The following is a 56,973-nucleotide window of genomic DNA, read 5'->3' as shown; positions in this document are numbered from 1 at the left end:
CCCACCGCGGAGCCGATCCGGGTGCGCACGATGTGCCGCGACAGCACCCAGTACCACGCCGCCGCCGTCCCGGCGAGGCCCCCGGTCAGCGCGAGCGCCCACGTCACGGTGGGGCCGAACGCCAGCGTGACGGGCGTGAGCGGGACGCCCACCCCGAGCATGACCGTGTTGGACATCAGGTTCACGCCGAGCGGGAAGTTCTGCAGCGTGCTCGACAGCGGGTTCTCCAGGTTGGCGACCGAATGCGCCGTGACCGCGAAGAACCACTCCCACATGTTCTGGTCCTGCACACTGCTCGACAGGTAGCCGCGCTCCAGATCCATCCACAGTGGACGGTAGATCAGGAAGGCGGCCACGGCGAAGCCGAGCAGCGCAGCCGCGTCGGCGACGCCCGGCCACAGCCGCCTGCCCGCGGTGGACGCCGGCTCCCGGGCCGGCTGCGACACCACCGCCCGCAGGGTGCCTGTCGGGCTCACGGCTCGACGACCCGCGCCAGGAAGTAGACGGCGCCGGTATCGGCATGGCGGACCAGCAGCAGGAAGGGCCGGTCCACCTCCACGGTGACGGGCTCGCCCGCCGGCATCGAGACCAGCCGCATCATCACCGCCGTGGCCGCCGCTCCTTCCAGGCCGCTCTCGTCCACCCGCAGCACCGCCTCGTGCAGCACGTCGGACACGACCAGCCGGGGATCGGCGGAGAGGGACCCGAAGTCCGCCTCGCGGGTGAACATGGTCCGCACGCCCAGTGCCTTCAACGTCTCGGTGAGCTCGCTACGCAAGTCCAGCGAGAACTTCGGCACGGACAGGTTCACCTGCGGGTTCTGCCTGCTGGACAGCAGATCCGACAGCAACGCCTCGTCCAGGGTGGACTCGGCGGCGCCGAGCTCGGCATCCGGCAGCAGCACGACGGCCTCGACCCCGCCGACCGCGGGCAGAGCCACGAGCTGCCAGCCGTCGCGCGCGGCGTAGCCGAGCTGCTCCGACTGCCGCATCGTCGGCACCCGCCGGGTGCCCGAGGGGGCGTGGAAGTCGGCCTCCGCGGTGTCCTCCGCCCGGAACGGGTAGGTCCAGCCGACGCGCAGGTAGAGCGCGTTGACGATGCTCGCCACGGTGTCGTCGGCGACGGAGCCGGGTCCGAGGAGCTCGGGGATGAGGTCTTGCGTGGTGCGCGCGACATCGGCGTTGATCCGGGCGCGGGCACCCTCGGGATCGGTGACGAACGGCGCCGCGGCGGCCCGGCCGCCCGGCCAGGCGGCGAGCTCGTCGAGGAACCCCGTGTCGATCGGCAGGGCGTCCCAGGCCCACAGGATGTTCGACACGGCGAGCACCGGTTCGTCCTGCCCGCCGTGCGCGTTCAGCACGGCGGCCTTGCGCAGCAGCTCCGCCTGTTCCTCCAGGCCGTCGACACCCCCGGCGAGCAGCCCGGCCACCTCGCCCGCGGTGTCCCCGCGCGCCGCCCGGGTGACCAGGCCGAGGGCGCTGGCCACCGAGTACGGCGAGTAACACGCGTCGCGGCCGTGCCCCGCGTTCGCCCGGTGCACCGCGAGCGCGAACCGGAGATGAGCCCGTTCGGAGACGCTGCCAGCCATCCCCCGACGCTACCGTGACGCCTCGATCATCACACCATCGAGTAACGCTCAGCCTTGCCGGCCGGCGTGCCACGCGTGCCAGGCGTGCGCCTGCGCGTCGGTCAGCGAGGCGATCTGGTCGACCACCACCCGCAGCCTGGCCGCGTCACCGCCTGCCTCCGCCCAGGCGGGCCGGAAGGCGGGGTCGAGTGCCTCGGGCGCACGCCGGAGCAGCGCCGCGGCCAGCTCCGCGAGCAGCTGCCGCTGGCCCTCCTGCATGGCGAGCCGCCGCCGGTCGCTCATCACGTAGCGCAGCGCCAGTGCCTTGAGCAGCGCGACCTCGGCGGCCACCTGCTCCGGCACCGCAAGTTCCGCGCCGTAGCGGCACAGCGGGCCGTCCCCGTGCACCGCCCGGGTGCCGGTCACCGCCGCACCCGCGAACCGGCCCACCAGCTCACTGGTCAGCCGTTTCAGGGCCACCTGGGCCGCCATCGAGGAGTCCGCTCCTGGCCGGGCCAGCTCGGCGAGCACCGGAAGCCGCAGCAGCTCCCGCGCAGCGTCCTCCAATGTGGACACCGACTTGGTGGAGAAGTGCTTCGCGGCCAGTTCGGCGAGCGCCGCGCGCTCCTCGGTGTCCCGCAGCACGTGCAGCGAGATCCGGCCCGCGAGCACCCCGTCCTCGACGTCGTGCACCGAGTAGGCCACATCGTCGGACCAGTCCATGATCTGCGCCTCCAGGCACGGACGGCGCTGGGGCGCTCCGTCACGCATCCACCGGAACGCGTCGAGATCGTCGGCGTAGGCGCCGAACTTCGCCGATCCCGCCTCGCGGGGCCACGGATACTTCGTGGCCGCGTCGAGGCACGCCCGGGTGAGGTTCAGCCCGAAACTCCGGCCGTCGGAGCCGAGCACCTTCGGCTCCAGCCGGGTGAGGATGCGTAGCGTCTGCGCGTTGCCCTCGAAGCCACCACAGTCCCGCGCGAACTCCTCGAGCGCCTGCTCACCGTTGTGCCCGAACGGCGGATGGCCGATGTCGTGCGCCAGGCCCGCCGTGTCGACCAGGTCGGGATCCGCGCCGAGTTCCTCGGCGATCCCGCGGCCGATCTGCGCCACCTCGAGCGAGTGCGTCAGCCTGGTGCGCGGGACACCGCTCACCTCCGCCCCCTCGCCGGGCCCGACGACCTGCGTCTTGCCTGCGAGCCTGCGCAGCGCGGCGGAGTGCAGCACGCGCGCACGATCCCGGGCGAACGGCGTGCGCCCGTCGGAACGGGCGCCGGGCAGCCCGGCACCCTTCGGCGTTTCGGCCAGCCTGCGCTCGCGGTCGTGCGCGGTGTAGGCGTCGATCGGGGTCATCGCCGCAAGCTTAGGCCGGATCAGCCGAGTCCGGTGCCGCCGATGTCGTCGGCCGGGTTCTTCGACAGCCGGTAGTACAGCAGGGCGCCGGTTTCCCGGAAGATGTACTTGGCCTGCGTCTCCCGCGTCTGCACGATCGGCCCGCTGTGCGTAGGCGAGGTCCAGGCGTCGAGACCGACGTCCCTGGCCATCGTGCCCGCGCGCAGCGAGTGCCACGGGTCGCTGACGATCACAGCCGAGTTCCAGCCGCGGGCCGTCGCCTCCGCCGAGACGGCCCGCAGCGAGCGCAGCGTGTCGCTGCCCTCCGGTACGGCGGTCGTGTCCTCGCGGGGCACGCCGTTGTCGACGAGCCAGCGCACGCCGGCCTCGGCCTCGGTGAACGCGTCCCCGACCCTGCTGCCGCCCGAGGTGATGATGTGCCGCGCGACCCCCTCGTCGTAGAGGTCCTTCGCGTGCGAGAGCCGGGCCTCGAAGATCTTCGACGGCGTGCCGTTGTACTGGGCCGCGCCGAGCACCACGATCGCGTCGGCGTGCATGCGATCGTCGGCGCGGGCCACGTACCAGACCCGGAACGCCGTGCCACCGACCACCAGTGCCACGACGAGCGCCAGGCCGAGCAGGCCGCGGCGCAGCCACGCGGCGGGTCCGATGCCTCCCGGCCGCATGGTCAGCAGCCGACGAGGCGGGTGGCCAGGTACGACTCCAGCTTGTCGATCGCGACGCGCTCCTGCGCCATCGTGTCGCGTTCGCGCACGGTCACCGCGTGGTCGTCGAGCGAGTCGAAGTCGATCGTCACGCAGAACGGCGTGCCGATCTCCTCCTGCCTGCGGTAGCGCTTGCCGATGGAGCCCGCGTCGTCGAAGTCGACGTTCCAGTTCCGGCGCAGCGTCGCCGCGATGTCGCGGGCCTTCGGCGTGAGGTCGGCGTTGCGCGACAACGGCAGCACGGCCACCTTGTACGGCGAGAGCCGGTAGTCGAGCTTGAGCACGGAGCGCTGGTCGACGCCGCCCTTGGCGTTGGGCACCTCGTCCTCGGTGTAGGCGTCGAGCAGGAACGCCATCAGCGGACGGCCGACGCCCGCCGCCGGCTCGATCACGAACGGCCGGTACCGCTGCCCGGATGCCTGGTCGAAGTAGGACAGGTCCACACCGGAATGGTTCGAGTGCGTGGTGAGGTCGAAGTCGGTGCGGTTGGCGATGCCTTCCAGCTCACCCCACTCCTGACCGGAGGAGAACCCGAACCGGTACTCGATGTCGACGGTCCGCTTCGAGTAGTGCGACAGCTTTTCCTTCGGGTGCTCGTAGTGGCGCAGGTTGTCCCGCGCGATGCCGAGGCCGGTGTACCAGTCGGTGCGGAAGTCGATCCAGTACTGGTGCCACTTCTCGTCCTCGCCCGGCTCGACGAAGAACTCCATCTCCATCTGCTCGAACTCGCGGGTGCGGAAGATGAAGTTGCCCGGCGTGATCTCGTTGCGGAACGACTTGCCGATCTGGCCGATGCCGAACGGCGGCTTCTTGCGCGAGGTCGTCTGCACGTTCAGGAAGTTGACGAAGATGCCCTGCGCGGTCTCCGGGCGGAGGTAGTGCAGGCCCTCCTCGGACTCGACCGGGCCGAGATAGGTCTTGAGCAGCCCGTTGAACTCACGCGGCTCGGTGTACTGGCCACGGGTGCCGCAGTTCGGGCACGGCACGTCGGAGAGGTCCCCCTCGGCGACCTCCTTGCCGGTGCGCTCGGCGTAGTCCTCGGCGAGCTGGTCGGCGCGGAAACGGCGGTGGCACGAAAGGCACTCCACCAGCGGGTCGACGAAGGCGTCGACGTGACCGGAGGCCACCCACACCTGGCGCGGCAGGATCACCGACGAGTCGAGGCCGACGACGTCGTCGCGGGTCTGCACCATCGCCTTCCACCACTGGCGCTTGATGTTGTCCTTGAGCTCGACGCCCAGGGGTCCGTAGTCCCACGCCGACCGGGTACCGCCGTAGATCTCCCCGCTCGGGAAGACGAAGCCACGACGCTTGCACAGGCTGACGACGGTCTCAATGGTGTTGGCGGGCACTCCACGCTCCGGGGCATGCGGGATCGGTTATGACAGTGAGCTATCAGCCTATCCGGCCTGCCGCGCCCAGCTCGCGCCGGGATGAGCCGTTCACGGCCGGGCGACGAGCTCCGCGGTGACGATCCGGTTGTCCTCGTAACCGTCGGTGCCGCCGACGTAGTCGCCGCCGCACGTGACGAGCACGAGCCGGTGCGGCCCGTCCTGCCCGAACAGCCGCTCGGCGTGCCCGGCCAGCTCGTCCTTGTGCAGGGTGAGCACGTCGGTGATGCGGTAGACCCAGCGGCCGCCCGCGATGTCCACGACGGTCACCCGCCTGCCCTCGCGGCTGCGCCAGAGCTCGTCGAACGGCCCGGTCCGGTCCGCCCAGTTGACGTGCCCGGACAGCAACGCGGCGCCGTGCTCGGCACCGAGTTTCGCGCCCCACCAGGTCGCCTCGTCGAGCCCGTCGGGGATCGGCAGGGTCCCGTCGGCGGTCAGCTCCCGCCGGACGAGCCGCGCCGTACCGCCCTCGGGCAGGCGCACCGTGCCCGGAGGCTGCGCGGCGGCCGTGGGCGGCGCGGAGGACGCGCGCGACGGTTCGGTGGCGGCGGGCGTCGCCGCGGCGGTGGGCGCCGTGGGCGGCGCGGGGGCCGCGTGCGAAGCAGGCTCGTCGGTGCCGGAGGTCAGCACCAGCACCCCGGCGAGCACCGCGGCCACGGCCAGTGTGCCCAGCCCGCCCGCGACGTAGCGCCGCCGCACGAGAACTACTCCGCGCCGGGGCCGGGCCTGCGGCGCCGGGCGACCAGCACGGCGGCACCGCCGAACAGCACGCCCGCGCCGAGGAGCCCCGCACCCCACGGGGTGGCGGCCTGCCCGGGCCCGTCCCCGGCCGGGATCTTCACCGGCACCGCCGGGCCGGACCGGCCGTCCCCACCCGCCGCGGCGACGAAGTCCTGCGGCAGCGAGCAGCTCACCCCGCCGAGCACGATCCTGGTGACGACATCCTCGACATCCCCGGTGTCCTCGGTGTGCTCGGTGTGCTTGGTCTGCTCGGTCGCCGGGTCCGTCCGGCCGGTGCTCGCGGTGCCGGACTCCTCGCCCGCTCCGGTGGTCTCGCTGGTTTCGGTGGTGCCCGAGGTCTCCGGCGCCGCGGTGTCGTCCGACTTCGCTTCCGGCGACTCCGGGGCATCTGTGACCTTCGTGGGCTTCACGGCCTTCGGCACATGGGTGACGATCTCGACCTGCCAGCCCGCGGCGACGGTCACGTCACCGCTGCGCCACTGTTCCTGGCGCAGCAGGTCGTCGTAGGAGCTGATCCTGCTGATCGTCACGTCGGAGGTGACGCGCTCGCCGGCGGCGGCGTCCGGTACGTCGCGCGGCGGGCCGAGCGGCAGGTCCCGGAGCGTCAGCGGCTCGTTCCCGCTGGGGAGCTTGACGGAGACGAGCTTGCCGCCGTGGCGCACCCACAGCTTCTCGGCCGACGTCGTGCCGGTCAGCGAACCCGGCGCGGGGCACGTGACCTCGCTCTTCGCGCCCTGGAACTCGAGCACGGTCGGGTCGTTCTTCCGCGCGAGATCCCGCAGCGCGTAGTCGGCCCGCGCGACGGCGGTGGGCACGTTGGTGTCCTTCAGCGTGGCGGCGACGTGGTGCTTGCCGAGGCCGATCTCGTAGTAGGGCCCCGCGGCGGCGCGTTCGTCGTCGGTGCCGGGGACCGTCGTCCGGCTCTGCGCGAGCCGCGAGGTGCCCGGGCTGAGCGGGGAGCGCTGCGTCTCACTGATGACCGACCCGCCCTTCTCGCCCACCTTCAGCGCGGCGGCGTTGGCGTAGGCCACCGGGCCGGTCTCCTCGTCCACCGCCTGCTGTTGGGCCGTCGCGGCACCCGGGAGGGCGGCCAGCGCCAGGGTGGCGGCACCGGCGGCCAACTTGGTCACGAAACGTGTCATGGTCCCCTCAGTCTCACCCGGATGGAGCAGTAGCAGCACGGCGGATCATGACGGCCGGGCTCACTGTCACCGGAACACTAGGATGGTAGGGCATCCTCCATCAACGCTTCACGACCAAGGGCTGGAGATCGACATGCCGACGGTGAGTTCCGGCGCGGCTCCGTCCGGACTGCCCGGAGAGGCGGAGCCACACGTGCACTCGCCGGCGCCGGCGCAGTCACCGCCCACGCCACCACCCGCGCCGGGTACCCTCGCCGACGCCGGGGAGCTGCTGCGCGCGCTCGCCGCCCCCGTGCGGATCGCGATCGTGCTGCAGCTGCGGGACGGCGACCGGTGCGTACACGAACTCGTGGACGCCCTCGACGTCGCCCAGCCGCTGATCAGCCAGCACCTGCGGGTGCTCAAGGCGGCCGGCGTCGTGCACGGCGAGCGGCGCGGCCGGGAGGTGGCCTACCGTCTGGTGGACGACCACCTGGCCCATATCGTCGTCGACGCCGTCGCACACGTGCAGGAGGAGGCGCACGGATGAGCACAACGGAGACCCGCGGCCGGGCGCCCATGCCGGGCCGTCGCGCGACCAGGCAGCGCGCCGCGGTGGTGGAGCTGCTGGGCGAGGTCGACGACTTCCGCTCGGCGCAGGACCTGCACGACGAGCTGCGCAAGCGTGGCGAGGGCGTCGGCCTGACCACCGTGTACCGCACGCTGCAGTCACTGGCCGAGGCAGGGGAGATCGACGTCCTGCGCACGGGCTCGGGCGAGGCCGTCTACCGCCGCTGCTCCTCGCATCATCACCACCATCTCGTGTGCCGGCACTGCGGCCACACGGTCGAGATCGAGGGGCCTGCCGTCGAACGGTGGGCCGAGAAGATCGCGACCGGCAACGGCTTCTCCGACATCAGCCACACCGTGGAGATCGTCGGCACCTGCGCCGACTGCGCACGCGCCAAGAGCCCTGGTCACCGCTCGTGAGTGCGCAGGCGAGTTCTAACTCGCGCAGGCACTCACGAGGCTTCGGTTCGGGACGTCAGTACTCGTAGGGGTCCGGCGGCGCCGGGGTCTCCCGAAGGGTCGTGACCGCCAGTTCCGGCGCGTGGCCGGGGCGCCGCTGCTGCGGCCCCGGCACGTACTGGCCGGTCACCTCGATCCACGTGTCGACGGGCAGCTCCGCCGCCCGCGGCTCGCCGGTCAGACGCACCGTCACCGGGAACGCGTCCGCCGCGCAGCAGCTGATCACCATCCGGGCCAGCAGCACGTCCCGGCCGTCGCGCACGACGAACCCGGTCATCGACACGGTCCTGCCGTTGAGCGTGCCCGCCGCGTCCCAGCCCGCCCTGGTGACGAACTGCGACACGGCCAGCGGCACCACCTCGCCCGGCGGCAGCGGCGGGAAGGAAGCGCCGCGGGTGACCTCCGGCGCCCTGGCCTCGTTGCGGGCCACCGAGTCGGCACCAAGCGCGGGTGGTGCCACCAGGAACACCGCGAGCACGGGGACCATCAGCAGCCACGCCGAGCGCGCCGGATGGTCGTGGCAGTCGTCCCCGGGCACTCCGGCGGGCTCGGCACGCCGGGCCGCCAGCACGTCGCGCACGACGGCGATCCCGCCGAGCAGCACCATCGCCGCCCCGCCCGCGATGACCCACGGCTGCTGCGACGGCTTGACGTAGCGCAGGTAGTCGCCGTTCAGCGCGATCTTGAGCAGTGCCCCGCCGAGCAGGATGAGCAGGATGTTCTGCGTCTCTCGCCTCATCGCACACCGCCGAGGAACACCAGCCCGGCCAGCACGCCACAGCCGATCGCGACGACGAAGGTCACCGGGGCGAACCGGAACGCGAACGCCCGGCCGAACGTGCCGGCCTGCAGCGCGAAGAGCTTCGCGTCGATGGCCGGCCCGACGACGAGGAACACCAGCCTCGGCAGCAGCGGCAGGGCGGACAGCGATGCCGCGACGAAGGCGTCCGCCTCGCTGCACAGGGAGAGCACCACGGCGAGCACCGCCATGACGAGGATGCCGAGCACGATCTGATCGGACAGCACGCCGAACCACTCCCCGGGCACCAGCACCCCGAGAGCCGCGGAGACCAGCGCGCCGAGCACCAGGAACCCGCCCGCGTCCACCAGGTCGGCGCGCGCGGTTTCGGCGAAGGTGGACCACCGGTCACGGCCGCTGGTCTCCGGAAGCCTTCGGCGGGCACGCTCGGCGATCCACTCCAGCTTGCCCCAGCGAATCCACAGCCAGCCCATCACCATCGATGTCGCGAGCGATCCGGCGAGCCGCGCCAGCACCATACCGGGCTCACCGGGGAACGCGACCGCCGTGGCGACCAGCACGACCGGGTTCACCGCGGGCGCGGCGAGCAGGAAAGTCAGCGCGGCGGCCGGGGCCACCCCCTGGCCCATCAGCCTGCGGGCGACCGGTACCGAGGCGCACTCGCAGCCCGGCAGCGCGACACCCGACAACCCGGCGACGCCGACGGCGGCGGCCTGCCTGCGAGGCAGCAGCCGCTCCAGCGCGCGGGCGGGCACGAACGCCGCGATGGCACCGCTGACGAGCACACCCAGCACCAGAAAGGGCAGTGCCTGCACGCAGACCGCCACGAAAACGGTCGAGGCGGTGCTGAGCGCGGGCACGTCGAACACCGACCGCAGCCAGGACTGGCCGAGCAGCGCCACGACCAGGATCGCGCACAGCACCTCGATCGACGTGATCCGGCGGCGGGCGCGTGGCTGCGCCGAACCGAGCTCACTGTCGGAAACGGTTGCCATTAGCCAGATGATGCCATGCGCGCGGGTCGTGAGTGGCCAGCGGTGTTCTAACTCGGGTGGGCACTCACGAGTCGGCGCCGAGCAGGTCGGTCCGAACCTGGGACGCGGTGGAGACCACCAGCATCAGCAGGGTGCCGAGCGGGGCGTCGCCGAGGCCCTGCGCCGGGAACGCGTACCGCAGCGTCAGGTCCATCCCGCGCTCGGTGTGCACCACGCCGAGCGTGCCGAACAGGCCCTGGCCCGCGCGCTCCGCCACCGAGGCGGCGACCGTCTTGTCGTCGGGCAGGTCCCAGGCCACCACGCAGGTCAGGCTCAGCACGTTCAGCCCCTCGGCCAGGCGCGTCGCCTGGATCACGCACGGCACGTCGGCGTGCGAGAACGTCAGCGCGCCGTCGTCGTCGACGTGCACCTCGAGATAGCGTTCGAGCGACTCGCGCGCCGCGGTGAGCAAGGCGGCGGTGTCAGCGGCTTCCGAGGTCATGACGAACCCTTCGTCGCGGCGGCGGTATCGGTTCCGGTGCCTGTTCTGTCGACCGCCGCACCGAAGCGGCGATCGCGCCGCGCGTACTCCAGGCAGGCGTCCCACAGCTTCGTGCGGTCGAAGTCGGGAAAGAGGGTGTCCTGGAAGACGAACTCCGCGTACGCGGACTGCCACAGCATGAAGTTCGACGTGCGCAGCTCGCCCGAGGGCCGCAGGAACAGGTCCACGTCCGGCATCTCGGGCTGGTACAGGTACTTCGCGATGGTGCGCTCGTCGACCTTGTCCGGGTCGATCCGGCCCTCGGCGGCGAGCCTGGCGATCTGGCGCACCGCGTCACCGACCTCCGCGCGGCCACCGTAGTTGACGCACATCGTCATGTTGAGCTTCGTGTTGTGCCTCGTCTTCTCCTCCGCCGCCTGCAGCTCCTTGATGACGCTGCGCCAAAGCCGCGGCCGGCGGCCTGCCCAGCGGATGCGCACGCCGATCGAGCCAAGGTAGTCGACCTGCCTGCGGATCGTGTCGCGGTTGAACCCCATCAGGAAGCGCACTTCGTCGGGGCTGCGCTTCCAGTTCTCGGTGGAGAAGGCGTACACCGAGAGCCACTTCACGCCCAGCTCGACGGCCCCGCTGGCGACGTCGATCATCACGGCCTCGCCGCGCTTGTGCCCCTCGATCCGGGGCAGCCCGCGCTGGTTCGCCCAACGGCCGTTGCCGTCCATCACGAGCGCGACGTGCTGCGGCACCAGCTCCGGCGGGATCTGCGGCGGGCGGGCGCCGGAAGGGTGCGGGTCAGGTGGCCGTGGCGCCACCTGTGACGCCGCGGTCTCGCGTCCCCTCCGTCGCACCTGGCACCTCCGTACTGCCGGATATCGCATCCGACCCTAACCTGCCCGCGATCGGGGACTCACGGGCACGGCGCTCCACGAACGGCAGCGACCGCAGCTGCCGCTCCAGGTGCCACTGCAGGTGCGCGGCCACCAGGCCGCTGACGTCCCTGCGCACCCCGACGGTGCTCGCCTCGGCCACCGACCAGTCCCCGTGCAGCAGCGCTTCGAGCAACAGGAACACCTCGGGCGCCGGGTGCACCGACCCGGCGGCACGGCAGCGTGAGCACAGTGAGCCACCCGCCTGGACGCTGAAGGCGCGGTGCGGCCCCGGCTCGCCGCAGCGGGCGCATTCGGTGATGGCCGGCGCCCAGCCCGCGAAGGCCATCGCGCGCAGGAAGAACGCGTCGAGCACCAGCGAGGCGTCCCGCTGCCCCCCGGCCAGCGCCCGCAGCGCGCCGGTGACCAGCAGGTACAGCCGCAGCGCAGGCTCGCCCTCGTTGACGGTGAGCCGGTCGGCCGTCTCGGTGATGGCGCTGGCCGCGGTGTAGCGCTGGTAGTCGCCCACGATCGGCAGCGCGAACGCGTCGACCGTCTCGACCTGGGTGATCACGTCGAGCGTGCGGCCGGTGTAGAACTGCGCGTCGACGTGCCCGAACGGCTCCAGCCGGGCGCCGAACCGGGAGGTGGTCCGGCGCACGCCCTTGGCGACGGCACGCACCTTCCCGTGCCGTCGCGTGAGCAGGGTGATGATGCGGTCGGCCTCACCGAGCTTGTGCACCCGCAGCACCACGCCGATGTCCCGGTACAGACTCACCGGGACATGATGTCACCACCGGCCGACAGTGGCCGTGAGTCCCGTTCGCGGCGGCGTCAGTAGTTGTTGATGGAGTCGATCGCCTCACCGGTGGCGGCGATCGCGACAATGATCATGATGATCGCGATCAGCCAGCCGATACCGCCGATCACGGTCGCGATCATGCACAGTGTCTTCGTCTGCTTCGACGCCTCCTGCGCGGCCGCGAAGTTGCCCTGCATCTTGTAGGTGCCGACCTCGTTCGACTTCATGATCGCGAAGATGGCGAGGACCCAGAACAGGAAGATGCAGCCGATCGCCCAGCCCTTGTAGTCAGGGATGTCCTGGCCGCCGGGCTGCCCGCCCATGCCCGGCGCACCGTAGCCGGGCTGGCCGTAGGGCTGCTGGCCGTAGGGCGCCTGCGGCTGCTGACCGTACGGCGCGGCCGGCATCCCGCCCGACGGCGGGCCGTACGCCTGCTGCTGGCCGTACTGCGGTGGCTGCTGGCCGTAGGGCTGCTGCGGCGGCTGCCCGTACGGGTTGGTCATGGGGCCCTCCCCTAGCTCGTCATGCCTCGATCGCCGTGGCGCGACGCCGCGGCTGCGCGGGGAGCGTACCTGCCGCTCGTACCGGCTGTCTCAGGAAGTCGCCGTTGCGGCCGAAGTGTCCCCCGGTGTCACACGTAGAGGGCGGTGAACGGCGCGAAAGGGAGGTTGCGGACCACGAACCACACCGCGAGCACCACACCGGCGACGGCCGGCGTCCACCGCCAGTGCAGCCAGCTGCGGACCCACCGCCCGCGCCACCGGCCGGTGGTCCACGCGGCGAAACTCCAGGCGAGCAGCCCGAGCACGACGACGGTCACGGCGTTGTACCGCAGGGCTGCGGGAAGGTCGCCGTGCAGGAGGCTGTAGAGCATCCGCAGCGCGCCGCAGCCGGGACAGTCGATGCCGAAGAAAGCCTTCGTCGGGCACACCGGCAGCGGGCCGCCGGGCGTGGTCGGGTCGCCCCACAGCACGATCGCAGCCGCCGCCGCGCCCGCCGCCACGACCGCGAGCGGCGGGCCGAGCGCCCTGGCCCGCGCCCGCGGGCCGCGCGCGGGCGCTCCCGAGTAGACGGTCTCGGCGCTCACCCCGAGCATTATCCCGGGGTGATGTCGCTGGCCGCCATCCCGAAGGCGACGAGCATCACGACGATGAAGACGACGTAGAGCAGCACCAGGATGCCGAGGCTCGCCGCCGACCAGATCGCCCACTTCTTCGCCTCGTCGGCCGCCTTCCGCGCCTCGGCGTGCAGGCCCTGCATCCACAGCGTGGACACCTGGTTCGCCTTCACGATCGAGACGATGCCCAGTGGCAGGCAACAGAAGACGGTGGCGAGGATGCCCCACACCAGGTTGTTGTCCGGCGGCGGTCCGTAGTTGGGCGGCGGCCCGTACTGGCCGTACGGTCCGTAGGGGCCGGGCGGCGGCGCCTGCCCGTAGTTGCCCGGGTACTGCGGATACTCGGGATACTGCGGGTACTGGGGATACTGGTCGGACACGGCGCCTCCCGGTCGTTGCTCGTCTTCACACCCACGAGGCGATCGTGCACGTCACCCCAGACCGGAACAGGTTCTCAGAAGCCCAGCCGCCGGAGCTGCTTGGGGTCGCGCTGCCAGTCCTTGGCAACCTTCACGTGCAGGTCGAGATAGACCTTGGTGCCGAGCAACGCCTCGATGTGCCTGCGGGCGGTCGCACCGACCTCCTTCAGCCGCGCCCCCCGGTGCCCGAGGACGATCCCCTTCTGGCTCGGCCGCTCGACGTAGAGAAACGCGTGCACGTCGATCAGGTCGTCGCGCCCGTCGCGGGGCAGCATCTCCTCGATCGTGACCGCGATCGAGTGGGGCAGCTCGTCGCGCACCCCTTCCAGCGCCGACTCCCGGATGAGCTCCGCGATGAGGGTCTGCTCGGGCTCGTCGGTCAGCTCGCCGCCCGGGTAGAGCGGCGGGCCCTCGGGCAGCCGCGCGACGAGCAGGTCGGCGAGCGTGCCGACCTGGTAGTCCTTTTCGGCCGAAACGGGCACGAGATCCGCGAAGTCCATCACGTCCTGCAACGACAGCAGTTGCTTCGCGATCTGCTCGGGCCGCACAAGGTCGGTCTTGGTGACGATGCCGATCACCGGAGTACGGCGGGCGATCCTGGCGAGCTCGGCGGCGATGAACCGGTCACCGGGCCCGATCTTCTCGTCGGCGGGCACGCAGAAGCCGATGACGTCCACTTCGGACCACGTGGAGTGCACCACGTCGTTGAGCCGCTCGCCGAGCAGGGTGCGCGGCCGGTGCAGACCGGGGGTGTCGATGATGACGAGCTGCGCGTCCTCGCGGTGCACGATCCCGCGGATCGCGTGCCGGGTCGTCTGCGGCTTGCTCGAGGTGATGGCGATCTTGCTGCCGACCAGCGCGTTCGTGAGAGTGGACTTGCCCGCGTTGGGCCGCCCGACGAAGCAGGCGAACCCCGATCGATGGCTTTCGGTCACCGAAGGGTCTCCTGGACCTCGCCCGAGGGATCCGCCCGCAGGATCGGCGCCTCGGGCGCGAGGTCGCGCACGGCGTGCACGGAGGCCTCCGCGACCAGCGGCTCCGCGGTGACCACGGCGGCCGCCTCCAGCCCCTCCACCCCGCTGGACACCGCGGCCGCCACCGCGGCCTGCAGGGCGGTCAGCTTCAGCGACGGCAGGTCGACCGTGCCTGCGGCGTAGGTTCGCCCGTCGGTGTCCCGCACGGCCGCGCCCTCCGGCGCCTGGCTACGGGCGCGCGTCGAGCGCGCCAGGATCACGATCTTCTCGTCCTCGGGATCCAGCTCGGGCCCGCTCTCAGGCATGCTCCACACTCCTGTCCTGCTCGTCGTTGCCCACCGGCAGCCTGCGGCCGGCGATCCGGTCGTCGACCGCCCGCACGACGACCGTGGTGATCCGCATCCTGCCGCGCCGGTCCTTGCCGCCCTCGGCGTGCAGCCGCAGGCCGGCGATCTCGGCCTCGGCGCCCGGCAGCGGCACCCGGCCGAGCCGCTGCGCGAGCAGCCCGCTGACGGTCTCGACGTCGTAGTCCGAGAGGTCGAGGGCGAACAGCTCGCCAAGGTCGTCGACCGCCAGTCTCGCCGACACGCGGACGGCGTTGTCGTCCAGGTACTCCACCGGCGGCCGCTCACCGGTGTCGGACTCGTCGGTGATCTCGCCGACGATCTCCTCCAGGATGTCCTCGATGGTGACCAGGCCGGCGGTGCCACCGTACTCGTCGACCGCGATCGCCAGGTGGCTGCGCGACACCTGCATCTCCTTGAGCAGCTCGTCGAGCCGCTTGGAGTCGGGCACGAAGCTCGCCGGGTTCATCAGCTCGCCCACCTCGCGGGCGTTGCCGCCCTCGGCCATCGACGCCTGGACGAGATCCTTGAGGTGGACCACGCCCACGACGTCGTCCACCGACTCACCGATCACCGGCAGCCGGGTGAAGCCGGTCCGCAACGACAGCGCGAGCGCCTGGCGCACGGTCTTGTTCTGCTCGATCCAGATGATCTCCGTGCGGGGCACCATGACCTCGCGGGCCACCGTGTCGCCGAGCTCGAACACCGAGTGGATCATCTCGCGCTCAGAGTCCTCCACGACGCCGCGCTCCCTCGCGAGGTCCACCAGCTCCCTCAGCTCGGCCTCGGTGGTGAACGGGCCCTCGCGAAACCCCTTGCCCGGTGTGATGGCGTTGCCGAGGACGATGAGGAGCCTGCTCAGCGGGCCCAGCACGGAGCCGAGCACGCGCACCGGCCCCGCCACGATCAGCCCGACGCGGTCGGGATGCTGCCTGCCGATGGTGCGCGGGCCGACGCCGACGAGGACGTAGCTGATCACAACCATCGCCAGGCCCGCGGTCACGACGGCGAGCCACACCGGCTCGATCCTGCGCAGGCTGACGACCGTGACCAGCACGGTCGAGGTGAGCTCGCAGCCCATGCGCAGCAGCAGGAGCAGGTTGATATGCCGCCTGCGCTCGCGCAGGACGGCGGTGAGCTGACGCGCCCCGAGCCGGCTCAGCCGCACCAGGCCCTCGGCCCGGACCTGCGACATCGTGCTGATGGCCGCGTCCGCCGCCGCGAACACACCGCCGAGCAGGACGAGCAGTGCGGCGATGACGAGCAGGACCGCGGAACTGGTCACGACGACTCCGGCTCTGGCCCTCCGTTGAGACCCGCCGCCCCGAGCAGCCGGTCGTCGGCAGTGCGCCGGGCGTCCCGGCGCTCGGCGGCGGCCCTTGCCGCCTGGAAGTCGGCGAGGATGCGCTTCTGCAGGCTGAACATCTCACGTTCCTCGGCCGGCTCGGCGTGGTCGTAGCCGAGCAGGTGCAGCACGCCGTGCACGGTCAGCAGGTGCAACTCGTCGCCGAGCGAATGGCCGGCCGCGTGGGCCTGGTCCTTCGCGAACGCCGGGCACAGCACGATGTCACCGAGCAGCGCCGGCGACGCCTCCGCGGCGTCGGGCCTGCGGGTGGCCTCCAGCTCGTCCATCGGGAACGCCATGACGTCCGTCGGCCCCGGCAGGTCCATCCAGCGCTCGTGCAGGTCCTCCATCACTTCGAGGGTCACGAGCAGCACGGACAGCTCGGCGAGGGGGCTGACCTCCATCTTGTCCAGCGCGAACCGGGCCGCGGAGACGATCGACTCCTCCTCCACCCTCGCGCCGGACTCGTTCGCGATCTCGATGCTCATCGACGTTCCTCGCTCATCGGTCGCCGGCGGCCTTCCCGCTGTTGGGGGCGTCCTGGGTCGCGTGCCACTTCTCGTAGGCGTCCACGATGTCGCCGACGAGCCGGTGCCGCACCACGTCGTGGCTGGTGAGGCTGGAGAAGAACAGGTCGTCGACGCCCTCCAGGATCTCCCGCACGATCCGCAGCCCGCTGCGCTGCCCGCTCGGCAGGTCCACCTGCGTGATGTCGCCCGTGACCACGACCTTGGAGCCGAAGCCGAGCCGCGTGAGGAACATCTTCATCTGCTCGGGCGTGGTGTTCTGCGCCTCGTCCAGAATGATGAACGCGTCGTTCAGCGTGCGGCCGCGCATGTAGGCCAGCGGCGCGATCTCGATCGTGCCCGCCTGCATGAGCCGCGGGATCGACTCGGGATCGACCATGTCGTGCAGCGCGTCGTACAGCGGCCGGAGGTACGGATCGATCTTCTCGTTGAGCGTGCCCGGCAGGTAGCCGAGCCGCTCGCCCGCCTCGACGGCGGGCCGGGTGAGGACGATCCGCGTCACCTGCTTGGCCTGCAACGCCTGCACGGCCTTGGCCATCGCCAGGTACGTCTTGCCGGTACCGGCGGGGCCGATGCCGAACACGACGGTGTGCTTGTCGATCGCGTCGACATAACGCTTCTGGTTGAGCGTCTTCGGCCGGATCGTGCGGCCACGGCGGGACAGGATGTCCATGCTCAGCACGTCGGCGGGCGACTCCGAGCTGCCGGCCGAGAGCATCGCCACGGTGCGCCGGACGGCGTCCGGCCCCATCTGCTGGCCACGCCCGGCCAGGAGCACGAGCTCCGCGAAGACGCGCTCGGCGAAGGCGACATCGGCCGGTGCACCCGTGAGGGTGACCTCGTTGCCGCGGACGTGCACGTCGGCGTCGAGCAGATCCTCCGCGACCCGGAGGTTCTCGTCCCGGGAGCCGAGCAGGACAAGTGCGGCGGCGTCGGGAATGGGGAATTTCGACTGGGCTGCCTGCGAGGCGGCCTCTGTGGGTTGCTGCGGGGCGGTTCCGGCCACGTGCCCTCGGGCCTGCTTTCTGCGCGGCTGCGCTGGTCGATGCTGGTCGATGCTGGTCGATGCTGGTCGATGCTGGTCGGTACTGGTCATTCTCGCCACGTCGATGCTAACGGCATCGACGCCGTAGGGCAGGTAGATTACCCCGCCCAGGGCCGTTCAGGCCCCGTCGGTATAACGCCCGAAAAAGCCGAGCTGTTCCCCGCCGAGCACGTGCGCGTGGACATGGAACACGGTCTGGCCTGCGTCGTCACCGGTGTTGAAGACGATGCGGTAGCCGCTCTCGGTGAGACCCTCCAGCCTGGCCACCTCCTCGGCGGTGGTGACGACGTCGGCGAGCAGCTGCGGATCGGCGGCGGCGAGTTCGGCCACCGTGCGGTACCGGGTCTTGGGCACCACGAGCACGTGCGTGCTCGCCTGCGGCCGGACATCCCGGAACGCCAGCGTGGTCTCGGTCTCGTGCACGACCTCGGCCGGGATCTCCCTGGCGATGATTCGTTCGAACAGCGTGTCCGCGTCGCTCATGCGCAGACCCTATCGAGGGTGGCCACGCGGGCGGCAAGGGCGCTGCGAAGTGGCACAGGCGCCTGAGGGAGGTGGCCCGGTCACCGACTAGGCGCCGCGGGGCGGTGAAGCCTGGGGGTCGCTCCACCGCCTCCGCGGCTCCGCCGGACCGAGGGGGGAGGTGTCCGGCGGGTCGTCGGCGCGCCGAGCGCGCCGAAACCGGGGGAAGTCGATCGTTAACGAGCGTAACGGTTGTTCCTGGCGTCACGCCAGCAGTGGCATGGAAATACGTCCAAACAGCCGCGACGGTCGAACTGACGGCACCCGTTCGGGCTACATCAGCCGCGCCAGCGGCTGGTGAGCGCGCCAAGGGCGCCGAGGGCGACCGCGCCCGCCGTCGAGGTGCGCAGCACCGTCGGGCCGAGCCGCACGCCGAGCGCCCCGGCTGCGGCGAACGCCTCCCGCTCACCGGGCGTGATCCCACCCTCCGGACCGACGACCAGCACGAGCTCGCCCTCCGCGGGCAGCTCCGCCTCGGTGAGCCGCCGCGGCGCGTCGGCGTCGAGCACGAGGCCGCACGCGGCGCCGGAGAGCACCGCGACCAGCTCCTTCGTGCCGACCGGATCGCCGACCTCGGGAACCCGCCCTCGCCGGGCCTGCTTCGCGGCGGCGCGGGCGGCGGCACGCCACCGCGCGAGCGCCTTGGCCCCGCGCGGGCCTTCGTCCCAGCGGGCGATGCTGCGGGCGGCCCGCCACGGCAGCACAGCGTCCGCTCCGGCCTCGGTGGCGAGCTCGACGGCGAGCTCGCCACGATCGCCCTTGGCCAGCGCCTGCGCGATCGTGACGCGCAGCGCGGGCGGCGGCTCCTGCCACCGCTGCCGCACCCGCAGGTCGAGACGAGGGTGGCGGCCGGGGTGGACGGCCTCCACCACGCAGCGCGCGACACCTCCGGCACTGTCGGAGAGGGTCAGCTGCTCGCCCGGCCGCGTCCGCCGCACGGTGGCGGCGTGCCGTGCCTCCTCGCCGTCGAGCGACACGTGCTCGCCAGCAGGCAGCTCCGCGACCAGGAAGACCGGCGGTGTGCTGTCGCTACCGTCGGCGCCGTCGGGCACTAGCGGCTCTTGGCGCGCAGCTTCGAGAACAGGCCGCCGCCGTGCTTGTGGCCGTTGCCGGAGAGCGTGGGCGCTTCCTCACCCCGCCGCCGCGCCAGCTCGCGCAGCAGCTCGCTCTGCTCGTCGTCGAGCTTGCTCGGCACGACGACGTCGATGTGCACGTGCAGGTCGCCCCTGCCGTCGACGCGGCCGGACGAGCGCAGCCGCGGCATGCCCTTTCCGGGCAGCACCAGCTCGGTGTTCGGCTGCGTGCCCGGCTCGATGTCGATCTCCTGCTCGCCGTCGATCAGCGTCTCCAGCGGCACCGTCGCGCCCAGCGCGGCGCTGGTCATCGGGATGCGGAAGTTGCAGTGCAGGTCGTGGCCCTCGCGGACGAACACGTCGTGCGGCGCCTCGTCGACCTCCACGTAGAGGTCGCCTGCGGGGCCGCCGCCGGGCCCGACCTCGCCCTGCCCGGACAGCCGGATCCGCATGCCGTCGCCGACGCCCGGCGGGATCTTCGCCACCACGTCCCGCCGGGAGCGCACCCGGCCGTCGCCGCCGCACTGCTGGCAGGGGTCGGTGATGACCTCGCCGAAGCCGCGGCACACCGGGCACGGCCGTGCGGTGACGACCTGGCCGAGGAAGGAACGCTGCACCGACTGGATCTCACCCTGCCCGCCGCAGGTGTCACAGGTCTTGACCGTGGCGCCCTCCGACGTGCCGGCGCCCTGGCACAGGTCGCAGAGGATCGCCGTGTCGACGGTGATCTCCTTGTCGACACCGGTGGCGCACTCCTCCAGCGTGAGGCCGATCCGGATCAGCGCGTCGGAGCCGGGCTGGACCCGGCTGCGCGGGCCGCGCCCACGGCCGCCACCGGTGGCCGCACCGAAGAAGGCGTCCATGATGTCGCCGAGCCCGCCGAAGCCGCCGAACGGGTCACCGCCACCGCCGCCTGCGGCGGCACCGTTCTCCAGCGGGTCGCCGCCGAGGTCGACGATCTTGCGCTTCTGCGGGTCGGACAGGACCTCGTAGGCGGTGGTGACCTCGCTGAATCGGTGCTGGGCGTCCTCGGAGGGGTTGACGTCAGGGTGCAGTTCGCGCGCGAGCCTGCGGTAGGCACGCTTGATCTCCTGGTCCGGCGCGTTCTTCGCCACGCCCAGGATGCCGTAGTAGTCCCTCGCCACCGTCTTGCCGTCCTCCCGTGCCTATTGCGAATCTGCGCTGACAGCCTCGTCCCCCGTCACCGGCTACTTGCCGGCCAGGATCTGGCCCACGTAGTTGGCCACCGCACGCACCGCGGCGATCGTGCTGGGATAGTCCATCCGTGTCGGGCCGACCACGCCCATGCCCCCCAGGAGCATGTCATCCATGCCGTACCCGATGGACACCACCGAGGTGCTGCGCATCTGCTCGTCCTCATTCTCCTCACCGATCCGCACCGCGATCGCACCGGGGTTGCGGGCCGCGGCGAGGAGCTTGAGAACCACGACCTGTTCCTCGAGGGCCTCCAGCACCTGGCGCAGCGAGCCGGGGAAGTCCGCGACGTTGCGGGTGAGGTTCGCCGTCCCCCCGAGCACGAGCCGCTCCTCCGGATGCTCGACGAGCGACTCCACCAGCACGGTACAGACCCTGGTCATCACGTCGCGCAGCTCGGCGGGCGCCTGCTCCGGCATCTCCGCGACCTTCGCGGCGGCCTCGGAGAGCCGGTGCCCGCTCAGCGCGACGTTGAGCATGTCCCGCAGCCGCGCGACGCCCTCGTCCGCTATCACGTCACCGAGGTCGACCGTGCGCTGGTCGACCCGGCCGGTGTCGGTGATCAGCACGAGCATCAGCCGGGCCGCGGTGAGCTGCACCACCTCGACGTGGCGCACGGTGGAGTTGGTGAGCATCGGGTACTGCACGACCGCGACCTGGCGCGTCAGCTGGGCCAGCAGCCGCACCGAGCGCCGTAGCACGTCGTCGAGATCGACCGCGCCCTCCAGGAAACCGCTGATGGCGCGGCGCTCGGCGCCGGAGAGCGGCTTGATCTCGGAGAGCCGGTCGACGAAGAGCCGGTAGCCCTTGTCGGTCGGGATACGTCCCGCGCTGGTGTGCGGTTGTGTGATGTAGCCCTCTTCCTCGAGGGCCGCCATGTCGTTGCGCACGGTCGCGCTGGACACGCCGAGGTTGTGCCGGTCCACGAGCGCCTTCGATCCGATGGGCTCCTGGTTCGACACGTAGTCGGCAACGATGGCCCGCAGGACTTCGAAGCGGCGCTCCTCGGAGCTGGCCACCGGCACCTCCTCTCGTCGCCCTACCGATGCGTAGTTGACGACGAGTTTACGGGTTCGCTGTGCCGGCAGGTCAGGCGTTGCCGGGGAAGCCCAGGTTGACGCCGGCGTGGGACTGGTCGGGCCAGCGCGAGGTGACCACCTTGGTGCGCGTGAAGAAGTGGATGCCCTCCGGACCGTAGGCGTGGCTGTCGCCGAACAGCGAGTCCTTCCAGCCGCCGAAGGAGTAGTAGCCGACCGGCACCGGGATCGGCACGTTGACGCCGACCATGCCGACCTCGACCTCGTGCTGGAACCGCCGGGCGGCGCCGCCGTCGGTGGTGAAGATCGCCGTGCCGTTGCCGTAGGGGCTCGCGTTGACCAGTTCCAGCGCCTCGTCGTAGGAGGCGGTCCGGGCCACGGAGAGCACGGGGCCGAAGATCTCGTCGGTGTAGATCGACATGTCCGGACCCACCCGGTCGAACAGGGTCGGGCCCAGCCAGAAGCCGGCCCGCCCTTCCGCGGCGGCGCGGCCGTCGACCACCAGCTCCGCGCCGGCGGCGACCCCGGCGTCGATGTAGGAGCGGACGCGCTCGCGGTGGGCGGCCGTGACGAGCGGCCCCATCTCCGACTCGGGCTCGCGGCCGTCGCCGACCCGCAGCGCGGCGATGCGCTCGGCGATCCTGGCGACCAGCTCGTCCCCGGCCGGGTCGACCGCGACCACCACCGACACCGCCATGCACCGTTCCCCCGCCGAGCCGAACCCGGCGGAGACCGCCGCGTCGGCGGCCAGATCGAGGTCGGCGTCGGGCAGCACGACCATGTGGTTCTTGGCGCCGCCGAGCGCCTGCACGCGCTTGCCCCGGCTGGTGCCGGTCTCGTAGACGTAGCGCGCGATCGGTGTCGAGCCGACGAACGAGATGCCCTTCACCGCCGGGTGCTCCAGCAGGCCGTCGACGGCCACCTTGTCGCCGTGCAGCACGTTGAGCACACCCGGCGGCAGCCCCGCCTCGGCGAACAGCTCCGCGATGAACAAGGCCGCGGACGGGTCCTTCTCGCTGGGCTTGAGCACGACCGTGTTGCCGCACGCGATCGCGTTGGGCACGAACCACAGCGGCACCATCGCCGGGAAGTTGAACGGGGAGATCACGCCAACCACGCCGAGCGGCTGGGCGATCGAGTACACGTCCACGCCGCGCGAGACGTTCTCGCTGAACCCGCCCTTGAGCAGTTGCGGCGCCCCGCAGGCGAACTCGACGTTCTCCAGCGCGCGCTGTACCTCGCCTGCGGCGTCGGAGAGCACCTTGCCGTGCTCGTCGGTGACGATCCGGGCGAGCTCGTCCTTGCGCGCTGCGAGCAGCTCGCGGAACGCGAACAGCACCTTGCCGCGCGTGGCCAGCGAGGCGGCGCGCCAGCCGGGCAGCGCGCGGGCCGCGGCGCCGACCGCCTCGGCGACCTCCCGGTCACCGGCGAAGTCCACGTGCGCGCGGACTTCGCCGGTGGCGGGATCGAACACCTCCCCGGTCCGTTCGGGTGCCCCAGCCCAGCTCTTGCCGTCGATCCAGTGACTGATCCGCTCCGTCATGCGCCGCGCTCCTCGTTCGCCACCGCGATCGACTCTCCCAGGATCGCGAGGGCCTCACCCGCCTCGTCGTCGGTCAGCGTCATCGGCGGTGCCAGCCGGATCACGTTGTTGTGCAGGCCGCCCTTACCGACGAGCAGGCCGCGTGCCTTCGTCTCCTCGAGCACGATGCCGGCGGCGGGCGGGCTCGGCTCGGCGCTGCCCGGCTCCACCAGCTCGATGCCGAGCATGAGGCCCTTGCCACGCACATCGCCGACCACGCCGTAGCGGTCGCCGATGTCCCGCAGTCCGGCGATCAGCCGGTCGCCCAGCTTGGCGGCGTTGCCCTGGAGATCGTTGTCGAGCAGGTAGTCCAGGGTGGCCTTGGCGCCCGCCGTCGCGACCGGGTTGCCGCCGAAGGTGGAGATCGAGTTGGCTCGCAGGCTGTCCATCACGTCCGCGCGGGCGACCACGCCGCCGATCGCGAGCCCGTTTCCGAGGCCCTTCGCGAAGGTCAGCGCGTCCGGGGTGACACCGTGCGCGCCGATGCCCCAGAAGTGCTCGCCGGTGCGGCCCCAGCCGGTCTGCACCTCGTCGGAGATGAGCAGGATGCCGTACTCGTCGAGCACCTCCTTGAACGCGCCGAGCAGCCCGTCCGGCGGCACGTTGAAGCCGCCGACCCCCTGGATCGGCTCGGCGATCAGCGCGGCAACGTCGCCGGAGGTGGTGGTGCGCAGCACGTCGCGCAGGTCGTCCACGCACGCGGCGATGTAGTCGGCGTCGGAGAGGCCGGCGAACGGGCCGCGGTAGCGGTAGCCGCCGTGCACGTAGCTGACCTTCACCGGCGAGAGCGCGCTGGCCGACCAGCCCCGGTTGCCGGTGATGCCCACCGTCGCGAACGCGCGGCCGTGGTAGGAGTTGCGCAGCGCGAGCACCTGGTTGCTGCGCCGGTACTGGGTGGCGAGCATCAGCGCGGTCTCGTTGGCCTCGGTGCCGGAGTTGGTGAAGAACACCTTCGCGTCCGGGATGCCGGAGAGCTCCGCGATCTGCTCGGCGAGCTCCACCTGCTTGCGGATGAGGTAGAGCGTCGAGGTGTGCAGCACGCCGGTGTCGAGCTGCGCGCGGATCGCGTCGGAGATCTCGCGGACGTCGTAGCCGATGGCGTTGGTCAGGATCCCGGCGAAGAAGTCGAGGTACGTCCGGTCCGTGGAGTCGGTGACGTGCCTGCCCTGCGCCCGCACGATTTCGATCGGTTCGGAGTAGTACAGCGCCAGCCAGTCCGGCAGCACGGCCCGGTGCCGGCTCAACAGGTCCGATTCCGTCATGCGTCCGAGTGTCGGGGCGGGCCACGCCGGTGCGCCACGGACAATATGTACCGACTCCCGTCAGCCGCCGTACAGTCTGCATCTTCCCTACCGGCGGAGAACGCGAGGAGGCCGCCCATGTACCCGACCGTGGCCGAGGTGCTCGCGCTGCCGGTGATCCGGCACGGTGGGCCGCGCGTGGTGGCGGGCGCGAACGGGCTGCACGGCCGGGTCCGCTGGGTGCACGTCGCCGAGGTCGCCGACATCGCGCACCTGCTCAAGGGCGGCGAGCTGGTGCTCACCACCGGGATCGCCCTGCCCGACGACGACGCCGCGCTCCGCGAGTACGTCGAGGAGCTGGCCGGGGTCGGTGTCACCGGGCTGGTCGTGGAGCTGGTCCGGCACTGGAGCGACCGGCTGCCGCCCGCACTGCTGCGCGCCGCCGACGAGCAGGACCTGCCGCTGGTGACCCTGTCCAGGGAGACCCGCTACGTGACGGTCACCGAGGCGGTGAACGGGCTGATCGTGGACGCGCAGGTGACCGAGCTGCGCGCCGCCGAGCAGGTGCACGAGACGTTCACCGCGCTCACCGTCTCCGGCGCGGAGCCGGACGTGGTGCTGCGCGAGGTCGCCAGGCTCACCGGGCAACCGGTGGTGCTGGAGACGCTGTCGCACGAGGTGCTGGCCTACGACGCCGCCGGGGCCGACCCCGGCGAGCTGCTCGCCGGGTGGCAGCAGCGCTCCCGCCCGGTCCGCCTCGGCGAGCGCACCGGCTACCACGGCGCGACGGGGTGGCTCGTGACCATCGTCGGCGCGCGCGGGCACGACTGGGGCAGGCTGATCCTCGTGTGCGGGGAGCCGCCGCCGCACCGGCACGTCGTCGTCGCCGAGCGCGCCGCCTCCGCGCTTGCCGTGCACCACCTGCTCACCAGGGACGGTGACGGGCTGGAACGGCAGGCCCACCGGGCGGTGCTCGCCGAGCTGCTCGCCACGCCCGCCCCTTCGGCCGAGCTGGTGGCACGCGCGGCGGCGCTGCGGGTGCCGCTCACCGGCAGGCGGCTCGTGGGCGCCGCGATCCGGCCCCGGCTGACCGGGGCCCCGCGGCCCGCCGGGGCGGCCTCCACCCAGCCGGTGCTGCGGGAGCTCGCCGAGGCGACGGCACTGGCGGCCCGGAGGGCAAAGGTCGCGGCACTGGTCGCCGCCACCGACGACCTGAGCGTGCGGGTCCTGCTCTCCCTATCGCCGCAGGCGAACTCGGAGGCCGTACTGGGCAGGTTGGCCACGGAGATCCACCAGGCGCGTCCTTCGATGCCCGCGGTGGTCGCCGTCGGCAGCACCGTGGAGTCGGGCGCGGAGGCGGGGCGCAGTCTCGCCGAGGCGGCCCATGTCGCCGCGGCCGCCCTGCGCCGGGACGACCGGCCCGCGTGCGGGTTCCACCGGCTGGAGGACGTGCGGCTACGCGGCCTGCTGCACCTGCTCGCGGACGACGACCGCGTGGCCGCGTTCGCGGCGCGGGAGCTCGGTCCGCTGCTCGCCAGGGACGCGGCCTCGGGCAGCAGGCTGGTGCAGGCGCTGCGGTTCTTCTGCGAGCACGGCGGGAACAAGTCGGCGGCCGCCGCGGCGGCGCACACCTCGCGGACGGCCTACTACCAGCAGCTCGCGCGGATCGAGCAGGTGCTCGGCGTGCCGCTGGAGGACCCGGAGTCGATGCTGTCGCTCTACGTCGCCCTGCTCGCCCAGGAGGTCGCTCCACCATCGGGCGACGGCGATCACTCCGTCGGGTGACACAGCCTCCGCCGCGCGCGTGCCGATAGCCGAGGTATGCCCATCTTCTCCGCCGGATCGCTCGCCGCGTGCGCCGTCACCCTGATGTGCGCGGGCGGGCAGGCCACTCCCCCCGGGTCCTCCCTCGTCCTCACCCTGCATCCGGAGGGTGGCACGCCCCGCTCCGCTGTGCTTCTCTGCGATCCGGCCTCCGGCACCCACCCGGAGGCGGAGGCGGCGTGCGACGCGCTGGAGCAGGCGGACGGCGACTTCGCCCGCCTGCCGACCGAGCACCGGGCGTGCCCGATGATCCACGCGCCCGTCCGCGCCGAGGCACACGGCACCTGGCGCGGGGAGCGGGTGCACTTCAGGACCTCCTACTCCAACACCTGCTTCGCCGAGGCGGAGTCCTCCGGCGTGTTCGCCATCTGACCCTTTTCGCCCCGCCTGTTGCGCCGCCGTTACCGGGCCGTTAACGGCGGCGGGCAAGCACCGGAACCGTCGGCGCGCAATCGACAGTGTGTTGTCGGTCACCCGCAACGGTGAACACTCTGCCAGTCCCGACCGGACACTTCGGGCGAGCAGGATGCCGCAATGGAGCCGACCACCGCCCAGATCCACCACCCGGACGGCCGGGTGGAACTTCGCGATGCGTCGTCGGTGCACGGCAGCCGGTTCTTCAACGACGAACTCGCCCCGGTGCCCATCGAGCGACGAACCTGGACCACCTACAACTACTTCGCGCTGTGGAACGGAATGGCGCTGAACCTTCCGTCCTACCTGCTCGCCTCCGGGCTGATCGCGATCGGCATGAACTGGGCGCAGGCGTTTCTCACCATCGCCCTCGGCAACCTGATCGTGCTGGGGCCGATGCTGCTGAACAGCCATGCGGGCACCAAGTACGGCATCCCGTTCCCGGTCTTCGCCCGCGCCTTCTTCGGCGTGCGCGGGGCCAACCTGGCGGCCCTGCTGCGCGGGCTGGTCGCCTGCGGCTGGTTCGGCATCCAGACATGGGTCGGCGGCCAGGCGATGTTCGTGATCCTCGGCAAGCTGCTCGGCGACGGCTGGACCGGCGCCGCCGTGGTCGGCGGTGAGCCGTGGACGCTGTGGCTGTGCTTCGGCGTGTTCTGGGCCGTGCAGATGATCATCATCTGGCGGGGCATGGAGGCCGTCCGCCGCCTGGAGAGCTGGGCGGCACCGCTGGTCACCGTGGGCTTCCTCATCCTGCTCATCTGGGTCCTGGTCAAGGCGGGCGGTCTTGGCCCGATCTTCTCCCAGCCCTCGGAGCTCGGCTGGGGCGCCGACTTCTGGAAGGTCTTCGCGCCCTCGCTGATGGGCATGATCGCGTTCTGGGCCACGCTCTCGCTGAACATGCCGGACTTCACCCGGTTCGGCCAGAACCAGCGCAAGCAGCTCTGGGGGCAGGTGCTCGGCCTGCCGACGACGATGTCGTTCGTCGCCATCATGTCGATCATGATCACCTCCGGTGGCATCGTCATCTACGGCGAGGCCATCTGGGACCCGGTCGAGCTGGCCAGCCGGTTCGACTCGCCGGTCGTGGTGATCGCGGCGCTGCTCGGGCTCGTGCTCGCGACGATCACCACCAACCTGGCGGCGAACGTCGTCAGCCCGTCCTACGACTTCTCCAACGCCTTCCCGAAGCGGATCAGCTTCCGGGTCGGCGGGCTCATCACCGGTGTGATCGGCATCGTCATCCAGCCGTGGCGGCTGATCTCCGACCCGAACATCTACATCTTCGCCTGGCTGAACTTCTACGGCGGCGTGCTCGCCGCGATCGCCGGTGTGCTGGTCGCTGGCTACTGGGTGCAGGCAAGGACCCGCCTGGACCTGACGGACCTGTTCAGCGAGCAGGGCCGCTACTGGTTCCGCGGCGGCTGGAACTGGCGTGCGCTGGTGGCTTCCGCCGTGGGCGCGGTGCTCGCCGTCGGCGGCGCGCACTCCGCCCCCGGCGCGGGCCCGTTCCCCGAGGACGGCCTGATCCCGCTGTTCCGGGCGTTCTACGACTACAGCTGGGTCGTCGGCCTGGTGGCCGCGTTCCTGGTGTACCTCGCGCTGACGCTGCCCGGCTCGCGCGGGGCGGCCATTCCCACCCACAAGGAGGAGCAAAGTGAGCGATCTGGTCAGGGCCGGCTTGGTGCAACAGCGGTGGACGGGTGACAAGGACTCGATGATCGCCACCGCGGTCGACGCGATCGGCAAGGCCGCCTCGCAGGGCGCGCAGGTGGTGTGCCTGCAGGAACTGTTCTACGGCCCGTACTTCTGCCAGGTCCAGGACACCGAGTACTACTCCTACACCGAGGCCGTCCCGGACGGGCCGACCACGCGGCTGATGCAGGAGGTCGCCGAGCGGCACGGGGTCGTGCTGATCCTGCCGGTGTACGAGGAGGAACAGCCGGGCCTGCTCTACAACACCGCCGCGGTGATCGACGCCGACGGCAGCTACCTCGGCAAGTACCGCAAGAACCACATCCCGCAGGTGAAGGGATTCTGGGAGAAGTTCTACTTCCGGCCCGGCAACACGGGTTACCCGGTCTTCGACACGGCGGTGGGCCGCATCGGCGTCTACATCTGCTACGACCGGCACTTTCCCGAGGGCTGGCGCGCGTTCGGGCTGGCCGGCGCGAAGATCGTGTTCAACCCCTCGGCGACGAGCCGCGGCCTTTCGCAGTACCTGTGGCGGCTCGAACAGCCCGCCGCCGCCGTGGCCAACGAGTACTACATAGGGGCGATCAACCGGGTCGGCGTGGAACCGCTGGGCGACAACGACTTCTACGGTCAGACCTACTTCGTCGACCCGCGCGGCGAGCTCGTCGGCGACGCGGCTTCGGACACCGAGGACGAGATCGTGGTGCGCGACCTGGACATGGCCAAGCTGGCGGAGGTCCGCGAGCTGTGGGCGTTCTACCGCGATCGCAGGCCGGACTCGTACGACTCGCTCGTCAAGCCGTGAGGAGGACCCGATGCTCCTGGTGATCAAATCCGGAACCGTGCTCGCCCCGTCCGGCCCGATCGAGGCGAACGTGGTCGTCGAAGACGAGCGGATCGTGGCGCTCACCGACCCCGGGTCGGACGCCTACGAAACCCGCGCCGACCGGATCGTCTCCGCGGCGGGCAAGTACGTCATGCCCGGCGGGATCGACGCGCACACGCACATGGAGATGCCCTTCGGCGGCACGTTCTCCGCCGACACGTTCGAGACCGGCACCCGCGCGGCCGCGTGGGGCGGCACCACGACGATCATCGACTTCGCCGTACAGGCCAAGGGAACATCGCTGCTGTCCACACTGGACAAGTGGCACGAGAAGGCGGACGGCGACTGCGCTATCGACTACGGGTTCCACATGATCGTCTCCGACGTCAACGACACGACGTTGAAGGAGATGGAGTCCTGTGTGGACGCCGGAGTCACCAGCTTCAAGATGTTCATGGCGTATCCGGGCGTGTTCTACTCCACCGACGGCGAGATCCTGCGCGCCATGCACAAGGCCACCGAGACCGGCTCGACGATCATGATGCACGCGGAGAACGGCATCGCGATCGACCAGCTCGCAGCCCGGGCACTGGCCGAGGGCAGGGGCGAGCCGGTGCAGCACGGGCTCACCAGGCCACCGGAGCTGGAGGGGGAGGCGACGTCGCGGGCGATCACGCTGGCCAAGGTCACCGGCTCGCCGCTCTACATCGTGCATCTCTCCGCCGCCCAGGCGCTCGCGGCGGTGGCGGAGGCCCGCGACGACGGCCAGAACGTGTTCGCCGAGACGTGCCCGCAGTACCTCTACCTTTCCATCGAGGACCTGGCGAAGCCTGACTTCGAGGGGGCGAAGTACGTCGCCTCTCCCCCGCTGCGGGAGAAGCATCACCAGGCCGACCTGTGGCGGGGCCTGCGGACCAACGACCTCTCGGTGGTCTCGACCGACCACTGCCCGTTCTGCTTCAAGGACCAGAAGGAGCTCGGCCGGGGCGACTTCACCAAGATCCCGAACGGGATGCCGGGCGTCGAGCACCGGATGGACCTGCTGCACCAGGGCGTGGTCGCCGGGGAGATCTCGCTCGCCCGCTGGGTGGAGACCTGCTCGACCACGCCGGCCCGGATGTTCGGGCTGTACCCGCGCAAGGGTGTCCTCGCGCCGGGTTCGGACGCCGACATCGTGATCTACGACCCGAACGCCGAGCAGACGATCTCGGCGGCCAGCCACCACATGAACGTCGACTACTCCGCCTACGAGGGCATGCGCCTCACCGGACGGGTGGACACGGTGCTCTCCCGGGGCCGGGTCCTGATCGAGGGCGGCGAGTACCACGGCACGGCGGGGCACGGCCGGTTCCTCTCCCGCGACCGCTGCCAGTACCTGAACTAGGGGCGTGTGCGATGGAATTCGGAGTGGTACTGCAGACCGATCCCCCTGCCGGTGAGGTCGTGCGGCTCATGCGGGAGGCGGAGGACCGCGGTTTCGGCTACGGGTGGACGTTCGACTCCAGCGTGCTGTGGCAGGAGCCGTTCGTCATCTACTCGCGGATCCTGGCGGAGACGTCGTCGCTGGTCGTGGGCCCGATGGTGACCAGCCCCGGCACGCGTGACTGGTCGGTGCTGGCGTCGCTGTTCGCCACGCTCAACGACATGTTCGGCAACCGGACGGTGTGCGGCATCGGCCGCGGCGACTCGGCGCATCGCGTGGTGGGCAGGCCACCGTCCACTCTGGCCACGTTGCGCGAGGCGATGCACGTGATCAAGGAGCTGGCCGAGGGGCGCGAGGTGACCCACAACGACACCGCCGTGCGGATCCCGTGGGTGCGCGACGGCCGGCTGGAGATGTGGATGGCCGGCTACGGGCCCAAGGCGCTGCGCATGGTCGGTGAGCAGGCCGACGGGTTCATCCTGCAGACCGCCGACCCGGTGATCGCGCGGTGGACGATCGGCTCGGTGCGGGAGGCGGCGCGGGAGGCGGGACGCGACCCGGAGGGGATCACGATCTGTGTGGCCGCGCCCGCCTATGTCGGTGACGACCTCGCGCACCAGCGCGAGCAGCTGCGCTGGTTCGGCGGGATGGTCGGCAACCACGTGGCGGACCTGGTCGCCCGCTACGGCGACGCCGGGCCGGTGCCGTCCGAGCTGACCGACTACATCGCGGGCAGGCAGGGTTACGACTACGCGCACCACGGCAAGGCGGGAAATCCGTCGACCGACTTCGTGCCGGACGAGATCGTCGACCGCTTCTGCCTGGTGGGCCCGGCCTCCGCGCACGTGCAGCGGCTGGAGGAGCTCGCGGAGCTGGGCGTGCACCAGTTCGCCGTGTACCTGATGCACGACCAGCGGGAACGGACACTGGCCGCCTACGGCGACGAGATCATCACCAAGCTCACCGCATAGCGCCTGGCCACCGCTCGTGAGTGGGAAACCGGGTTCTAACTCGGTTTCCCACTCACGAGGGCCTGGTAGACGAGCTGGCGCAGCTGCTGGCGCAGCGGGTGGGTGCTGGAGGGCATCAGCTGGGTGAAGAACAGCACGGTGACATCCTCCGCAGGGTCGACCCAGAACGCGGTGCTCGCGAGGCCGCCCCAGGCGAACTCGCCCGCGCTGGCCAGCGTCCTGGCCTTCACCGGGTCCTGCAGCACCGAGAAGCCGAGCCCGAAGCCGAAGCCGTTGAACGGCACCTCGGCGTAGAGCGGACGGCCGAACTCGTCGAGGTCCGCCCCGCCGGGCAGGTGGTTGCGGGTCATGAACGCGACGGTGCGCGGCGCGAGCAGGCGCACCCCGTCGAGCTCACCGCCGCGCAGCAGGAACTGGGTGAACCGGTGGTAGTCGGCCGCGGTGGAGGCGAGGCCACCGCCCCCGGAGAGGAACGCGGGCGTGCGGGTGATGGCCTCCCCGACGGCGTCGTGGCGAACCGCGCGCCGGGAGCCGGGCTCGGGCGCGTAGAGCGCGGCCAGGCGGTCCAGTGCGCCGCCGGTGGCCTGGAACGACGTGTCGGTCATGCCGAGCGGGCCGAGGATGCGCTCAGCCAGGAAGGTGTCGAACGGCTGCCCGGACGCGACCTCGACCAGCCTGCCGAGCACGTCGGTGGCCACCGAGTAGTTCCACTCCGTGCCGGGCTCGAACATCAGCGGCAGCTCGGCCCACGCCGCGCTGCACGCGGCCAGGTCCATCCCGGGCGGTGAGAACAGCTCGAAGCCCGCCTGCCGGTACATCGCGTCGACCGGGTGCGCGTGGTGGAAGCCGTAGGTGAGCCCGGCGGTGTGCGTGAGCAGGTGCCACACGCGGATCGGCTCGGTGGCGGGCACCGTGGCGGGGCGCAGTGCCGAGCCCTTGGTGTAGACGCGCATGTCCGTGAACTCCGGCAGCCATGCCGAGATCGGGTCGGCGAGGTCGAACACACCCTGCTCGACGAGCATCATCGCGGCGACCGAGGTGATCGGCTTGGTCATCGAGTAGACGCGCCACACCGTGTCCCGCTCGACCGGCAGCCCGGCCTCGACGTCGCGCCGGCCCCGGGTGGAAACGTGCACGATCTTGCCGTGCCTGCTGACGACGGCGAGCCAGCCGGGCAGCAGGCCCTCGTCGACGTAGCGCGCCATCCGGTCGTCGATCCGGTTCAGGCGCTCCTGGTCGAACCCGAGCTCGCCGGGGTCGGTCTCCACCTCGAGATCAGTCATGCACCCGTTCTACCCGAGCACCTCGTGAGTGCGTAACAGTGTTCTAACTCGTGTAGCCACTCACGACCCTCGTGGGTGGCTACCGGCGTTCTCACTCGGGTAGGCACTCACGAGGCTTTTTCGGCGGCCTTCTCCTCGCGCCAGGCCTCGTCGGTCTTGCCGCGCCGCCAGTAGCCGGAGATCGAGAGCATGTCCCTGCGGACGCCGCGCTCGTCCAGCAGGTGCCTGCGCAGCTCCCGGACGAACCCCGCCTCGCCGTGCACGAACGCGTGCACCGTGCCGCCGGGGAACTCCAGCGCGCGCACCGCGGCCACCAGATCGTCCTGCGCCGAGCGGTGCAGCCAGCGGATCTGCGCGTCGCCCTTGGTCGGCAGCGGCTGCTCCTCCGCCGCGTCCTCCACCAGCAGCAGGGCGCGCACCGGCGCACCGGCGGGCACCGCCTCCAGGGACGCGCCGATGGCCGGCAGCGCGCTCTCGTCGCCGACGAAGAGGTGCCAGTCGGCTTCCGCGCTCGGCGCGTAGGCGCCGCCGGGGCCCATGACCAGGAACTCGTCGCCGGGTCGCAGGCTCGCCGCCCACGGGCCTGCGAGCCCCTCGTCACCGTGGTGCACGAAGTCGATCGCCAGCTCACCGGCGTGCGGGTCGTGATAACGAACCGTGTAGCTGCGCTGGCGTGGCCACTGCTCGCGCGGCAGCTCGGCCTTGATCACCCGCATGTCGAACGGCTCGGGGTAGGCGACGCCCGGCACCGGGAAGAGCACCTTGACGTAGCTGTCGGTGAACTCGTTGGCGACGAACGCCGCGAGCCCCTCCCCGCCGGAGACGACCCTGATCATGTGCGGGGTGATGCGCTCGGTGCGCAGCACCCGCAGCCGCGTGACGGGCTTGCCGCCACTGCGCGCCGGTCGGTCCGTCATTGACTCGCTCCTCATCACGCCGGATGCCTCATCTCAGCTAAGGCTACCCTAAGATCCACCGGTTTCGCCCAGTGCGCCGATCACCGCCGGAGTCGACGGGTCACTCCCCCGCGCCGACGAGCGACACCGGCCGGGGCCGGGTGGCAACGAGGCTTGTCAGCACGCTCGTGGCGCCCACCACCGCGAAGGCACCGGCCACCACGGCGACGACCAGCGGCCCCGGCACGCCGACCAGCCAGGCGCCGGTGGACCGCGCCGCCGCGGCACCGATCCCGGCAACCGTGCCCGCCGCGGCCAGCCCGCCGAGGAACAGGCCGATCGCGGCGACGGCCCACGACTCCACCAGCGCCGCCCGCACGACCTGGCCCCGGCTGAGGCCGCTCACCCTGGCGACGGCGAACTCGCGCCTGCGCTCCGCCGCCCCGATCACGACGGCGTTGACCACGGCGATCAGGGCATACAGCCCGGCCAGACCCATGATCACGGTCATGATCCCGGCGCTGGTGTCCTGCTGCCGGGCGGCGGTGCGGGCGGCCCACGCCTCGGCTGTCTCCACGCGGCCCTCGCCGAGGGCCGCCGTCACCCGCGTGGGGTCGGCGCCGGGGTCGAGTCGCACCAGCGTGTGCGCCGGCGCCTCCGCGGCCACCGCGGCGGGCACGAGCTCGCGTGGCAGGAGAACGTCGGCGCCACTGCCGAACGACCCGGGCAGCACGGCGACCACGCGCAGCGGCACGGTGCGCTCACCGATCCGGGCCTCGACGACGCTGCCGAGAGGGTGCTCGGCGGAGGCGATGGTGTCGCCGTGCAGGTCGGTCAGCGAGCCCTCGACGGCGGTGCGGTGATGGGTCCGCAGGTAGGCCGCCGGGTCGACGGCCACCGCCTCGGCCGTGTCGGTCTCGGTCTCGCCGTCTTCCACGGTGGCGACCGTCAGGGTCACCGGCACGGCCAGCTCTGTCGAGGCGGTCGCGACCCCGGGCACCTCGCCGACCGGGAGCGGGCCCTCCGTGGTGACGACGAGGTCGGCTCGCAGGTCCTGGTGCAGCTCGCGTTCAGCGGCGGCACCGAGGGTGGTGAGCGTGCCGGACATGCCGAGCAGCAGCGCGACCAGCACGAGCAGGGGCGCCGCCGTCGACGCGCTGCGCCGCACACCGTCGCGCAGGTTCGCCGCCGCGAGGGTGCCGAGCGGCCCGCCACGCAGCAGCAGCCCGATGACGCGTCCGGCGAGGGGCACGACCAGCGGGCTGAGCGCGCTCAGGCCGATGGCCGCGGTGATCGCGACGTTGATCGAAAGCGGGACGGCCGCGATCGGCCCGGCGAAGGACGACACGGTCGCCAGTGCCACCGCGCCGCCGAGGAACAGCACGCCGAAGAACCAGCGGGACGCGGTGATCACCCGCGCGGCCTCCCCTGTCTCGCGCAGCGCCTCCAGCGGCCGCACCCGCGCCCCCCGCCGGGAGGCGGCGAGCACCCCGGCGACCGCGACGCCGACCCCGATGCCCGCCGACACGGCGAGGATCCAGTCGTGCCAGGGCACGGTGAACTCCGGCGGCACGAAGCCGAGGCCGGTCAGCAGGCCGGTCTGGACCCGCTGCACGAGCATGCCCAGCGGCACGCCGATCCCCGTGCCGAACAGGCCGAGCAGGACCGCCTCGGCGAGCAGCAGCCTGCGGAGCTGACCCCGGCCCGCGCCCGCGAGCCGCAGCAGGGCGAGGTCACGCCTGCGCTGGGCGACGGTGAACGCGAAGGTCGACGCGACGATGAACACGGCGAGGAACGTCGCGATGGCCAGGGTCATCCCGAGCAGCGTGATCGCCTCGACGTACCCGCCGATGGCCGCGGCGAGCAGGATCAGCAGCGACGACTGCACGAGCGCGACGCCGAGACAGACGGTGAGCAGCGCGCCGAGGAACAGCTGGCCACGCTCGCGGAAGGTGCTCCAGGACAGACGCAACACTGGTCACGCCTCCAGTCGGGCGAGCCGCTCGGCGACCTCGTGGGCGCTCGGCGCGGTGGCGCGGTCGGCAATGCGGCCGTCGGAGAGGAACACGACGGAGTCGGCACTGGCCGCGACCGCGGGGTCGTGGGTGACCATGACGATGGTCTGCCCCGCCTCGGCCACCATGCCGCGCAGCAGGCGGAGGACCTGCCTGGCGGAGGCCGAGTCGAGCGCGCCGGTGGGCTCGTCGGCGAAGAGCACCGCCGGCCGGGTCACCATCGCCCGCGCGATCGCGACCCGCTGCTGCTGCCCGCCGGAGAGCTCGCGGGGGCGATGCCGCCTGCGGTCCTCGAGGCCGACGCTCGCCAGCACCTCCCGCACCTGGCTGCCGGACACGCGCCTGCGGGCGAGCCGCAGCGGCAGCGTCACGTTCTGCTCGGCGGTGAGCGACCCGATGAGGTTGAAGCTCTGGAAGACGAACCCCATCCGGCCGCGGCGCAGCTCGGTCAGCTCCTGCTCGCCCGCCGCGGTGATGTCCTCGCCGGAGAGCAGCACCTGCCCCGCGCTGGCCCGCTCCAGCCCGGCGGCGCAGTGCAGCAGCGTCGACTTGCCGGAACCGGAGGGACCCATCACCGCCGTCCAGGTGCCTGCCGCGAACGCGATGCTCACGTCGTCGAGGGCGCGCACGCGCGCCTGGCCGCTGCCGTAGTCCCGGCTGACGCCGCGGAGCTCGACGGCCGGGGCCGACAGGCCCGGCCCTCGGGGTACGGCCTCGGTGTGCTGGGGTGCTGTCATGCCTCCCATCCCACCGGCTGCGGCCCGCCAGGTCACCAGTGCGCGCCCCCGGGCAGGGGGTTGGGCGAACCCTACCCCGCGGCGGTCCGCGACCGTCCACACGAGACGGCACACCGCGGCATACCCCGGGTGAACGGCCCATCCCTGCAAGCCTGCCGAGGCGGCCATCGACCGCCTCCTCGACGCGCGCCTTCTGGAGCCCGCGGGCCCGCACCGTTTCCGGTTGCGCGACCTGACCCGCTCTCCGCCGAGGATGCTCCGGCACCGGCTCTGACCGGCATCCGCCGGAACTCTTGACAGAGTGCCAACAACGGGCGACGGTAGGCGGATGGCAGGCTTCGACTACGACGTCCTCGTGATCGGCTCGGGCTTCGGCGGGAGCGTCAGCGCACTGCGGCTCACCGAGAAGGGCTACCGGGTCGGCGTGCTCGAGATGGGCAGGCGATTCGCCGACCACGAGTTCGCCACGACGTCGTGGCGGGTACGCGACTACCTGTTCGCGCCGAAGTTCGGCTGCACCGGCATCTTCCGCATCACCCCGCTCAGGGACGCGCTGGTGCTCAGCGGCGCGGGCGTGGGCGGTGGCTCGCTGGTCTACGCCAACACGCTGTACGAGCCACCGGACGCCTTCTACGAAGATCCACAGTGGTCGGCCATCACCGACTGGAAGGATGAGCTCGCACCGTACTACGACCAGGCGAGGCGCATGCTCGGGGTCGCGACCTACCCTCGCGTTACACCGGCCGACGAGGTGATGCGCGAGGTCGCCGCGGACATGGGCATCGGGCACACCTTTCACCCCGCCCAGGTCGGTGTCTTCTTCGGCGGCGAGGACACCGCACCCGGCCAGGAGGTGGCCGATCCCTACTTCGGCGGCGCAGGTCCCGCCCGGCGCTCGTGCATTCACTGTGGTGAGTGCATGACCGGGTGCAGGCACGGCGCCAAGAACACGACCGTGAAGAACTACCTGCACCTGGCCGAGCAGGCCGGCGCGCGGGTGCATCCGATGACCACGGTGACCGAGGTGCGACCCCTGTCCGGTGGCGGCTACGCGGTTTCGACCGTCCACACCCGACGGCCGTGGCGCAGGCGCACGTTCACCGCGGAGCAGGTCGTGTTCTCCGCCGCCTCGCTCGGCACGCAGCGACTGCTGCACAGGCTGCGCGACCGCGGCGTGCTCCCCCGCATCTCGGAACGGCTCGGCGTGCTCTCCCGGACGAACTCCGAGGCCGTGCTCGCCGCACGCACCAGGCGGCGGGACAGCGAGTTCCACCGCGGCGTGGCGATCACCTCTTCCATTCACCCGGACGAGGTGACCCATGTTGAGCCTGTTCGCTACGGCAAGGGCAGCAACCTGCTCGCCCTTCTCGGTGCCGTGCTCACCGACCCCGCCCCCGGCAAGCCGCGCTGGCTGCTGGGCCTGCGCGAGATGTGGCGGCAGCGGCGCGTGCTGCCCACGCTGCACAACCCCCGGCACTGGTCGGAACAGACGATCGCGCTGCTGGTGATGCAGACACTCGACAACTCGGTGACCACCTACACGCGGCGCGGGGTGCTCGGCAGGCGGATGCGCACGAGGCAGGGCATCGGCGAGCCCAACCCCGTCTGGATCCCGGGCGGGCACGAGGTGACGCGAAGGGTCGCGGACAAGATCGGCGGCATTCCGGGTGGTGGCTGGAACGACCTGGTCAACGTCCCGCTCACCGGTCACTTCATCGGCGGCTGCGCGATCGGCGAGTCCCCGGCGACCGGCGTGGTGGACCCCTACCAGCGGCTGTTCGGGTACGAGGGCCTGCACGTGGTCGACGGCTCCACGATCTCCGCGAACCTAGGGGTCAACCCCTCACTGACCATCACCGCGCAGGCCGAGCGGGCGATGGCACTGTGGCCGAACAAGGGTGAGCGCGATCCCCGTCCCCCGCTCGGCGAGCCCTACCGGCGGGTAAGCCCGGTAGTGCCCGCGCGGCCGGCGGTCCCCGGCACCGCACCCGGCGCGCTGCACCTGCCCCTCTTTCCGGCGGAGGAGGCCGCGACGTGAGAAAATCCACTTCATGACCACGGAATCGGCGCCCAAATGGCGAAGGCTGGAGCCCGACGAACGCAAGGAACAGATCTTCGCCTGCGCGGCCGACCTGTTCGGGGAGCGCCCGTACGGTGAGGTGTCCACATCGGACATCGCCGCGCGCGCCGGTGTCGCCCGCGGGCTCATCAACCACTACTTCGGCACGAAACGCGACCTGTACCTGGCCGTGGTCAAGCGCGCGCTCACCGTGCCGCACTTCGCGGTCAAACGGCTGCCCGAGGGCTCCCTCGAACAGCGCACCGACGCGGCCGTCGAGTGGTTCCTCGACATGGTCAGCAAGCAGGAGAAGATGTGGCTCGCCGCGATCACCCCGGAGGGCATCGGCCGGGACGTCGAGGTGGAGCGGATCCTGGACGAGGCCGACCGGAACTCGGCCGACCGCGTTCTCGAAGCGGTCGGCCTGAGTCCGGACGATGCCCACTGGAACGAGCTGAATGCCCTGGTGCGGGCCTACGGCGGCATGGTGAAGGCGGCGGGCCGCGAATGGCTGGTGCGCGGCGCCCTGAACCGCCAGCAGGTGCACACCCTGCTGAGCAGGTCGTTGCTGACGCTCGTCAGGGACGTCTTCCCCGAGGTACCGGAGCAGACCGGCACCAGGGCGCGATAGCGCTCAGTGCGGGAGCATCACCGGCGCTGCCTCGGCGTCCCCGGTGCCGTCGGCGTCTCCCCTGTCTCCCGTGTCCCCGCTCCGGTCCGGGCGCACGGCGGGGCGCCGCGGCAGGAACAGCGCCGGGACCAGGCACAGCGCGATCAGCACCACCGCCCAGGTGAACGTCGTGGCGAACGAGTCGGCCGCCAGCACCGCGGCGGCGTCCCGCGTCCGCGGGTCCGCCAGCGCGCCGGTGGCGGCCAGCTGGCCCTGGCTGGTCGGCACGCCGAACTTCCCGGCCAGCAGGCCCGCCAGGATGATCGACATCACCGCCGAGCCGATGGCGCCCGAGGTCTGCTGGATGATGTTCAGCGCGGTCGATGCCCTGGCGACGTTCTTGCTGGTCAGCGTCTGCAGGGCGGCGGACATGATCGGCATCATCGTGGCGCCGAGGCCCATCCCCATCACGAACAGGGCCGCCAGCAGCTGCCAGTACGGCGTCACCGGGCCGACCTGCGAGAACATGGCGAGCCCGGCCAGGATCAGCCCGAGGCCCGGCAGCACTACCTTGCCAGGACCGACCCTGTCGGCCAGCCTGCCCGCCACCGGCATGGTGAGCATCGCGCCGAGTCCCTGGGGCGCAAGCAACAGCCCCGCCTGCAGCGCCGACTCGCCCCGGACCAGCAGGAAGTACGTCGGCAACAGCAGCATCGCGCCGAAGAAGGCCACCGCGAACAACGCCATGGTCGCCGAGGCGGCCGCGAAGGTGCGGTCCCGGAACAGGCGCAGGTCGACGAGCGGGTTGTCGATCCGTAGTGCGCGCAGCACGAAGCCGACGATCAGCCCGGCACCGAGCACGATCGGCAGCCACACGCCGGTCGCGCCGATCCCGCCCGCGCCCGGGATCTCGGAGACTCCGTAGATCAGCATCGCCAGGCCGGGCGAGAGCATCAGCATCCCGGCGAAGTCGAACCGCTCGGCCGGTTCGGGGTCGTCCTTCGGCAGCAGCCGCCAGGCCGCGATCAGGGCGATGATCCCGATCGGCACGTTGATGTAGAAGATCCAGCGCCAGCTCACCGAGTCGACCAGCCACCCGCCGAGGATCGGACCGCCGATCGGGCCCAGCAGCATCGGCACGCCGAGCACCGCCATCACCCGGCCGACCCGGTGCGGGCCCGCCGCCCTGGTCAGGATCGTCATACCCGCCGGCATCAGCATGCCGCCGCCGAACCCCTGCACGACGCGGAACACGATCAGCGTTTCGACGTTCCACGCCATTCCGGCCAGCATCGAACCGACCAGGAACAGCGTGATGGCGAGCAGGTAGAGCCTTTTCGTGCCGAAACGATCCGAGGCCCAGCCGGTAACGGGAATGACCGTGGCCAGCGCCAGCATGTAACCGGTCGCCACCCATTGAATGGTGTCGAAGGACGTTTCGAACTCCAGGGTGAGCGCCTGGAGTGCGACGTTGACCACCGTCACGTCGAGGATCGCCATGATGGAGCCGAGCACCACCACAGCGGCGATTTTCAGGACGCCGCTGTCGAGTCTGTCCTCGACAGAGTCGTTATTCAGTTGCGAAGTCGTCATGATTCCATTTCCGACGGAAGAAGAAGAGAAAAAGCCCCAGTTGCCGGTCCATGCTATCGGCGGCGAAATTGCCGTGCCACGCGTTTTCGAGTGTTCGGCGTCACGCTCCACACTATTGGCACAGCGCCAGTAAGTGCTACCGTCGAGTCGTGGACCCACGGACCCCGGTACTCGTCGGCGCAGGTCAGCACACCCTGCGGGACAGCACAGCAGCCACCTCCCCACGGGAGCTGATGCGGCTGGCCGCCGAAGCCGCGCTCGCCGACGCCGGAGCGCCCGCGCTGCGCGAGCGCCTGCACTCGGTCGGGGTGGCCGACAGCTTCTCGTGGGGCACCGCCGACCCGGCCGCGCTGCTCGCCGTGGAGCTGGGCCTCTCCCCCGCTGAGACCGTCTACACCCACACCAGCGGCACCAGCCCGGTCGAACTGCTCGCCGACGCCGCGAGCCGGATCCGCCGCGGCGAGCTGGACGCGACGCTGCTGGCCGGCGGCGAGGCGGTCAAGGCACTGCTCGCCGGCCGCTACGGCGGCGGCCCGAAGCAGCCCGAGGGCACCGCGCCGACCCGCATGCTCGGCGTCGACCGCGAGCCGCTGCACCCGGCCGAGGCCGCCGCGCAGCTCCGCCTGCCCCTGGGCTTCTACCCGCTGTTCGAGAACGCGATCCGCGCGGCCGCGGGCCGCGACCTGCCCGCGCACGTCGACCGGCTCGGCCGGCTCTGGGCCCGCTTCGCCGACGTCGCCCGGCACAACCCGCACGCCGCGGTGACCGACCCGCCCGGTGCGCGGGACATCGTCACGGTCGGACCCCACAACCGGATGGCCGCGCTGCCGTACCGCAAGCTGCTGACCGCCAACATCTTCGTCGACCAGGCCGCCGCGCTGCTGCTCTGCTCGGCGGCCACCGCGGAGTCGGCCGGTATCCCACGGGAGAACTGGGTCTTCGTGCACGCCACGGCCGGCGCCGACGACCACTGGTTCGTCTCGGAGCGGCCGCGGCTGGACCGCTCCCCCGCGATCGCCGCCGCCACCTCGGCCGCGCTGCGGCACGCCGGTCTCGGGATCGGCGACATCGGCCATCTCGACCTGTACTCGTGCTTCCCCTCGGCGGTGCAGGTGGCGGCCACCGAACTCGGCCTGAGCGACGCCGACCTCGCCGATCCGGCGCGGCCACCGACGGTGACCGGTGGGCTGACGTTCGCGGGCGGGCCCGGCAGCAACTACGTGACGCACGCGCTGGCCACGCTCGTCGGACGGCTGCGCGGCACCCGTGGCGAGTACGGGCTGGCCACGGCCGTCGGCTGGTTCCTGACCAAGCACGCCGCCGTCGTGCTCGCCGCCGATCCGCCCACCGAGCCCTACGCCCATCACCAGGTCTCGGCCGAGGTGGCCGCGCTGCCCCGGCGAGCAGTCGTCACCGGCGCCACCGGACCGGCGACGGTGGAGACCTACACCGTTCTGCACGACAGGTCGGGCGAGCCGGAACGCGGGATCGTGCTGGCCACCCTGCCGGACGGCGCGTGGACCGCCGCCTCCAGCGAGCATCCCGAGACGATCGCCGGGCTCCTCGACCGCGACCCGCTCGGCGCCAAGATCGAGCTGGGCACGGACGCGGGCTTCAGCATCGGCACCTCACCCTCGTGAGTGGCCACGCGAGTTAGAACTCGCGTACGCACTCACGAGCGGACCGGCACCGTGGTGATGGCGATCGACCGCTCCTCCAGGCTGCCGAAGTAGAGCACGCCATCGCGCTCACGCACTCCGGTGAGCATGTGAAAGCCGCTGACCTCGCCGGAGAGGTCGTGCACGATCGTGCCCTCGGAGTCGATGCCGAGCACCCCGCAGGTCCGGGCCGGGGACGGCTGCACCGAGGTCGGCAACCGCCGCACCAGTGCCCGCAGCGCGCCGGGCAGGCGCCGCACCATGTCGAGTGCCGCCACGCGCGGGCTCGCCTGCGTCACCCAGATCAGCCCGTCGCTGCCGGTGGAGGTGTTGTCCGGATGCCCGGCAAGGCCGTCGGCGAAGACATCGGTGCTGCCCGCCCGCTCGCCGGTCAGCCAGACGCGGCGCACCCGGCAGTCCCCCGTCTCGGCCACCGTCACGAACGACTCGTCCGCGGACAGCGCGACCCCGTTGGCGAACTGGAGCCCGCCGGCGAGCTCGTCGATCGCACCGTCCGGGCCGCGGCGCAGCAGCCTGCCGGAGCCCGTCTGCTCGATCAGGTCGTCGCGCCAGTGGGTGATCGGGAAGCGGGCCGAGGAGTCGCTGAAGTAGACGGTGCCGTCCGCCGCGACCGCGGCGTTGTTGCAGAACACCATCGGCCTGCCCGCGACCTCCCTGGTGAGAGTCCGCACGGCACCGTCGGCGGGCGACACCACCAGCAGGCCCCGGTACGCGTCACAGACGAGCAGCTCGTCGCCGTAGAACTCCAGGCCGAGCGGCCGCCCGCCGGTGTCCGCGACCGCGTCGATGCGCCTGCCGTCCTGGCTGATCCGGATGATGCGGCCGTCGGCGAGCCCGGTGTAGACCTGCCCGTCCGCGTCGACCAGCGTGTCCTCCGGGCCGTACCCGTTGACGGGAACGACCCGGACCTCACCGAAACGCATGGTGCCTCCTACCGGTAGCTGAGCAGTGCCGCTGCCTGGCCTTCGAAGTGCCCGTGCTCGTTGAACGACAGCAGCGTCGTGCCCGCGCGGCCGGTGACGATCTTGGTGATCCCCGCGTTCACCGTGACGCGGTTCAGGGTCAGCAGACCGGTCTCCGGCGTCGCGGAGAGCGCGCCGCACAAGGCCGCGATCACCCCGCCCGAGGTGAACACCACCGCCTGCTCACCCTTGCCGAGCGCCGCGATCACGTCGTCGAGGGCACCGCGCACCCGGCCGAGGAAGGCGGGCCATGTCTCCGCGCACGGGCTCTCCTCCCCCGCCCGCACCCAGCTCGCCAGCGCGGCCTCGAGCGCCGCCTGGAACGCGCGCGGGTCGGCGCTGTCCTGTGCCGCGCCACCACCGTGGTGGGCGGCGATGTCGGTGTGGTCGTACTCGTTCCACCGCGGGTCCTCCTTGGCGACGACGCTCGGCGCCACCTCGGCCAGCGCCGTGGCCGCCGTCGCCCGCTGCCGCGACAGCGTGCCGCAGCGCGCCTGCGCCACGTCGACCTGCCGCCTGCGCAGCTCCGCACCGGCGGCCCTGGACTGCTCGGTCCCGCGCTCGGAGAGCACGTCGTAGTCGGCGGCGCCGAACGACGCCTGCCCGTGCCGCACCAGGTAGATGGCGCCCATTCAGCCGGTACTCCCCTCGATCACGGTGCGGCACCGCCATTCCAGGTAGCCGACCAGCTGCCAGAAGTCCTGGAACGCCGGGTTTCGGGTCTGCCCCTGGTGATAGCGGTAGTAGATCTGCTGGATGATCGCGGCGAGCCGGAACAGCCCGTACACCTCGTAGAAGGTCCAGTCGGGGATCGCCAGCCCGGTGCGCCGGGCGTAGTGATCCACCACCTCGGCCCGGGTGAGCATCCCGGGCAGGTGGGTCGGCTGCCGCCTGCTCGCCTTGAAGAAGTCGTCGTCATCGGCCTGGACCCAGTAGGCGAGTGTGCTGCCCAGCTCCATCAGCGGATCGCCGAGCGTGGCCATCTCCCAGTCGAGGATGCCGACGACGTCCAGTCCCTCCGCGCTGTCGAGCACCACGTTGTCCAGCCGGTAGTCGTTGTGGATCAGGCAGATCGACACCTCGTCCGGCAGGTTGGCGGCGAGCCATGCGGTGACCTCGGCGAACTCGGGCACGTTCTCCGTGCGCGCCCGCCGGTAGCGCTCGGTCCAGCCGCGGATCTGCCGCTCGACGTAACCCGTGCCCTTGCCCAGGTCGCCGAGACCCGCGGCGGCCACGTCCACCTCGTGCAGCTCGACCAGCCGGTCGATGACGCCGGTGGACAGCCTCCGCGCGGCGGCGGGCTCCAGCGACATCCCGGGTGGCAGGTCGCCGCGGAGGATGAGGCCGTGGAGGCGCTCCATGACGTAGAAGTCGTCGCCGAGCACGGCCGGGTCGTCGCAGAGGGCCAGCATCCGCGGCACGTACGGGAAGACGGGCCGCAGCGCATCCTGTACGCGGTACTCGCGCCGCATGTCGTGCGCCGAGGCAGCCCGGTGCCCGGCGGGCGGGCGGCGCAGGATCAGCTCGCGGCCCGGGTAACGCAGCAGGTAGGTCAGGTTCGAGGCCCCGCCGGGGAACTGCCGCACCTGCGGGAGCCCGGCCAGGCCGTCCACGCGCGCGGCCAGCCACTCGTGCACGGCGGCGACGTCGAAGCGATCCTCGTCGCGGACCTCGGTGACCGGGTCGCTCACGTGAACCTCCGCAGCAGTCCGGTCGGCAGCACCCGCATGACAACACTGAGCGGCGCCCACGGCAAGGGCGGGATGTAGGCCCTGGCTGGTTCCCGCTCGATCGCCCTGACCAGCGCCCGCACGCCCTTCTCGGCCCCGGCGAGCAGCGGCGTGCGGCCCGCCGAACCGGTCATCTCCGACTCGATGTAGCCCGGCAGGAGGGTGGTGACCCGCACCGGCGTCCGCAGCATGTCGGCGCGAATGCCGTCGGCCAGCGCGGAGACCGCGGCCTTCGACGCGGCATAGGCGGTCAGGTTGCCGGGCAGCCCGCGCAGTGCGCTGAACGAGGAGACGACCACCAGGTGACCGGCGTTCTGCTCGCGGAAGATCGCCAGCGCCGCCTCGCACTGGGCGAGCGCGGCGACGAAGTTGGTCTCCGCGGTCTGCCGGTTGGCATGGAAGTACCCGGTGCCGACCGGCTGTCCCTTGCCGAGGCCCGCGTTGACGATGACCCGGTCGAGGCCGCCCAGCTCGGCGCGGAACTCCTCGAACACGCTGAAGACACGATCATGGTCGTTGACGTCGAGCTCGCGGGTCAGCACCCGGATGCCGGGATGCCGTTGCCGCAGCTCCGCGGCGAGCTCGTCGAGCCGGTCGGTGCGGCGTGCGCACAGGGCGAGGTCGCGGCCCGCGGCGGCGAACCGGCGGGCCATACCCGCTCCGAGCCCCGAGCTGGCACCGGTGATCACGATGTTCTTCCGGATGGCCATGCCTCATCATGGCATTACCGGCAGGTAACAAGGCGGTGACCCGGCGCACAGCGCGCCGGGTCACCGCTGCGGGCGTTTCGCTCACTCCCCGGTGTAGAGCAGCCGGTTCGGCGTGCCGAGGCTCGGGTCGGTGATCTTGTCGGGCGTGGCGGCGCCGGTCAGCGCCTCCTCGACGGCCGCGGGCGTGGCGTCCGGGTTCCCGGCCAGGTACAGCGCGGCGGCGCCGACCACGTGCGGCGTGGCCATCGACGTGCCGCTGATCGTGTTCTCCCCGCCGTCGGTCCAGGCCGAGGTGATGTCCACACCGGGGGCGTAGAGGTCGACCACGCTGCCGAAGTTCGAGAAGGACGCCTGGGCGTCACCGTCATCGCTCGCGGCGACGGTGATCGCCTCGCCGACCCGCGCGGGCGAGAAGAGGCTGGCGTCGAGACTGGAGTTGCCCGCCGCGACGCCGAACGTCACGCCCTGCTCGATGGCGCCGCGCACGGCGTCGTCGAGGGCGGTGTCCACCATGCCGCCGAGGCTCATGTTGGCGACCGAGGGACCGCTGGCGTTGGCGGCGACCCAGTCGATGCCCGCGACGATCTGCTCGGTGGTTCCGCTGCCGTTCGCGTCGAGGACCCGGACGGGGACGATCTGGACGCCCTTGGCGACGCCGTACTCGCCGCCGCCGATGGTGCCCGCGACGTGCGTGCCGTGCCCGTGCTCGTCGGCGGCGTCGTCGTCGTTGTCGATGAAGTCCTTACCGGCGGCGACGCGGCCGCCGAACGTGCTGTGATCGGCGTCGACCCCGGTGTCGAGGACGTAGGCGGTCACGTTGTCCGCCTTCAACGCGAACTCGTAGGTGTCGTCCAGCGGCAGATCCCGCTGGTCGATGCGGTCGAGGCCCCAAGACGGCGGGCTCTGCTGCACGTCGGCGATGCGCACACGCTGGTTCTGCACGACATAGGCGACGTCGCTGTCCGCGGCGAGCCGCTTGGCCTCGACCTCGCTGGCCTTGATCGAGAACCCGTTCAGCGCGCTGCCGAACGTGCGGGTGAGCTCGGCGCCGTAGTCCCCGGCCAGGCCGCGCGCCACTGACAGCAGGCCCGTGGTGAGCCGGTTCTGTTCCAGTACCACCAGGTAGCTGTCCGGCACCGCCGTGGCCGTGCCCGCCGACTGGATCTGCCCCTGCGCCGCGTACGCAGGTGCCGAACCGAGCGTGGCTGCCACCGCCAGCCCCACGGCCGCCGCTGCCGCGGCCAGCCCTCGCCGAAGGTGTCGTGAGTTACCGGCTGACCCCGCTGACCCCGCTGACCCCGTTGAGCCCATTGACTGCCTCCCTGTCCCGACCTGTTGCGTAAAAGTCATGCAATCGGTGCGGGCAGGGACGGGGCAATGATTGCCAGTTACCAGTATTGGCCCGTTTGGAGTAACGTGCCGTAGACCGTATGGGTCACGGGTAGCACAACGCGATCACCGGCCTGGCGTTACAGTTCGCTGCTAACGTTGCCCATATCGTTACCAGCACGCAGGTCGGGGGCGAACCGGGGAGATGCTGACGGAGCAGGATACCGACGGAGAGCCGGGTGGAACCGCGTTCTCCGTCGCGCTACGGAATGCGATCTCCGCCAGCGGGCTCAGTCTCGACCGCATCCAGGCGCGGCTGCAGGCACGCGGCGTCTCGGTCAGCGTCACCGCGCTCAGCTACTGGCAGTCGGGCAAGCGCCAGCCGGAACGGCAGAGCTCGATCTCGGCCGTCCGCGCGCTCGAGGAGATCCTCGATCTCGTGGCCGGCTCGCTGCTCGGGCTGCTGCCGCCGCCACGCCCGCGCGGCAGCTCGTCCCGCAGGCGCAGGGACGCCGCCGAACCCGGGCCCCTGAATGAGCGGCTCACCCTCGTCGGCCTGCACGACCGCTGCGACGTCACCGCCGACGGCCGGCAGCGCCGCGTCACGGCCAGGGCCGTGTTCCAGGCGACGGCGGACGGGCAGGACCGCTGGCTGCTCGCCTACCCGGGCCTGCCCGCGCTGCGCGCCCTGCGGAACTGCACCGTCGGCCGGGTCGAGCCGGACTCCGCGCACGGCGTCACGGTCGCCGAGCTGCTTTTCGACCGGCCGATCGACCGCGGCGAGACCCACCTCGTCGAGTACTCCTTCACCGGCTCCGGGCCGCCCTGCGCGGCGAACACGCACTTTCGCGAGTTCGGCAGGCCGGTGCGCGAGTACCTGCTTGAGGTGCGCTTCGAAGGCGGCGACGTGCCGTTCCGCTGCTGGCAGTACGCACGTGAGGAGGCCGGTGGCACGGCCGCGAGCCGTGAGCTGCGGCTCGACAACGCCAGCGGGGTCCACGCCGTCGCGCTCGACTTCGGCCCCGGTGTGTTCGGCATCGGCTGGTCCTAGCCGCCCGCCGGGNGAGGAGGCCGGTGGCACGGCCGCGAGCCGTGAGCTGCGGCTCGACAACGCCAGCGGGGTCCACGCCGTCGCGCTCGACTTCGGCCCCGGTGTGTTCGGCATCGGCTGGTCCTAGCCGCCCGCCGGGTCGTGAGTGGCTACGCGAGTTAGAACTCGGGTAGCCACTCACGAGTCGCCACGTGAGCCGGGCTACGAAAGTTCGTGGCGGAGCACCTTTCCGGTCGCGTTGCGGGGCAGCTCGTCGAGGAACTCCACGTCCCGCGGCACCTTGTACCGCGCGAGGTTCTCCTTGACGTACTCGCGCACGGTGTCCGCGTCGAGCCGCCTGCCCGGCGCGGGCACGACGAACGCCTTGAGCCGCTGGCCGAACTCGTCGTCGGCAACCCCGACCACGGCCGCCTCGATCACGTCGTCCCGCTCCACCAGCAGGTTCTCCACCTCGATGGGGAAGACGTTCTCGCCACCGGAGACGATCATCTCGTCATCGCGGCCGTCGATGAACAACAGCCCGTCGGAGTCGAAGTGGCCCACGTCGCCGCTGGCGAGCAGCCCGTCGATCACTTCCTTGTTCCGCCCGTCGGTGTAGCCCTCGAAGCTCAGGCCGCTGCCCACGAAGACACGGCCCGTCACGTAGGGCTCGGTGATGCGGCGGCCGGCCTCGTCGTACAGCTCCACCCGGCAGCCCACGGGTGCACGGCCCACCGTGCCGGGCGCCTTGCGCCAGTCCTCCGGGGTCGCCACGGTGGCGACGGCGACCTCGGTCGAGCCGTAGAGGTTGTGGACCACGTCGCCGAAGATCGCGGTGGCCCGGTTGCCGAGGTCCGGCGAGAGGGCGGAGCCGGCGACGAAGATGATCCGCAGCGAGGACGTGTCGTACCGGCCGATCACGTCCGGGCCGAGGTCGACGATGCGCTGCAGCATCGTGGGCACGAGCACCAGCGCCGTGCAGCGATGCTCCGCGATGCCGCGCAGGGTCCGCTCCGGGTCGAACTTGCGCCGCAGCACCACCTTGGAACCGAGGGCGAACGAGAGGATGAACTGGGAGAGCCCGGTGCCGTGGAACAACGGCGCCCCCAGGTAGGTGCTCTCGCCGACCCGCAGCGGCACACGGTCGAGGAACTGGGCGGAGTCCAGCGCGGAGATCTTCGGCCGCGGCGCGCCCTTCGGCGTGCCGGTCGTGCCGCTGGTCAGCAGCACGAGCGCGCCGGGCCTGGCCGGAGCGGGCAGCGGCCGGTCGTCGGTGCTCGCGATGAGCTCGTCGAGGACAGGGCTGCGCTGTCCTGGCTGTCCTGGCTGTCCTGGCTGTCCTGGCTGGCCGGACAGGTCCGTCTCGATCCACGACAGGTATCGCTCGGCGTCCCCCCGCACGGCGTCCAACAGCCCGGTGAACTCCTCGTCGTGGACGAGCACGTTCACGTTCTCCCGCTCGGCGACGTCGGCCAGTTGCGGTTTGGCGAACCCGGTGTTCATCAGGAGCAACGGGACACCGAGCTTGCCCGCGGCGAGCATCGTGGTCACCAGGCCGCGGTGGTCACGGCTCAGCACGGCGATCGTCGAGCCTGCGCCCACACCGCGTTCGGACCAGGCCCGCGCGAGTGCGTTGGACCGGAGGTCGAGCTGCTTGAACGTGAGCGGGCCGCGTTCGTCGACGAGACCGGTCGCGTCCGGGTCGCGGTGCGCGGCGATCTGCGTGGCACCGGCCAGCGCGCCGAACTTGCGCACCGCGAGCAGCGACCGGATGCCCTCGTCGAGCCTCGGGAACGGGACGAGCCCGGCCCGCCGCAGCACCTCCACGCTGCGGGCGGCATCCGTGACGCGGTTCGCCAGTCCCGCCACGGTAGGCGGCCTTCTCATCCGAGTACCTCCGTGTCCGCTGTGGTCGAGATCTCCGCGTGCAGAAACCTACCCGCGAGTAGGTACGTTGTCGAACGGAGTGTCGGTGGCACCACACAGAATCATCCCGTGCACATCATCCTCGCGCGGGAGCCGGAGGGCACCTTCGCCGTCCGTGCGCTCGGCGGCGAGCTCACGGTGCCGGGCGCGCTGCCCGCCACCGAGCTCGCCGAGCACGCCGCGCGGTGGGAAAGGCAGCTGCGGCCGCGCTGGGTGTTCACCTCGGTCGAGCACGACTATCCCGCGCTGCTCGACGGCGGGGTGCGGGTGCGCCGCTGTCACGACCTCGCGCTGGCCGAGGCGCTGCTCCTCGCGAACGAGGAACGCGGCGAGCAGTCCCGCACGCTGGCGGCCGCGTTCGCCAGGGCACGTGGCCTCGATCCGCCTGCCGAGGCCGCGCCCGCCGGGCACGACGACCACGACCAGCCCGCGCTGTTCGACCCGCGCGGATCGGGACTGCCCCCTGGCGTCACCGTGGCCGATGCCGCCGAGCTGGTGTTCACCGAGCAGTGCGGGCGAATCGAGCGGGCCGCGCACCCGCAGCGCCTGCGCCTGCTGATCGCGGCCGAGTCGGCGAGCGCGCTGGCGGCGGCCGAGATGTCGGTGGACGGGCTGCCCTGGCGGGCCGATATCCACGACAAGTTGCTCACCGAGCTCCTCGGCGACCGGGTACCGGCCGGGCAGCGGCCACGCAGGCTGGCGGAGCTCGCCGACCGGGTCCAGGCGGCGTTCGGCAGCCGGCCGGTGAACCCCGACCATCCGGGCAGCGTGGTCCGCGCGTTCGGCAGGGCCGGTGTCCAGCTGCCCTCCGCGCGGGCACACGTGCTGCGCGAGGTGGCCCACCCCGCGGTCGCCCCGCTGCTGGAGTACAAGGAACTGGCCCGCCTGCACTCCGCGCACGGCTGGGCGTGGCTGGACGCCTGGGTGCACGGCGACCGGTTCCGGCCGGTGTACGTCGTCGGCGGCGTCGTGTCCGGGCGCTGGGCGAGCCGCGGCGGTGCGGCGCTGCAGATCCCGCGCACGCTGCGGGTGTGCGTGCGGGCCGACCCGGGCTGGAAGCTCGTCGTCGCGGACGCCGCGCAGCTGGAGCCGCGGGTGCTGGCCGCACTGGCCGGCGATCGCACGCTGGCCGAGGTGGCTGCGTCGGCCGACCTGTACGACAGCCTGGCCGAGGTGATGTTCGCGGGCGCGCGGAGCGACGCGGCTGCCGGCCAGGACGACCGCCAGAAGGCGAAGATCGCGATGCTCTCGGCGATGTACGGCGGCACGGCCGGCGAGGCGGCGTCGTTGCTCGCGCTGCTCCGGCAGCGGTTCCCGGCCGCGGTGTCCTATGTGGAGCATGCCGCGCTGGCCGGGGAACGAGGGCAGCTCGTGCGCTCCCGCCTGGGTCGCACGTCGCCACCGCCGTCCGCGGCCTGGCGGGCGCTCACCGGCGGCGCGGGCAACGAGGAGGGTGCGCGGCGTGCTTCGCGCGACTGGGGCCGGTTCACCAGGAACTTCGTCGTGCAGGCCAGTGCCGCGGACTGGACCGCCGTACTGCTGGCAAGCCTGCGCGGACGGCTGCCCGCACCGGCGCACCTGGTGTTCTTCCAGCACGACGAGGTGATCGTGCACTCCCCCGATCACCTCGCCGAGCAGGTGCGCGACTGCCTCGCGGAGTCCGTGCGGGAGGCCACGGAGCGGGTGTTCGGCGCGGCCTGCCCGGTGCGCTTCCCGATGACCGCCACCGTGGTCGACTGCTACGCCGACGCCAAGTAGCCCGCGAGTCCCGCACTCGGGACCACGAGTTCCCCGCTCGCGGCACCGATGGGCTCGTGGCCGGACACGTCGCGGCCCTGAACGGGCAACTCGCGGGCCTGGGCGGGGGACTCGCGGGTCAGAAGGCGAGGCTGACGACGGCGGTGGCGTAGATGAGGGCGAGCATGATGCCATCGAAACCGAGCCGCCACCAGCCCTTGCGCTGCCGCACGAGCAGGCCGCCGAGCAGGACGGCAGTCATCAACAGTGCCGCCGCGGTGAGGAAGAGCTGGTCCGTACCCGCGGCGTGGAACAGCGACCCGCCGCGGAAGGCGGCATCGCCGATGGCGAGGTTGAGCGCGTCGAGACTGTTGCCGCCGATGACGGCCGCGATCGCGAGCGTCACCGCGCCCCGGCGGACCGCGGCGATCGCGGTGACCGTCTCGGGAAGTGCGTTGACCAGGCCCATGAAGATCCCGCCGACGAAGCCCGCGCGCAGGCCGGTGGCGGTGACCAGGGTCTCCGCGGCCCGCGCGATCGCCCAGCCGCCGACGATCACGACCGCGGCGATCACCGCGAACTCCGCCCACAGCGACGCGGTGCCGCGCCTGCTGAGCCTGCCGTGGTCCTCGGGCAGATCCGGCTTCGTCTCCCGGGTGGGAACGGCCCGCCACATCGGCTCCTCCTGCTTCCGGATGAGCCGCAGCCCGCCCAGGTACAGAGCCGCCATCGCCGCCGAGGCCGGGTGCACGCCGAGCACCGTCACCTCCGGGCTGAACGAGGCCATCAGCGCGGTGCACAGCAGCACGATCAGCAGGCAGCCGAACAGGAGGTTCCGTACCGAGGCCGCCGCGTGCTCCAGGTTGACCCGCCGGTACGCCGCGTCGGCGGCCACGATCGCGAGGGTCTGCACGGCGATCCCGCCGACCGCGTTGCTGTAGGCCAGCCCGGGCTGGCCACCCACCGCGCTCGCGCCCGTCATCGCGATGCCGGACAGCGAGCTCGCCACGCCGAAGAAGACCGCACCGAAGAACGCCTCGCCCCAGCCGGTGCGGTCGGCGAGGGCGTCGCCGAGGCCGGCCAGCCGGATACTGCACACCACCGTGAACACGGCCGCGAGCAGGAAGAACGCGACGGCCCAGCCCAGCGGCCATGGCTGGGTTACGAACGCGGGCACGCGCCCTGGTTAGCCGGAACCGGCCGGCACTACACCCTGCCCGCCGTGTCCGCGCTCCGTGTACACGCGCCCGCGCCGCGCGACGCGGACACGCGTGCGGGGAGCGCGGACACGGGGTCAGGCCGCCGCCGCGTCGTCCAGCGCCCGCACGATCCGCTTGACCGAAACGGGGTACGCGGTGCGCAGCGTCTGCGCGAAGAAGCTCACCCGCAGCTCCTCGATCATCCACGGGACCTCGGCGAGCACGGGCGGCGGCGTGGCGTGCGGCGGCAGCCCGTCGAGCATCGCGCGGTACTCGTCGCGCAGCCACGCGATCTCCCGCAGCCGCTCGACATCGCGCGCGGGATCGCCGGGCAGCTTCTCCAGCCTGCGCTCCACCGCCCGCAGGTACCGGACCAGGTCGGGCAGCCGGTCGTAACCGGTGGCCGTCACGAACCCCGGGTACACCAGGCCGTCGAGCTGCGCCCGCACGTCGGCGACCGACTCCCGCAGCGCGTCGCCGCGGGTGTCGGCGAGCCTGGCCTCGGCGTCGTGCAGCGCCGCCAGGATGCCCTCGACCTCGCGCAACACGGTGAGCACGGCGGGGTTGAGCCCGGCGCGCACCTTGTCGAGCAGCGCGGCGAACCCGGCCTCGTGCCACACCGGCCCGCCCGCGTCGGCGACGAGCTTGTCCGCCGCGCAGTCCACGCAGTCCTCCAGCAACGCGGCGACGCTGCCGTGGGGGTTGCGGTTCAGCACCAGCTTGGACCGGTTGTCGAGGTTGCGGTTGATGTGCTTCATCGGCGAGGGCACGTTGAGCCGCAGCAGCCGGCGGGTGCCCTCCCACATCGCCCGGCGCTGCTGCTCCGGGGTGTCGAGAATGCGTACCGCGACGCTGTCGCCCTCGTCGACGAGCGCCGGGTAGGCCCGCACCTCGTGCTCCTGCCGCCTGGCCTGGAACACCGGTGGCAGCTCACCGAAGTCGGGCGTGCGCAGGCCCGAGCGCTCGATGTCCTCGGCCGCCGCGGAGATCGTCGCCCGCAGCCGGCCGCTCAGCCGCTCCTTCAGCGCGGCCAGGTCCTTGCCCTCGGCGATCTCCCGGTTGCCCTCGCCGAGTACCCGGAAGGTCATCTTGAGGTGCTCGGGCACGGCTGACCACTGCCACGCCCCCGGCGGCACGGCGACGCCGCGCAGCGCCTCCAGCTCCCGGCCGAGCACGTCCAGCAGCGGACCGTCCGCCGGGCCCACCCTGGACAGCACCTGCCTGGCGGTGTCCGGGGCGGGGACGAAATTGCGCCGTAGCGGCTTCGGCAGCGACTTGATCAGCGCGGTCACCAGCTCCTCACGCAGCCCGGGCACCTGCCACTCGAAGCCGGCCTCACGCACCTGGTTCAGCACGGGCAGCGGGAGGTGCACGGTGACACCGTCCGCACCGGTGCCGGGTTCGAACTGGTAGGTCAGGTCGAAACGCAGCGAGCCCTGCGTCCACCCGTCCGGGTAGTCGGCCTCGCTGACCTCGCCCGCGGTGGCGTTGATCAGCATCGTCTTCTCGAAGCCGAGCAGGTCGGGCTCCGTGCGCCTGGCCTTCTTCCACCAGCTGTCGAAGTGCCTGGCGGAGACGACCTCGGCGGGAATCCGTTCGTCGTAGAAGGCGAACAGCGTCTCGTCGTCGACGAGGATGTCGCGCCGACGCGCCCGGTGCTCCAGGTCCTCCACCTCGTCGAGCAGCGCGCGGTTGTCGTGGAAGAACCGGTGGCCGGTGTCCCAGTCGCCCTCGACCAGCGCGTGCCGGATGAACAGCTCGCGCGAGACCTCAGGGTCGATCCGCCCGTAGTTGACCTTGCGCCCGGTGACCAGCGGGACGCCGTACAGGGTGACCCGTTCGTTCGCCATCACCGCGCCGCGCTTGCGCTCCCAGTGCGGTTCCGAGTACGTGCGCTTGACCACGTGCCCGGCCAGCGGCTCGACCCACTCCGGCTCGATCCGCGCGTTGACCCTTGCCCACAGCCGGGAGGTCTCCACCAGCTCGGCCGAGGCCACCCAGCGCGGCTGCTTCTTGAACAGCGCCGAACCGGGGAAGATGGCGAAACGGGCGCCGCGCGCGCCCAGGTAGTCACCCTTGGCCGGATCCTTGAGGCCGATGTGCGAGAGCAGGCCGGCGATCAGCGAGGTATGGATCCGCTGCGGGTCGCCGGGCACGGTGTTGAGCGTGATCCCCAGCGGCTTCGCGAGCTGGCGGAGCTGGCTGTAGACGTCCTGCCACTCGCGCACGCGCAGGTAGTTGAGGTACTCGGCGCGGCACATCTTGCGGAACTGGTTGGCGGAGCGCGCCTGCTGCTGCTCGCGCAGGTGGTTCCACAGGTTCAGGTAGGCGAGGAAGTCGGAGTTCGGGTCGTTGAACCGGGCGTGCAGCTGGTCGGCCGCCTGCCGCTTCTCCGCGGGCCGCTCGCGGGGGTCCTGGATGGACAGTGCGGCGGCGATGATCATCACTTCGCGCACGCAGCCGTTGCGGCCCGCCTCGACGATCATCCGGCCCATCCGCGGGTCGACGGGGAGCTGGGCGAGCTGGCGGCCCACCGGGGTGAGCCGGTCGCGGCCGTCCTTGCCTGCCCCCTCCAGCGCGCCGAGCTCGGCCAGCAGCTGCCTGCCGTCGGTGATCTGGCGCCGGTCCGGTGGCTCCACGAACGGGAACGCCTCGATGTCCCCGAGTCCCAGCGAGGTCATCTGCAGGATCACCGAGGCCAGGTTGGTGCGCAGGATCTCCGGGTCGGTGAACTCCGGCCGCGCCGCGAAGTCCTCCTCCGAGTACAGCCGCACGCAGATGCCGTCCGACGTGCGCCCGCAGCGGCCCTTGCGCTGGTTCGCCGAAGCCTGCGAGATCGCCTCGATGGGCAGCCGCTGCACCTTCGTGCGGTGGCTGTAGCGGGAGATGCGGGCCGTGCCCGGGTCGATCACGTACTTGATGCCGGGCACGGTGAGCGAGGTCTCGGCGACGTTGGTGGCCAGCACGATCCGCCTGCCCGTGTGCCGCTGGAACACCCGGTGCTGGTCGGCCGCGGACAGCTGCGCGTAGAGGGGCAGGACCTCGGTATTCGGCAGGTTCAGCGCCAGCAGCGCCTCGTTGGTGTCGCGGATCTCCCGCTCCCCGGAGAGGAACACCAGGATGTCGCCCGGCCCCTCGGCGGACAGCTCCACCACGGCGTCGCAGATCGCCTGCACCTGGTCGCGGTCGACCTCGGGCGCCGCCTCGTCGACGACCGGCCGGTAGCGCACCTCGACCGGGTAGGTCCGGCCGGAGACCTCGACGATCGGCGCGCCCCGGGACCCCCCGGACCCCCCGAAATGCCGGGAGAACCGCTCCGGATCGATGGTGGCCGAGGTGATGATCACCTTGAGATCGGGCCTGCGCGGCAGCAACTGCTTCAGGTAGCCGAGCAGGAAGTCGATGTTGAGGCTGCGCTCGTGCGCCTCGTCGATGATCAGCGTGTCGTACTGGCGCAGCATCCGGTCGTTCTGGATCTCGGCGAGCAGGATGCCGTCGGTCATGAGCTTGACGAGGGTGTCCTCGCCCGAGGTGTCGGTGAAGCGGACCTTGTAGCCCACCACGGAGCCGAGCTCGGTGTGCAGTTCGCCTGCGATGCGCTCGGCGACCGTGCGGGCGGCGATCCGCCGGGGTTGCGTGTGCCCGATCTGCCCGCGCACGCCGAGACCCAGCTCGAGGCAGATCTTCGGCAGCTGGGTCGTCTTGCCCGAACCGGTCTCCCCGGCGACGATCACGACCTGGTGGTCCCGGATCGCGGCGGCGAGATCGTCCCGCCGCATGCTGACGGGCAGCTCCTGCGGGTACTCGATCCGCGGGACGGTCTCGCGCCTGCGCTGGACCTTCAGCTCCGCCGCGTCGATGTCCGAGGCGATCCGGGCGGCCACGGCCCGCTGGTCCTTCGCCTTGCGGGCGCCCTCGATGCGGCGGCGCAGCCGGTGCGCGTCGCGCGGCATGAGCCCGGGCAGCCGGGAACGCAGCTCATCGACAGGGGAACGTGTGGACATACGAACTCCACAATAGCTCGTGAGTGTTCACCCCGGTTAGAACTCGCTGTGAAGTTCGGGGACATCGGTGACAGTG

At 71.6% G+C, this 56,973-nt stretch carries 52 protein-coding genes (1 of these 52 only partly in view); 13 read left to right on the top strand and 39 right to left on the bottom strand.

The window, feature by feature from the left end; genetic code table 11:
* The 7 genes from JAP66_RS29330 to JAP66_RS29300 all read right to left on the bottom strand — a co-directional run.
* Positions 1-476, bottom strand: partial view of a glycosyl transferase gene (locus JAP66_RS29330; protein ID WP_372449022.1) — the 5' portion only. It extends 1,330 nt beyond the left edge of the window; the window shows 476 of its 1,806 coding nt (coding positions 1-476); its start codon is at positions 474-476; the stop codon falls past the left edge of the window.
* The gene (locus JAP66_RS29325) at positions 473-1,588 is read right to left on the bottom strand and encodes a serpin family protein (protein ID WP_199435114.1); all 1,116 of its coding nucleotides are present in this window, start codon (positions 1,586-1,588) and stop codon (positions 473-475) included. Before JAP66_RS29325 ends, JAP66_RS29330 begins: the two co-directional genes overlap by 4 nt.
* A gap of 48 nt (positions 1,589-1,636) precedes the next feature.
* Positions 1,637-2,920, bottom strand: a complete 1,284-nt coding sequence (locus JAP66_RS29320) for a deoxyguanosinetriphosphate triphosphohydrolase (RefSeq protein WP_199435113.1) — start codon at positions 2,918-2,920, stop codon at positions 1,637-1,639.
* Positions 2,921-2,940: 20 nt separating this feature from the next.
* Positions 2,941-3,585: a YdcF family protein gene (locus tag JAP66_RS29315; RefSeq protein ID WP_199435112.1), complete on the bottom strand. Its 645-nt coding sequence runs from the start codon at positions 3,583-3,585 to the stop codon at positions 2,941-2,943.
* A 2-nt stretch (positions 3,586-3,587) separates the two neighbouring features.
* Positions 3,588-4,976 (bottom strand): glycine--tRNA ligase, encoded by a 1,389-nt coding sequence (locus tag JAP66_RS29310; protein WP_199435111.1) that lies wholly within the window; start codon positions 4,974-4,976, stop codon positions 3,588-3,590.
* 90 nt (positions 4,977-5,066) lie between these two features.
* Positions 5,067-5,714, bottom strand: coding sequence for a class F sortase (locus tag JAP66_RS29305; RefSeq protein ID WP_307849769.1), 648 nt, complete (start codon positions 5,712-5,714; stop codon positions 5,067-5,069).
* 5 nt (positions 5,715-5,719) lie between these two features.
* On the bottom strand, positions 5,720-6,886 hold the full coding sequence (locus JAP66_RS29300) for a hypothetical protein (protein ID WP_199435110.1): 1,167 nt from the start codon (positions 6,884-6,886) through the stop codon (positions 5,720-5,722).
* A gap of 145 nt (positions 6,887-7,031) precedes the next feature.
* Here JAP66_RS29300 and JAP66_RS29295 point away from each other — a divergent pair, with 145 nt between their 5' ends.
* Both JAP66_RS29295 and JAP66_RS29290 read left to right on the top strand, forming a co-directional pair.
* Positions 7,032-7,427 carry an ArsR/SmtB family transcription factor gene (locus JAP66_RS29295; RefSeq protein ID WP_199435109.1) on the top strand — a complete coding sequence of 132 codons (396 nt, stop codon included), beginning with the start codon at positions 7,032-7,034 and terminating at the stop codon, positions 7,425-7,427.
* Positions 7,424-7,867 carry a Fur family transcriptional regulator gene (locus JAP66_RS29290; protein WP_199435108.1) on the top strand — a complete coding sequence of 148 codons (444 nt, stop codon included), beginning with the start codon at positions 7,424-7,426 and terminating at the stop codon, positions 7,865-7,867. The genes JAP66_RS29295 and JAP66_RS29290 overlap by 4 nt, the downstream gene beginning before the upstream one ends.
* A gap of 55 nt (positions 7,868-7,922) precedes the next feature.
* On the opposite strand, the gene JAP66_RS29285 is transcribed toward JAP66_RS29290, so the two are convergent.
* The 19 genes from JAP66_RS29285 to JAP66_RS29195 all read right to left on the bottom strand — a co-directional run bounded on the left by JAP66_RS29285 (position 7,923) and on the right by JAP66_RS29195 (position 24,269).
* Positions 7,923-8,645 (bottom strand): TIGR03943 family putative permease subunit, encoded by a 723-nt coding sequence (locus tag JAP66_RS29285; RefSeq protein WP_199435107.1) that lies wholly within the window; start codon positions 8,643-8,645, stop codon positions 7,923-7,925.
* Positions 8,642-9,661, bottom strand: a complete 1,020-nt coding sequence (locus JAP66_RS29280; protein ID WP_199435106.1) for a permease — start codon at positions 9,659-9,661, stop codon at positions 8,642-8,644. The genes JAP66_RS29285 and JAP66_RS29280 overlap by 4 nt, the downstream gene beginning before the upstream one ends.
* Before the next feature lie 64 nt (positions 9,662-9,725).
* Entirely contained in the window at positions 9,726-10,142 is a 417-nt protein-coding gene (locus tag JAP66_RS29275; protein ID WP_199435105.1) for a hypothetical protein, read from the bottom strand.
* Positions 10,139-10,987: an isoprenyl transferase gene (locus tag JAP66_RS29270; protein WP_199435104.1), complete on the bottom strand. Its 849-nt coding sequence runs from the start codon at positions 10,985-10,987 to the stop codon at positions 10,139-10,141. The genes JAP66_RS29275 and JAP66_RS29270 overlap by 4 nt, the downstream gene beginning before the upstream one ends.
* Positions 10,932-11,783, bottom strand: a complete 852-nt coding sequence (recO, locus tag JAP66_RS29265; RefSeq protein WP_199435103.1) for a DNA repair protein RecO — start codon at positions 11,781-11,783, stop codon at positions 10,932-10,934. The genes JAP66_RS29270 and recO overlap by 56 nt, the downstream gene beginning before the upstream one ends.
* Positions 11,784-11,839: 56 nt before the next feature.
* Positions 11,840-12,310 carry a CD225/dispanin family protein gene (locus JAP66_RS29260; RefSeq protein ID WP_199435102.1) on the bottom strand — a complete coding sequence of 157 codons (471 nt, stop codon included), beginning with the start codon at positions 12,308-12,310 and terminating at the stop codon, positions 11,840-11,842.
* A gap of 128 nt (positions 12,311-12,438) precedes the next feature.
* A complete protein-coding gene (locus JAP66_RS29255; protein WP_199435101.1) occupies positions 12,439-12,903 on the bottom strand; it encodes a DUF2752 domain-containing protein in 465 nt (154 codons plus the stop codon).
* Entirely contained in the window at positions 12,903-13,304 is a 402-nt protein-coding gene (locus tag JAP66_RS31875; RefSeq protein WP_199435100.1) for a CD225/dispanin family protein, read from the bottom strand. The genes JAP66_RS29255 and JAP66_RS31875 overlap by 1 nt, the downstream gene beginning before the upstream one ends.
* A gap of 74 nt (positions 13,305-13,378) precedes the next feature.
* On the bottom strand, positions 13,379-14,278 hold the full coding sequence (gene era / locus JAP66_RS29245) for a GTPase Era (protein ID WP_199435099.1): 900 nt from the start codon (positions 14,276-14,278) through the stop codon (positions 13,379-13,381).
* Positions 14,275-14,622 carry a cytidine deaminase-like protein gene (locus tag JAP66_RS29240; RefSeq protein WP_199435098.1) on the bottom strand — a complete coding sequence of 116 codons (348 nt, stop codon included), beginning with the start codon at positions 14,620-14,622 and terminating at the stop codon, positions 14,275-14,277. The genes era and JAP66_RS29240 overlap by 4 nt, the downstream gene beginning before the upstream one ends.
* Positions 14,615-15,946, bottom strand: a complete 1,332-nt coding sequence (locus tag JAP66_RS29235) for a hemolysin family protein (RefSeq protein WP_199435097.1) — start codon at positions 15,944-15,946, stop codon at positions 14,615-14,617. Before JAP66_RS29235 ends, JAP66_RS29240 begins: the two co-directional genes overlap by 8 nt.
* Positions 15,943-16,494, bottom strand: coding sequence for an rRNA maturation RNase YbeY (gene ybeY / locus JAP66_RS29230; protein WP_199435096.1), 552 nt, complete (start codon positions 16,492-16,494; stop codon positions 15,943-15,945). The genes JAP66_RS29235 and ybeY overlap by 4 nt, the downstream gene beginning before the upstream one ends.
* 13 nt (positions 16,495-16,507) lie before the next feature.
* Complete coding sequence (locus JAP66_RS29225; RefSeq protein ID WP_199435095.1) at positions 16,508-17,539, bottom strand: PhoH family protein; 1,032 nt, start codon at positions 17,537-17,539, stop codon at positions 16,508-16,510.
* Positions 17,540-17,695: 156 nt separating this feature from the next.
* A complete protein-coding gene (locus JAP66_RS29220; RefSeq protein ID WP_199435094.1) occupies positions 17,696-18,061 on the bottom strand; it encodes a histidine triad nucleotide-binding protein in 366 nt (121 codons plus the stop codon).
* A 317-nt stretch (positions 18,062-18,378) separates the two neighbouring features.
* Complete coding sequence (locus tag JAP66_RS29215) at positions 18,379-19,152, bottom strand: 16S rRNA (uracil(1498)-N(3))-methyltransferase (protein WP_199435093.1); 774 nt, start codon at positions 19,150-19,152, stop codon at positions 18,379-18,381.
* Positions 19,152-20,318, bottom strand: coding sequence for a molecular chaperone DnaJ (dnaJ, locus tag JAP66_RS29210; RefSeq protein ID WP_199435092.1), 1,167 nt, complete (start codon positions 20,316-20,318; stop codon positions 19,152-19,154). The genes JAP66_RS29215 and dnaJ overlap by 1 nt, the downstream gene beginning before the upstream one ends.
* A gap of 63 nt (positions 20,319-20,381) precedes the next feature.
* The gene (gene hrcA / locus JAP66_RS29205) at positions 20,382-21,407 is read right to left on the bottom strand and encodes a heat-inducible transcriptional repressor HrcA (protein WP_199435091.1); all 1,026 of its coding nucleotides are present in this window, start codon (positions 21,405-21,407) and stop codon (positions 20,382-20,384) included.
* 70 nt (positions 21,408-21,477) lie between these two features.
* On the bottom strand, positions 21,478-22,968 hold the full coding sequence (locus JAP66_RS29200) for a CoA-acylating methylmalonate-semialdehyde dehydrogenase (protein WP_199435090.1): 1,491 nt from the start codon (positions 22,966-22,968) through the stop codon (positions 21,478-21,480).
* Positions 22,965-24,269 carry an aspartate aminotransferase family protein gene (locus tag JAP66_RS29195; protein ID WP_199435089.1) on the bottom strand — a complete coding sequence of 435 codons (1,305 nt, stop codon included), beginning with the start codon at positions 24,267-24,269 and terminating at the stop codon, positions 22,965-22,967. The genes JAP66_RS29200 and JAP66_RS29195 overlap by 4 nt, the downstream gene beginning before the upstream one ends.
* Before the next feature lie 117 nt (positions 24,270-24,386).
* Here JAP66_RS29195 and JAP66_RS29190 point away from each other — a divergent pair, with 117 nt between their 5' ends.
* The 6 genes from JAP66_RS29190 to JAP66_RS29165 all read left to right on the top strand — a co-directional run bounded on the left by JAP66_RS29190 (position 24,387) and on the right by JAP66_RS29165 (position 31,398).
* Positions 24,387-26,033, top strand: coding sequence for a PucR family transcriptional regulator (locus tag JAP66_RS29190; protein WP_199435088.1), 1,647 nt, complete (start codon positions 24,387-24,389; stop codon positions 26,031-26,033).
* A 36-nt stretch (positions 26,034-26,069) separates the two neighbouring features.
* Complete coding sequence (locus JAP66_RS29185) at positions 26,070-26,444, top strand: SSI family serine proteinase inhibitor (RefSeq protein ID WP_199435087.1); 375 nt, start codon at positions 26,070-26,072, stop codon at positions 26,442-26,444.
* A gap of 162 nt (positions 26,445-26,606) precedes the next feature.
* Positions 26,607-28,190: an NCS1 family nucleobase:cation symporter-1 gene (locus tag JAP66_RS29180; protein WP_199435086.1), complete on the top strand. Its 1,584-nt coding sequence runs from the start codon at positions 26,607-26,609 to the stop codon at positions 28,188-28,190.
* Positions 28,141-28,983, top strand: a complete 843-nt coding sequence (locus JAP66_RS29175) for a nitrilase-related carbon-nitrogen hydrolase (RefSeq protein ID WP_199435085.1) — start codon at positions 28,141-28,143, stop codon at positions 28,981-28,983. Before JAP66_RS29180 ends, JAP66_RS29175 begins: the two co-directional genes overlap by 50 nt.
* 10 nt (positions 28,984-28,993) lie before the next feature.
* On the top strand, positions 28,994-30,388 hold the full coding sequence (gene hydA, locus JAP66_RS29170; RefSeq protein ID WP_199435084.1) for a dihydropyrimidinase: 1,395 nt from the start codon (positions 28,994-28,996) through the stop codon (positions 30,386-30,388).
* Between the two features lie 11 nt (positions 30,389-30,399).
* A complete protein-coding gene (locus tag JAP66_RS29165) occupies positions 30,400-31,398 on the top strand; it encodes a TIGR03842 family LLM class F420-dependent oxidoreductase (RefSeq protein WP_199435083.1) in 999 nt (332 codons plus the stop codon).
* A 35-nt stretch (positions 31,399-31,433) separates the two neighbouring features.
* Here the strand turns inward: JAP66_RS29165 and JAP66_RS29160 are convergent, their stop codons facing one another.
* From JAP66_RS29160 to JAP66_RS29145, 4 genes are all read right to left on the bottom strand, one after another.
* Positions 31,434-32,681 (bottom strand): serine hydrolase domain-containing protein, encoded by a 1,248-nt coding sequence (locus JAP66_RS29160; RefSeq protein WP_199435082.1) that lies wholly within the window; start codon positions 32,679-32,681, stop codon positions 31,434-31,436.
* A 107-nt stretch (positions 32,682-32,788) separates the two neighbouring features.
* Positions 32,789-33,598 (bottom strand): siderophore-interacting protein, encoded by an 810-nt coding sequence (locus tag JAP66_RS29155; RefSeq protein WP_199435081.1) that lies wholly within the window; start codon positions 33,596-33,598, stop codon positions 32,789-32,791.
* A gap of 100 nt (positions 33,599-33,698) precedes the next feature.
* Positions 33,699-35,552 (bottom strand): FtsX-like permease family protein, encoded by a 1,854-nt coding sequence (locus JAP66_RS29150; protein ID WP_199435080.1) that lies wholly within the window; start codon positions 35,550-35,552, stop codon positions 33,699-33,701.
* A 3-nt stretch (positions 35,553-35,555) separates the two neighbouring features.
* Positions 35,556-36,329 carry an ABC transporter ATP-binding protein gene (locus JAP66_RS29145; RefSeq protein WP_199435079.1) on the bottom strand — a complete coding sequence of 258 codons (774 nt, stop codon included), beginning with the start codon at positions 36,327-36,329 and terminating at the stop codon, positions 35,556-35,558.
* A 328-nt stretch (positions 36,330-36,657) separates the two neighbouring features.
* Between JAP66_RS29145 and JAP66_RS29140 the strand changes: the two genes are divergently transcribed.
* Together JAP66_RS29140 and JAP66_RS29135 are read left to right on the top strand one after the other, a co-directional pair.
* Positions 36,658-38,367 (top strand): GMC family oxidoreductase N-terminal domain-containing protein, encoded by a 1,710-nt coding sequence (locus tag JAP66_RS29140; RefSeq protein ID WP_199435078.1) that lies wholly within the window; start codon positions 36,658-36,660, stop codon positions 38,365-38,367.
* A gap of 13 nt (positions 38,368-38,380) precedes the next feature.
* Positions 38,381-39,019: a TetR/AcrR family transcriptional regulator gene (locus tag JAP66_RS29135; RefSeq protein ID WP_199435077.1), complete on the top strand. Its 639-nt coding sequence runs from the start codon at positions 38,381-38,383 to the stop codon at positions 39,017-39,019.
* A 3-nt stretch (positions 39,020-39,022) separates the two neighbouring features.
* Here the strand turns inward: JAP66_RS29135 and JAP66_RS29130 are convergent, their stop codons facing one another.
* On the bottom strand, positions 39,023-40,591 hold the full coding sequence (locus JAP66_RS29130) for a DHA2 family efflux MFS transporter permease subunit (RefSeq protein ID WP_199435076.1): 1,569 nt from the start codon (positions 40,589-40,591) through the stop codon (positions 39,023-39,025).
* A 149-nt stretch (positions 40,592-40,740) separates the two neighbouring features.
* On the opposite strand from JAP66_RS29130, the gene JAP66_RS33090 reads away from it, so the two are divergent.
* Entirely contained in the window at positions 40,741-42,231 is a 1,491-nt protein-coding gene (locus JAP66_RS33090) for a TLP1 C-terminal extension domain-containing protein (protein ID WP_199435075.1), read from the top strand.
* A 32-nt stretch (positions 42,232-42,263) separates the two neighbouring features.
* Here the strand turns inward: JAP66_RS33090 and JAP66_RS29120 are convergent, their stop codons facing one another.
* The 5 genes from JAP66_RS29120 to JAP66_RS29100 form a co-directional block, all read right to left on the bottom strand.
* Positions 42,264-43,193, bottom strand: coding sequence for an SMP-30/gluconolactonase/LRE family protein (locus JAP66_RS29120; RefSeq protein ID WP_199435074.1), 930 nt, complete (start codon positions 43,191-43,193; stop codon positions 42,264-42,266).
* Positions 43,194-43,201: 8 nt separating this feature from the next.
* Complete coding sequence (locus JAP66_RS29115) at positions 43,202-43,864, bottom strand: histidine phosphatase family protein (protein ID WP_199435073.1); 663 nt, start codon at positions 43,862-43,864, stop codon at positions 43,202-43,204.
* Positions 43,865-44,923 (bottom strand): phosphotransferase family protein, encoded by a 1,059-nt coding sequence (locus JAP66_RS29110; RefSeq protein WP_199435072.1) that lies wholly within the window; start codon positions 44,921-44,923, stop codon positions 43,865-43,867.
* Complete coding sequence (locus JAP66_RS29105) at positions 44,920-45,672, bottom strand: SDR family oxidoreductase (protein ID WP_199435071.1); 753 nt, start codon at positions 45,670-45,672, stop codon at positions 44,920-44,922. Before JAP66_RS29105 ends, JAP66_RS29110 begins: the two co-directional genes overlap by 4 nt.
* 81 nt (positions 45,673-45,753) lie before the next feature.
* Positions 45,754-46,983, bottom strand: coding sequence for a S8 family peptidase (locus tag JAP66_RS29100; RefSeq protein ID WP_199435070.1), 1,230 nt, complete (start codon positions 46,981-46,983; stop codon positions 45,754-45,756).
* Positions 46,984-47,206: 223 nt separating this feature from the next.
* Between JAP66_RS29100 and JAP66_RS29095 the strand changes: the two genes are divergently transcribed.
* Positions 47,207-48,052, top strand: coding sequence for a hypothetical protein (locus JAP66_RS29095; RefSeq protein WP_199435069.1), 846 nt, complete (start codon positions 47,207-47,209; stop codon positions 48,050-48,052).
* A gap of 201 nt (positions 48,053-48,253) precedes the next feature.
* On the opposite strand, the gene JAP66_RS29090 is transcribed toward JAP66_RS29095, so the two are convergent.
* Complete coding sequence (locus JAP66_RS29090) at positions 48,254-49,918, bottom strand: acyl-CoA synthetase (RefSeq protein WP_199435068.1); 1,665 nt, start codon at positions 49,916-49,918, stop codon at positions 48,254-48,256.
* Positions 49,919-50,026: 108 nt separating this feature from the next.
* On the opposite strand from JAP66_RS29090, the gene JAP66_RS29085 reads away from it, so the two are divergent.
* Entirely contained in the window at positions 50,027-51,715 is a 1,689-nt protein-coding gene (locus JAP66_RS29085; protein WP_199435067.1) for a bifunctional 3'-5' exonuclease/DNA polymerase, read from the top strand.
* Between the two features lie 118 nt (positions 51,716-51,833).
* On the opposite strand, the gene JAP66_RS29080 is transcribed toward JAP66_RS29085, so the two are convergent.
* A complete protein-coding gene (locus tag JAP66_RS29080) occupies positions 51,834-52,871 on the bottom strand; it encodes a sodium:calcium antiporter (RefSeq protein ID WP_199435066.1) in 1,038 nt (345 codons plus the stop codon).
* Between the two features lie 117 nt (positions 52,872-52,988).
* Positions 52,989-56,897, bottom strand: coding sequence for an ATP-dependent RNA helicase HrpA (hrpA, locus tag JAP66_RS29075; protein ID WP_199435065.1), 3,909 nt, complete (start codon positions 56,895-56,897; stop codon positions 52,989-52,991).
* Positions 56,898-56,973 lie beyond the last annotated feature (76 nt).

The organism is Qaidamihabitans albus, assembly GCF_016464705.1.
Lineage (GTDB): Bacteria > Actinomycetota > Actinomycetes > Mycobacteriales > Pseudonocardiaceae > Qaidamihabitans > Qaidamihabitans albus.
The sequence above is the reverse complement of the archived record's forward strand: the minus strand, read 5'-3'. Positions and strand labels throughout refer to the sequence as shown.

Bases quoted from the DNA above. Each gene is read 5' to 3' on its own strand.
- JAP66_RS29260 (WP_199435102.1), bottom strand. From the start codon at position 12,310: ATGACCAACCCGTACGGGCAGCCGCCGCAGCAGCCCTACGGCCAGCAG.
- JAP66_RS29155 (WP_199435081.1), bottom strand. From the start codon at position 33,598: ATGACGGACCGACCGGCGCGCAGTGGCGGCAAGCCCGTCACGCGGCTG.
- JAP66_RS29240 (WP_199435098.1), bottom strand. From the start codon at position 14,622: ATGCCTGAGAGCGGGCCCGAGCTGGATCCCGAGGACGAGAAGATCGTG.
- JAP66_RS29255 (WP_199435101.1), bottom strand. From the start codon at position 12,903: ATGCTCGGGGTGAGCGCCGAGACCGTCTACTCGGGAGCGCCCGCGCGC.
- JAP66_RS29195 (WP_199435089.1), bottom strand. From the start codon at position 24,269: ATGACGGAATCGGACCTGTTGAGCCGGCACCGGGCCGTGCTGCCGGAC.
- JAP66_RS29120 (WP_199435074.1), bottom strand. From the start codon at position 43,193: ATGCGTTTCGGTGAGGTCCGGGTCGTTCCCGTCAACGGGTACGGCCCG.
- JAP66_RS29285 (WP_199435107.1), bottom strand. From the start codon at position 8,645: ATGAGGCGAGAGACGCAGAACATCCTGCTCATCCTGCTCGGCGGGGCA.
- JAP66_RS29280 (WP_199435106.1), bottom strand. From the start codon at position 9,661: ATGGCAACCGTTTCCGACAGTGAGCTCGGTTCGGCGCAGCCACGCGCC.
- JAP66_RS29130 (WP_199435076.1), bottom strand. From the start codon at position 40,591: ATGACGACTTCGCAACTGAATAACGACTCTGTCGAGGACAGACTCGAC.
- JAP66_RS29140 (WP_199435078.1), top strand. From the start codon at position 36,658: ATGGCAGGCTTCGACTACGACGTCCTCGTGATCGGCTCGGGCTTCGGC.
- JAP66_RS29160 (WP_199435082.1), bottom strand. From the start codon at position 32,681: ATGACTGATCTCGAGGTGGAGACCGACCCCGGCGAGCTCGGGTTCGAC.
- JAP66_RS29200 (WP_199435090.1), bottom strand. From the start codon at position 22,968: ATGACGGAGCGGATCAGTCACTGGATCGACGGCAAGAGCTGGGCTGGG.
- JAP66_RS29145 (WP_199435079.1), bottom strand. From the start codon at position 36,329: ATGACAGCACCCCAGCACACCGAGGCCGTACCCCGAGGGCCGGGCCTG.
- JAP66_RS29165 (WP_199435083.1), top strand. From the start codon at position 30,400: ATGGAATTCGGAGTGGTACTGCAGACCGATCCCCCTGCCGGTGAGGTC.
- hydA (WP_199435084.1), top strand. From the start codon at position 28,994: ATGCTCCTGGTGATCAAATCCGGAACCGTGCTCGCCCCGTCCGGCCCG.
- JAP66_RS29095 (WP_199435069.1), top strand. From the start codon at position 47,207: ATGCTGACGGAGCAGGATACCGACGGAGAGCCGGGTGGAACCGCGTTC.
- JAP66_RS29295 (WP_199435109.1), top strand. From the start codon at position 7,032: ATGCCGACGGTGAGTTCCGGCGCGGCTCCGTCCGGACTGCCCGGAGAG.
- JAP66_RS29325 (WP_199435114.1), bottom strand. From the start codon at position 1,588: ATGGCTGGCAGCGTCTCCGAACGGGCTCATCTCCGGTTCGCGCTCGCG.
- JAP66_RS29315 (WP_199435112.1), bottom strand. From the start codon at position 3,585: ATGCGGCCGGGAGGCATCGGACCCGCCGCGTGGCTGCGCCGCGGCCTG.
- JAP66_RS29220 (WP_199435094.1), bottom strand. From the start codon at position 18,061: ATGAGCGACGCGGACACGCTGTTCGAACGAATCATCGCCAGGGAGATC.
- JAP66_RS29275 (WP_199435105.1), bottom strand. From the start codon at position 10,142: ATGACCTCGGAAGCCGCTGACACCGCCGCCTTGCTCACCGCGGCGCGC.
- JAP66_RS29290 (WP_199435108.1), top strand. From the start codon at position 7,424: ATGAGCACAACGGAGACCCGCGGCCGGGCGCCCATGCCGGGCCGTCGC.
- JAP66_RS29135 (WP_199435077.1), top strand. From the start codon at position 38,381: ATGACCACGGAATCGGCGCCCAAATGGCGAAGGCTGGAGCCCGACGAA.
- JAP66_RS29190 (WP_199435088.1), top strand. From the start codon at position 24,387: ATGTACCCGACCGTGGCCGAGGTGCTCGCGCTGCCGGTGATCCGGCAC.
- ybeY (WP_199435096.1), bottom strand. From the start codon at position 16,494: ATGAGCATCGAGATCGCGAACGAGTCCGGCGCGAGGGTGGAGGAGGAG.
- JAP66_RS29185 (WP_199435087.1), top strand. From the start codon at position 26,070: ATGCCCATCTTCTCCGCCGGATCGCTCGCCGCGTGCGCCGTCACCCTG.
- JAP66_RS29090 (WP_199435068.1), bottom strand. From the start codon at position 49,918: ATGAGAAGGCCGCCTACCGTGGCGGGACTGGCGAACCGCGTCACGGAT.
- JAP66_RS29105 (WP_199435071.1), bottom strand. From the start codon at position 45,672: ATGGCCATCCGGAAGAACATCGTGATCACCGGTGCCAGCTCGGGGCTC.
- JAP66_RS29115 (WP_199435073.1), bottom strand. From the start codon at position 43,864: ATGGGCGCCATCTACCTGGTGCGGCACGGGCAGGCGTCGTTCGGCGCC.
- JAP66_RS29180 (WP_199435086.1), top strand. From the start codon at position 26,607: ATGGAGCCGACCACCGCCCAGATCCACCACCCGGACGGCCGGGTGGAA.
- hrpA (WP_199435065.1), bottom strand. From the start codon at position 56,897: ATGTCCACACGTTCCCCTGTCGATGAGCTGCGTTCCCGGCTGCCCGGG.
- JAP66_RS29320 (WP_199435113.1), bottom strand. From the start codon at position 2,920: ATGACCCCGATCGACGCCTACACCGCGCACGACCGCGAGCGCAGGCTG.
- JAP66_RS29100 (WP_199435070.1), bottom strand. From the start codon at position 46,983: ATGGGCTCAACGGGGTCAGCGGGGTCAGCGGGGTCAGCCGGTAACTCA.